General features: G+C 54.3%; 52 protein-coding genes (2 of these 52 only partly in view). 31 read left to right on the plus strand and 21 right to left on the minus strand.

Annotation, left to right across the window (positions count from 1 at the left end):
• The 13 genes from nuoA to nuoN form a co-directional block, all read left to right on the plus strand.
• Positions 1-251, plus strand: partial view of an NADH-quinone oxidoreductase subunit NuoA gene (nuoA, locus tag OGV93_RS02630; RefSeq protein ID WP_003028077.1) — the 3' portion only. The gene continues 193 nt to the left of window position 1, outside the view; only the last 251 of its 444 coding nucleotides appear in the window; its start codon lies beyond the left edge, outside the window; the stop codon is at positions 249-251.
• A gap of 15 nt (positions 252-266) precedes the next feature.
• Positions 267-929, plus strand: a complete 663-nt coding sequence (nuoB, locus tag OGV93_RS02635) for an NADH-quinone oxidoreductase subunit NuoB (RefSeq protein WP_003028075.1) — start codon at positions 267-269, stop codon at positions 927-929.
• Between the two features lie 85 nt (positions 930-1,014).
• Positions 1,015-2,817: an NADH-quinone oxidoreductase subunit C/D gene (nuoC, locus tag OGV93_RS02640; RefSeq protein WP_016153837.1), complete on the plus strand. Its 1,803-nt coding sequence runs from the start codon at positions 1,015-1,017 to the stop codon at positions 2,815-2,817.
• A gap of 2 nt (positions 2,818-2,819) precedes the next feature.
• A complete protein-coding gene (nuoE, locus tag OGV93_RS02645) occupies positions 2,820-3,320 on the plus strand; it encodes an NADH-quinone oxidoreductase subunit NuoE (RefSeq protein ID WP_003028069.1) in 501 nt (166 codons plus the stop codon).
• Entirely contained in the window at positions 3,317-4,654 is a 1,338-nt protein-coding gene (nuoF, locus tag OGV93_RS02650) for an NADH-quinone oxidoreductase subunit NuoF (RefSeq protein ID WP_016153836.1), read from the plus strand. Before nuoE ends, nuoF begins: the two co-directional genes overlap by 4 nt.
• Positions 4,655-4,734: 80 nt before the next feature.
• Complete coding sequence (gene nuoG / locus OGV93_RS02655; protein ID WP_032931989.1) at positions 4,735-7,461, plus strand: NADH-quinone oxidoreductase subunit NuoG; 2,727 nt, start codon at positions 4,735-4,737, stop codon at positions 7,459-7,461.
• Entirely contained in the window at positions 7,458-8,435 is a 978-nt protein-coding gene (gene nuoH / locus OGV93_RS02660) for an NADH-quinone oxidoreductase subunit NuoH (protein WP_016153834.1), read from the plus strand. Before nuoG ends, nuoH begins: the two co-directional genes overlap by 4 nt.
• A gap of 14 nt (positions 8,436-8,449) precedes the next feature.
• The gene (nuoI, locus tag OGV93_RS02665) at positions 8,450-8,992 is read left to right on the plus strand and encodes an NADH-quinone oxidoreductase subunit NuoI (RefSeq protein ID WP_005129470.1); all 543 of its coding nucleotides are present in this window, start codon (positions 8,450-8,452) and stop codon (positions 8,990-8,992) included.
• Positions 8,993-9,003: 11 nt separating this feature from the next.
• Positions 9,004-9,558, plus strand: a complete 555-nt coding sequence (nuoJ, locus tag OGV93_RS02670) for an NADH-quinone oxidoreductase subunit J (protein WP_016153833.1) — start codon at positions 9,004-9,006, stop codon at positions 9,556-9,558.
• Positions 9,555-9,857: an NADH-quinone oxidoreductase subunit NuoK gene (gene nuoK / locus OGV93_RS02675; RefSeq protein ID WP_006683663.1), complete on the plus strand. Its 303-nt coding sequence runs from the start codon at positions 9,555-9,557 to the stop codon at positions 9,855-9,857. Before nuoJ ends, nuoK begins: the two co-directional genes overlap by 4 nt.
• Entirely contained in the window at positions 9,854-11,695 is a 1,842-nt protein-coding gene (gene nuoL / locus OGV93_RS02680; protein ID WP_287109339.1) for an NADH-quinone oxidoreductase subunit L, read from the plus strand. The genes nuoK and nuoL overlap by 4 nt, the downstream gene beginning before the upstream one ends.
• A 76-nt stretch (positions 11,696-11,771) precedes the next feature.
• Positions 11,772-13,301: an NADH-quinone oxidoreductase subunit M gene (gene nuoM, locus OGV93_RS02685; RefSeq protein WP_016153831.1), complete on the plus strand. Its 1,530-nt coding sequence runs from the start codon at positions 11,772-11,774 to the stop codon at positions 13,299-13,301.
• A 6-nt stretch (positions 13,302-13,307) separates the two neighbouring features.
• Positions 13,308-14,765: an NADH-quinone oxidoreductase subunit NuoN gene (nuoN, locus tag OGV93_RS02690; RefSeq protein WP_016153830.1), complete on the plus strand. Its 1,458-nt coding sequence runs from the start codon at positions 13,308-13,310 to the stop codon at positions 14,763-14,765.
• Positions 14,766-14,857: 92 nt separating this feature from the next.
• Here the strand turns inward: nuoN and OGV93_RS02695 are convergent, their stop codons facing one another.
• Entirely contained in the window at positions 14,858-15,862 is a 1,005-nt protein-coding gene (locus tag OGV93_RS02695) for a chemotaxis protein (RefSeq protein WP_016157041.1), read from the minus strand.
• 64 nt (positions 15,863-15,926) lie between these two features.
• Positions 15,927-16,844, minus strand: a complete 918-nt coding sequence (gene rbn / locus OGV93_RS02700) for a ribonuclease BN (RefSeq protein WP_053389244.1) — start codon at positions 16,842-16,844, stop codon at positions 15,927-15,929.
• 67 nt (positions 16,845-16,911) lie between these two features.
• On the opposite strand from rbn, the gene OGV93_RS02705 reads away from it, so the two are divergent.
• The 9 genes from OGV93_RS02705 (at position 16,912) to pmrD (ending at position 25,269) form a co-directional block, all read left to right on the plus strand.
• Positions 16,912-17,373: a GNAT family N-acetyltransferase gene (locus OGV93_RS02705; protein WP_016153827.1), complete on the plus strand. Its 462-nt coding sequence runs from the start codon at positions 16,912-16,914 to the stop codon at positions 17,371-17,373.
• A gap of 63 nt (positions 17,374-17,436) precedes the next feature.
• Complete coding sequence (elaB, locus tag OGV93_RS02710) at positions 17,437-17,742, plus strand: stress response protein ElaB (protein WP_003027683.1); 306 nt, start codon at positions 17,437-17,439, stop codon at positions 17,740-17,742.
• Positions 17,743-17,846: 104 nt separating this feature from the next.
• The gene (menF, locus tag OGV93_RS02715; protein ID WP_287109340.1) at positions 17,847-19,145 is read left to right on the plus strand and encodes an isochorismate synthase MenF; all 1,299 of its coding nucleotides are present in this window, start codon (positions 17,847-17,849) and stop codon (positions 19,143-19,145) included.
• 84 nt (positions 19,146-19,229) lie between these two features.
• On the plus strand, positions 19,230-20,900 hold the full coding sequence (gene menD / locus OGV93_RS02720; protein ID WP_049042370.1) for a 2-succinyl-5-enolpyruvyl-6-hydroxy-3-cyclohexene-1-carboxylic-acid synthase: 1,671 nt from the start codon (positions 19,230-19,232) through the stop codon (positions 20,898-20,900).
• Positions 20,897-21,655 carry a 2-succinyl-6-hydroxy-2,4-cyclohexadiene-1-carboxylate synthase gene (gene menH / locus OGV93_RS02725; protein ID WP_287109341.1) on the plus strand — a complete coding sequence of 253 codons (759 nt, stop codon included), beginning with the start codon at positions 20,897-20,899 and terminating at the stop codon, positions 21,653-21,655. Before menD ends, menH begins: the two co-directional genes overlap by 4 nt.
• A gap of 14 nt (positions 21,656-21,669) precedes the next feature.
• The gene (gene menB, locus OGV93_RS02730) at positions 21,670-22,527 is read left to right on the plus strand and encodes a 1,4-dihydroxy-2-naphthoyl-CoA synthase (RefSeq protein WP_287109342.1); all 858 of its coding nucleotides are present in this window, start codon (positions 21,670-21,672) and stop codon (positions 22,525-22,527) included.
• The gene (menC, locus tag OGV93_RS02735) at positions 22,527-23,489 is read left to right on the plus strand and encodes an o-succinylbenzoate synthase (RefSeq protein ID WP_046275931.1); all 963 of its coding nucleotides are present in this window, start codon (positions 22,527-22,529) and stop codon (positions 23,487-23,489) included. The genes menB and menC overlap by 1 nt, the downstream gene beginning before the upstream one ends.
• Positions 23,486-24,910 (plus strand): o-succinylbenzoate--CoA ligase, encoded by a 1,425-nt coding sequence (gene menE, locus OGV93_RS02740; RefSeq protein WP_287109343.1) that lies wholly within the window; start codon positions 23,486-23,488, stop codon positions 24,908-24,910. Before menC ends, menE begins: the two co-directional genes overlap by 4 nt.
• Before the next feature lie 95 nt (positions 24,911-25,005).
• Positions 25,006-25,269: a signal transduction protein PmrD gene (gene pmrD, locus OGV93_RS02745; RefSeq protein WP_103928404.1), complete on the plus strand. Its 264-nt coding sequence runs from the start codon at positions 25,006-25,008 to the stop codon at positions 25,267-25,269.
• Between the two features lie 2 nt (positions 25,270-25,271).
• On the opposite strand, the gene arnF is transcribed toward pmrD, so the two are convergent.
• The 8 genes from arnF to nudI all read right to left on the minus strand — a co-directional run bounded on the left by arnF (position 25,272) and on the right by nudI (position 33,365).
• Positions 25,272-25,658: a 4-amino-4-deoxy-L-arabinose-phosphoundecaprenol flippase subunit ArnF gene (gene arnF, locus OGV93_RS02750; RefSeq protein ID WP_213238763.1), complete on the minus strand. Its 387-nt coding sequence runs from the start codon at positions 25,656-25,658 to the stop codon at positions 25,272-25,274.
• Positions 25,658-25,993, minus strand: coding sequence for a 4-amino-4-deoxy-L-arabinose-phosphoundecaprenol flippase subunit ArnE (arnE, locus tag OGV93_RS02755; RefSeq protein WP_287109344.1), 336 nt, complete (start codon positions 25,991-25,993; stop codon positions 25,658-25,660). Before arnE ends, arnF begins: the two co-directional genes overlap by 1 nt.
• Positions 25,990-27,648, minus strand: coding sequence for a lipid IV(A) 4-amino-4-deoxy-L-arabinosyltransferase (gene arnT, locus OGV93_RS02760; RefSeq protein WP_200083853.1), 1,659 nt, complete (start codon positions 27,646-27,648; stop codon positions 25,990-25,992). Before arnT ends, arnE begins: the two co-directional genes overlap by 4 nt.
• The gene (gene arnD, locus OGV93_RS02765; RefSeq protein WP_287109345.1) at positions 27,645-28,547 is read right to left on the minus strand and encodes a 4-deoxy-4-formamido-L-arabinose-phosphoundecaprenol deformylase; all 903 of its coding nucleotides are present in this window, start codon (positions 28,545-28,547) and stop codon (positions 27,645-27,647) included. Before arnD ends, arnT begins: the two co-directional genes overlap by 4 nt.
• The gene (arnA, locus tag OGV93_RS02770; RefSeq protein ID WP_287109346.1) at positions 28,544-30,526 is read right to left on the minus strand and encodes a bifunctional UDP-4-amino-4-deoxy-L-arabinose formyltransferase/UDP-glucuronic acid oxidase ArnA; all 1,983 of its coding nucleotides are present in this window, start codon (positions 30,524-30,526) and stop codon (positions 28,544-28,546) included. The genes arnD and arnA overlap by 4 nt, the downstream gene beginning before the upstream one ends.
• The gene (arnC, locus tag OGV93_RS02775; protein ID WP_049281478.1) at positions 30,523-31,506 is read right to left on the minus strand and encodes an undecaprenyl-phosphate 4-deoxy-4-formamido-L-arabinose transferase; all 984 of its coding nucleotides are present in this window, start codon (positions 31,504-31,506) and stop codon (positions 30,523-30,525) included. The genes arnA and arnC overlap by 4 nt, the downstream gene beginning before the upstream one ends.
• 2 nt (positions 31,507-31,508) lie before the next feature.
• Entirely contained in the window at positions 31,509-32,648 is a 1,140-nt protein-coding gene (gene arnB, locus OGV93_RS02780) for a UDP-4-amino-4-deoxy-L-arabinose aminotransferase (protein WP_109017491.1), read from the minus strand.
• A 291-nt stretch (positions 32,649-32,939) separates the two neighbouring features.
• Complete coding sequence (gene nudI, locus OGV93_RS02785; protein WP_016153813.1) at positions 32,940-33,365, minus strand: nucleoside triphosphatase NudI; 426 nt, start codon at positions 33,363-33,365, stop codon at positions 32,940-32,942.
• Between the two features lie 318 nt (positions 33,366-33,683).
• Here nudI and OGV93_RS02790 point away from each other — a divergent pair, with 318 nt between their 5' ends.
• The 6 genes from OGV93_RS02790 to yfaU all read left to right on the plus strand — a co-directional run bounded on the left by OGV93_RS02790 (position 33,684) and on the right by yfaU (position 39,903).
• On the plus strand, positions 33,684-34,226 hold the full coding sequence (locus OGV93_RS02790) for a YfaZ family outer membrane protein (RefSeq protein WP_016157029.1): 543 nt from the start codon (positions 33,684-33,686) through the stop codon (positions 34,224-34,226).
• 79 nt (positions 34,227-34,305) lie between these two features.
• Positions 34,306-35,508, plus strand: coding sequence for a nicotinamide mononucleotide deamidase-related protein YfaY (locus OGV93_RS02795; protein ID WP_115190386.1), 1,203 nt, complete (start codon positions 34,306-34,308; stop codon positions 35,506-35,508).
• A gap of 218 nt (positions 35,509-35,726) precedes the next feature.
• Positions 35,727-36,509, plus strand: a complete 783-nt coding sequence (locus OGV93_RS02800) for an IclR family transcriptional regulator (RefSeq protein ID WP_016153810.1) — start codon at positions 35,727-35,729, stop codon at positions 36,507-36,509.
• A 13-nt stretch (positions 36,510-36,522) separates the two neighbouring features.
• Positions 36,523-37,728: an L-rhamnonate dehydratase gene (rhmD, locus tag OGV93_RS02805; RefSeq protein WP_016153809.1), complete on the plus strand. Its 1,206-nt coding sequence runs from the start codon at positions 36,523-36,525 to the stop codon at positions 37,726-37,728.
• Positions 37,729-37,784: 56 nt separating this feature from the next.
• The gene (locus tag OGV93_RS02810) at positions 37,785-39,074 is read left to right on the plus strand and encodes an MFS transporter (RefSeq protein WP_047359210.1); all 1,290 of its coding nucleotides are present in this window, start codon (positions 37,785-37,787) and stop codon (positions 39,072-39,074) included.
• Positions 39,075-39,099: 25 nt separating this feature from the next.
• Entirely contained in the window at positions 39,100-39,903 is an 804-nt protein-coding gene (gene yfaU, locus OGV93_RS02815; RefSeq protein WP_284201254.1) for a 2-keto-3-deoxy-L-rhamnonate aldolase, read from the plus strand.
• A gap of 235 nt (positions 39,904-40,138) precedes the next feature.
• Here yfaU and OGV93_RS02820 read toward each other — a convergent pair whose 3' ends face one another.
• The 5 genes from OGV93_RS02820 to glpA form a co-directional block, all read right to left on the minus strand.
• A complete protein-coding gene (locus tag OGV93_RS02820) occupies positions 40,139-40,420 on the minus strand; it encodes a helix-turn-helix domain-containing protein (protein WP_019077272.1) in 282 nt (93 codons plus the stop codon).
• Positions 40,401-40,730, minus strand: a complete 330-nt coding sequence (locus OGV93_RS02825; protein ID WP_019077271.1) for a type II toxin-antitoxin system RelE/ParE family toxin — start codon at positions 40,728-40,730, stop codon at positions 40,401-40,403. Before OGV93_RS02825 ends, OGV93_RS02820 begins: the two co-directional genes overlap by 20 nt.
• A gap of 394 nt (positions 40,731-41,124) precedes the next feature.
• A complete protein-coding gene (glpC, locus tag OGV93_RS02830) occupies positions 41,125-42,315 on the minus strand; it encodes an anaerobic glycerol-3-phosphate dehydrogenase subunit GlpC (RefSeq protein ID WP_016153805.1) in 1,191 nt (396 codons plus the stop codon).
• Complete coding sequence (gene glpB / locus OGV93_RS02835; protein ID WP_046275944.1) at positions 42,312-43,571, minus strand: glycerol-3-phosphate dehydrogenase subunit GlpB; 1,260 nt, start codon at positions 43,569-43,571, stop codon at positions 42,312-42,314. Before glpB ends, glpC begins: the two co-directional genes overlap by 4 nt.
• Positions 43,561-45,189 carry an anaerobic glycerol-3-phosphate dehydrogenase subunit A gene (gene glpA, locus OGV93_RS02840; RefSeq protein WP_016157025.1) on the minus strand — a complete coding sequence of 543 codons (1,629 nt, stop codon included), beginning with the start codon at positions 45,187-45,189 and terminating at the stop codon, positions 43,561-43,563. Before glpA ends, glpB begins: the two co-directional genes overlap by 11 nt.
• A 270-nt stretch (positions 45,190-45,459) precedes the next feature.
• On the opposite strand from glpA, the gene glpT reads away from it, so the two are divergent.
• Entirely contained in the window at positions 45,460-46,818 is a 1,359-nt protein-coding gene (gene glpT, locus OGV93_RS02845; protein WP_016153802.1) for a glycerol-3-phosphate transporter, read from the plus strand.
• 3 nt (positions 46,819-46,821) lie between these two features.
• Entirely contained in the window at positions 46,822-47,889 is a 1,068-nt protein-coding gene (glpQ, locus tag OGV93_RS02850) for a glycerophosphodiester phosphodiesterase (RefSeq protein WP_016157024.1), read from the plus strand.
• Positions 47,890-48,061: 172 nt separating this feature from the next.
• Here the strand turns inward: glpQ and yfaE are convergent, their stop codons facing one another.
• The 4 genes from yfaE to ubiG form a co-directional block, all read right to left on the minus strand.
• The gene (gene yfaE, locus OGV93_RS02855; protein ID WP_016153800.1) at positions 48,062-48,316 is read right to left on the minus strand and encodes a ferredoxin-like diferric-tyrosyl radical cofactor maintenance protein YfaE; all 255 of its coding nucleotides are present in this window, start codon (positions 48,314-48,316) and stop codon (positions 48,062-48,064) included.
• Positions 48,316-49,446 (minus strand): class Ia ribonucleoside-diphosphate reductase subunit beta, encoded by a 1,131-nt coding sequence (gene nrdB, locus OGV93_RS02860; protein ID WP_016153799.1) that lies wholly within the window; start codon positions 49,444-49,446, stop codon positions 48,316-48,318. Before nrdB ends, yfaE begins: the two co-directional genes overlap by 1 nt.
• Positions 49,447-49,558: 112 nt before the next feature.
• On the minus strand, positions 49,559-51,844 hold the full coding sequence (gene nrdA / locus OGV93_RS02865) for a class 1a ribonucleoside-diphosphate reductase subunit alpha (protein WP_016153798.1): 2,286 nt from the start codon (positions 51,842-51,844) through the stop codon (positions 49,559-49,561).
• A gap of 443 nt (positions 51,845-52,287) precedes the next feature.
• Complete coding sequence (ubiG, locus tag OGV93_RS02870) at positions 52,288-53,016, minus strand: bifunctional 2-polyprenyl-6-hydroxyphenol methylase/3-demethylubiquinol 3-O-methyltransferase UbiG (RefSeq protein WP_016157023.1); 729 nt, start codon at positions 53,014-53,016, stop codon at positions 52,288-52,290.
• Positions 53,017-53,174: 158 nt separating this feature from the next.
• Here ubiG and gyrA point away from each other — a divergent pair, with 158 nt between their 5' ends.
• Positions 53,175-55,811, plus strand: a complete 2,637-nt coding sequence (gyrA, locus tag OGV93_RS02875) for a DNA topoisomerase (ATP-hydrolyzing) subunit A (RefSeq protein WP_016153796.1) — start codon at positions 53,175-53,177, stop codon at positions 55,809-55,811.
• Positions 55,812-55,854: 43 nt separating this feature from the next.
• Here the strand turns inward: gyrA and OGV93_RS02880 are convergent, their stop codons facing one another.
• Positions 55,855-57,039: an acetyl-CoA C-acetyltransferase gene (locus tag OGV93_RS02880; RefSeq protein WP_046275480.1), complete on the minus strand. Its 1,185-nt coding sequence runs from the start codon at positions 57,037-57,039 to the stop codon at positions 55,855-55,857.
• Between the two features lie 30 nt (positions 57,040-57,069).
• On the minus strand, positions 57,070-57,671 hold the 3' end of the coding sequence (locus OGV93_RS02885) for a TIGR00366 family protein (RefSeq protein WP_016153794.1). 721 nt of this gene lie beyond the right edge of the window; 602 of the gene's 1,323 nt are visible here — the last part of the coding sequence; its start codon lies off the right edge, out of view — the gene reads right to left on this strand; the stop codon is at positions 57,070-57,072.

Raw genomic sequence — 57,671 nt, forward strand, 5'->3', positions numbered from 1 at the left:
CTGCCAAGTTTTATCTGGTAGCCATGTTCTTCGTTATCTTCGACGTTGAAGCGCTGTATCTGTTCGCATGGTCAACTTCTATCCGTGAAAGCGGCTGGATTGGCTTTGTGGAAGCTGCAATTTTTATTTTTGTGTTACTGGCAGGTCTGGTTTATCTGGTGCGTATTGGCGCGCTGGACTGGACGCCCGCGCGTTCACGCCGCGAGCGTATGAACCCGGAAACGAACAGTATCGCTAATCGTCAACGCTAACCGCGAGGCATTAAGATGGATTATACGCTCACCCGCATAGATCCTAACGGTGAGAACGACCGTTACCCCCTGCAAAAACAGGAGATCGTAACCGACCCCCTGGAGCAAGAAGTTAACAAAAACGTGTTCATGGGCAAGCTGCATGACATGGTTAACTGGGGCCGTAAAAACTCAATTTGGCCATATAACTTTGGCCTTTCCTGCTGCTACGTTGAGATGGTGACCTCGTTTACCGCCGTGCACGATGTGGCCCGTTTTGGTGCGGAAGTACTGCGTGCATCGCCGCGTCAGGCTGACCTGATGGTCGTAGCCGGAACCTGCTTTACCAAAATGGCGCCGGTTATTCAGCGCCTCTACGATCAGATGCTGGAACCGAAATGGGTTATTTCCATGGGCGCATGCGCCAACTCCGGCGGTATGTACGACATCTATTCTGTGGTGCAGGGCGTTGATAAATTTATTCCGGTCGATGTGTACATCCCGGGATGCCCACCGCGTCCGGAAGCGTATATGCAGGCTCTGATGCTGCTGCAAGATTCCATTGGCAAAGAACGCCGTCCGCTCTCCTGGGTGGTTGGCGATCAGGGCGTTTATCGCGCCAATATGCAGTCAGAACGCGAGCGTAAACGCGGCGAACGTATTGCTGTAACGAATCTTCGTACACCAGACGAGATTTAATTTGCGCCTGTCGGCAGCAGCACTTCCTTCGCTTATCACTACATAAATAGCGCGAAGCACTGCCGACCACCACGGACCATTTGCAATGGTGAACAATATGACCGACTTAACCGCGCAAGACGCTGTATGGCAAACACGGGATCACCTTGATGACCCGGTCATTGGCGAACTGCGCAACCGTTTTGGGCCGGATGCCTTTACCGTTCAGGCGACTCGCACCGGGGTACCTGTTGTTTGGGTCAAGCGTGAACAATTACTGGAAGTTGGCGATTTCTTAAAGAGACTGCCGAAACCTTACGTCATGCTGTTTGACTTACACGGCATGGACGAACGTCTGCGTACGCACCGCGAAGGGTTACCTGCCGCGGATTTTTCCGTTTTCTATCACCTGATCTCCATTGAACGCAATCGCGATATCATGCTCAAGGTGGCATTGTCTGAAAACGACCTGCGCGTACCGACGTTCACCAAACTGTTCCCGAACGCCAACTGGTATGAGCGTGAAACCTGGGAAATGTTTGGCATCGACATCGAAGGTCACCCGCACCTGACGCGTCTGCTGATGCCGCATACCTGGGAAGGTCATCCGCTGCGTAAAGACTACCCGGCGCGTGCGACCGAATTCGATCCGTTTGAGCTGACCAAAGCCAAACAGGATCTGGAAATGGAATCACTGACCTTCAAACCAGAAGAATGGGGCATGAAGCGTAGTTCCGAAAACGAGGACTTCATGTTCCTCAACCTCGGTCCTAACCACCCGTCTTCTCACGGTGCGTTCCGTATTGTGCTGCAGCTTGATGGCGAAGAAATCGTCGACTGCGTGCCTGACATCGGCTACCACCACCGTGGCGCTGAAAAGATGGGTGAACGTCAGTCCTGGCACAGCTACATTCCGTACACCGACCGTATCGAGTACCTCGGCGGCTGCGTTAACGAAATGCCTTACGTACTGGCCGTTGAGAAACTGGCTGGCATCACCACGCCGGATCGCGTCAACGTGATTCGCGTTATGTTGTCTGAACTGTTCCGTATCAACAGCCACCTGCTGTACATCTCCACGTTCATCCAGGACGTCGGCGCGATGACCCCGGTCTTCTTCGCCTTTACCGACCGTCAGAAAATCTATGACGTAGTGGAAGCGATCACCGGTTTCCGTATGCACCCGGCCTGGTTCCGTATCGGCGGTGTGGCACACGATCTGCCGCGCGGTTGGGACAAACTGCTGCGTGACTTCCTCGACTGGATGCCAAAACGTCTGGATTCCTACGAGAAAGCCGCACTGCGTAACACCATCCTGAAAGGCCGTTCGCAAGGCGTTGCCGCTTACGGTAAGAAAGAAGCGCTGGACTGGGGTTGTACCGGTGCTGCGCTGCGTGCGACCGGTATTGATTTTGACGTGCGTAAAGCGCGTCCATACTCTGGCTACGAAAACTTTGACTTTGAAGTCCCGGTTGGCGGCGGCGTGTCCGACTGCTATACCCGCGTGATGCTGAAAGTTGAAGAGCTGCGCCAGAGTCTGCGCATCCTTGAGCAGTGCCTCAACAACATGCCGGAAGGCCCGTTCAAAGCGGATCACCCGCTGACTACGCCGCCGCCGAAAGAGCGCACGTTGCAACATATCGAAACCCTGATCACCCACTTCCTGCAAGTTTCGTGGGGACCGGTTATGCCGGCAAACGAGTCCTTCCAGATGGTGGAAGCGACCAAGGGTATTAACAGTTACTACCTGACCAGCGATGGCAGCACCATGAGTTACCGTACCCGTATCCGTACCCCGAGCTATGCGCACCTGCAGCAGATCCCGGTAGCGGTACGTGGCAGCCTGGTGTCTGACCTTATCGTCCACCTGGGTAGTATCGATTTTGTTATGTCAGATGTGGACCGCTAATTATGCACGAGAATCAACAACCACAAACCGAGGCTTTTGAGCTGAGTGCGGCTGAGCGTGAAGCGATTGAGCACGAGAAGCACCACTACGAAGACCCGCGTGCGGCGTCCATTGAAGCGCTGAAAATCGTTCAGAAACAGCGTGGCTGGGTGCCGGATGGGGCGATCTATGCGATCGCTGATGTGCTGGGGATCCCGGCAAGCGACGTAGAAGGTGTTGCCACGTTCTATAGCCAGATCTTCCGCCAGCCGGTAGGTCGCCACGTGATCCGCTATTGCGACAGCGTGGTGTGCCATATCAACGGCTATCAGGGGATCCAGGCTGCGCTTGAGAAAAAACTCAACATCAAGCCGGGGCAGACGACCTTTGACGGTCGTTTTACGCTGCTCCCGACCTGTTGCCTGGGGAACTGCGATAAAGGGCCGAACATGATGATCGATGAGGATACTCATGCTCACCTGACCCCGGAAGGCATTCCCGAACTGCTGGAGCGGTATAAATGAAAGACATTATCCGTACTCCCGAAACGCATCCGCTGACCTGGCGTCTGCGTGATGACAAACAGCCGGTCTGGCTGGACGAATACCGTAGCAAGAACGGCTACGAAGGTGCACGTAAGGCCCTGACCGGGCTGTCACCGGACGAAATCGTTAATCAGGTAAAAGACGCTGGCCTGAAAGGGCGCGGCGGTGCGGGCTTTTCCACCGGTCTGAAGTGGAGCCTGATGCCGAAAGACGAATCCATGAACATCCGTTACCTGCTGTGTAACGCCGATGAAATGGAGCCGGGTACCTATAAAGACCGTCTGCTGATGGAACAACTGCCGCACCTGCTGGTGGAAGGCATGCTGATCTCCGCGTTTGCGCTGAAAGCGTACCGTGGTTACATCTTCCTGCGTGGTGAATATATCGAAGCGGCTGTGCATCTGCGTCGCGCGATTGCCGAAGCAACCGAAGCCGGCTTGCTTGGCAAAAACATCATGGGCACCGGTTTCGACTTCGAACTGTTTGTCCACACCGGGGCAGGGCGCTATATCTGCGGTGAAGAGACGGCGCTGATCAACTCCCTTGAAGGTCGTCGTGCTAACCCACGCTCTAAGCCGCCGTTCCCGGCAAGCTCTGGCGCTTGGGGTAAGCCGACCTGCGTTAACAACGTCGAAACCCTGTGTAACGTACCGGCTATCCTCGCGAACGGCGTGGAGTGGTACCAGAACATTTCGCAGAGCAAAGACGCGGGCACCAAGCTGATGGGCTTCTCCGGTCGCGTGAAGAACCCTGGCCTGTGGGAACTGCCTTTCGGTACTACCGCGCGCGAGATCCTCGAAGATTACGCGGGCGGCATGCGCGATGGCCTGAAGTTCAAAGCCTGGCAGCCGGGCGGCGCGGGTACTGACTTCCTGACTGAAGCGCACCTCGATCTGCCGATGGAATTCGAAAGCATTGGTAAAGCCGGTAGCCGTTTGGGCACCGCGCTGGCAATGGCCGTCGATCACGAGATTGGCATGGTTCCTCTGGTGCGTAACCTCGAAGAGTTCTTTGCCCGCGAGTCCTGCGGCTGGTGTACGCCGTGCCGTGACGGTCTGCCGTGGAGTGTGAAAATTCTGCGCGCGCTGGAGCGTGGCGAAGGACAGCCTGGGGATATCGAGACGCTTGAGCAACTGTGTCGTTTCCTCGGCCCGGGTAAAACCTTCTGTGCACACGCACCGGGTGCGGTGGAGCCGCTGCAGAGCGCCATTAAATATTTCCGCGAAGAATTCGAAGCTGGCATCAAGCAGTCCTTCAGCAATACCCATCAGATTGGTGGTATTCAGCCGAACCTGCTGAAAGAGCGCTGGTAATAGCAGGGTAACCCTGAATCGCGATCAGAAATTCGATTAACGCTCGGTTTTAGACCGAGCCAACTGGAAGCATGCTGACTATGGCTACGATTCATGTAGACGGCAAAGAATATGAGGTCAACGGAGCGGACAACCTGCTGGAAGCTTGTCTGTCTCTCGGCCTTGATATTCCGTACTTTTGCTGGCACCCGGCGCTGGGAAGCGTCGGTGCTTGCCGCCAGTGTGCGGTGAAGCAATATCAAAACGCGGAAGACACGCGTGGTCGCCTGGTGATGTCTTGTATGACACCGGCCACCGAAGGCACCTTTATTTCAATTGATGACGAAGAAGCGAAGCAGTTTCGCGAAAGCGTAGTGGAGTGGTTGATGACTAACCACCCGCACGACTGTCCGGTCTGTGAAGAGGGCGGTAACTGCCACCTTCAGGATATGACCGTCATGACCGGTCATAGCTTCCGTCGCTACCGCTTCACGAAGCGTACTCACCGCAACCAGGACCTGGGGCCGTTCATCTCTCACGAAATGAACCGCTGCATCGCCTGCTATCGCTGCGTACGTTACTACAAAGATTACGCCGATGGTGCGGATCTGGGCGTCTATGGCGCACATGACAACGTCTACTTTGGTCGTCCGGAAGACGGTACGCTCGAAAGCGAATTCTCCGGTAACCTGGTGGAAATTTGCCCGACCGGCGTCTTCACCGATAAAACGCACTCCGAGCGTTATAACCGTAAATGGGACATGCAGTTTGCGCCGAGCATCTGCCAGCAGTGTTCTATCGGTTGTAACATCAGCCCGGGCGAGCGCTACGGTGAACTGCGTCGTATCGAAAACCGCTACAACGGTACCGTAAACCACTACTTCCTCTGCGACCGTGGTCGTTTTGGCTATGGTTACGTGAACCTGAAAGACCGTCCGCGTCAGCCGGTACAGCGTCGTGGCGATGACCTGATCACGCTGAACGCCGAACAGGCGATGCAGGGCGCGGCAGATATTCTGCGTCAGTCGAAGAAAGTGATTGGTATCGGCTCCCCGCGTGCCAGCGTTGAAAGTAACTTCGCGCTGCGTGAACTGGTCGGTGCGGATAACTTCTATACCGGTATTGCCCAGGGCGAGCAGGAACGTCTGCAACTGGCTCTGAGCGTGTTGCGTGACGGCGGTATTCATACCCCGGCACTGCGCGAAATCGAGTCATACGATGCGGTTCTGGTCCTGGGCGAAGATGTCACCCAAACCGGCGCGCGCGTTGCGCTGGCAGTGCGTCAGGCGGTGAAAGGTAAAGCGCGTGAAATGGCGGCGGCGCAGAAAGTGGCCGACTGGCAGATTGCGGCAATCCTCAACATCGGCCAGCGCGCCAAGCACCCGCTGTTCGTTACCAACGTCGATAATACCCGTCTGGATGATATCGCGGCATGGACCTACCGTGCGCCGGTTGAAGATCAGGCGCGTTTAGGTTTCGCGATCGCCCACGCGCTGGATAACAACGCACCGGCGGTTGACGGTATCGACCGTGACCTGCAGAACAAAATTGACGTCATCGTTCAGGCTCTGGCCGGGGCGAAGAAACCACTGATTATTTCCGGTACCAACGCCGGTAGCGCCGACGTGATTCAGGCTGCTGCCAACGTGGCGAAGGCGCTGAAAGGCCGTGGCGCAGACGTCGGAATCACCATGATTGCTCGCTCTGTCAACAGTATGGGGCTGGGTATGATTGGCGGTGGTTCCCTCGACGACGCGCTGACCGAGCTGGAAACAGGTCGTGCTGACGCCGTTGTGGTGTTGGAAAATGACCTGCATCGCCATGCTTCAGCAACGCGTGTGAACGCCGCGCTGGCGAAAGCGCCGCTGGTACTGGTCGTTGACCATCAGCGCACGGCTATTATGGAAAACGCCCATCTGGTGCTTTCCGCCGCTAGCTTCGCTGAAAGCGATGGTACGGTAATTAACAACGAAGGGCGCGCCCAGCGTTTCTTCCAGGTCTATGACCCATCCTACTACGACAGCAACACCGTAATGCTGGAAAGCTGGCGCTGGCTGCACTCGCTGCACAGTACCGTGCAGAGTCGTGAAGTGGACTGGACGCAGCTCGACCATGTTATCGACGCGGTCGTTGAGAAGTTACCGCAGTTGGCGGGTATTAAAGATGCCGCGCCGGATGCAAGCTTCCGTATCCGTGGACAGAAACTGGCACGTGAACCGCACCGCTACAGTGGTCGTACCGCAATGCGCGCCAACATCAGCGTCCACGAACCGCGTCAGCCGCAGGACAAAGACACCATGTTCGCTTTCTCTATGGAAGGGAACAACCAACCGTCTGCGCCGCGTTCGCAAATTCCGTTTGCCTGGGCTCCGGGCTGGAACTCCCCACAGGCGTGGAACAAGTTCCAGGATGAAGTGGGCGGTAAACTGCGTCATGGCGATCCGGGCGTGCGTCTGATCGAAGCTTCTGCAGATGGTCTGGATTACTTCACAACCGTTCCGGCGAGCTTCCAGGCTCAGGATGGTCAGTGGCGTGTCGCGCCTTACTATCATCTGTTTGGTAGTGACGAAATGTCCCAGCGTGCGCCTGTCTTCCAGACCCGTATGCCGCAGCCGTACATCAAACTCAACCCGGCTGATGCCGCGAAGTTGGGTGTTAATGCCGGTACGCGCGTTTCTTTCAGCTACGATGGCAACACGGTTACGCTGCCGGTTGAAATCGCTGAAGGATTAACGGCAGGGCAGGTTGGTTTGCCAATGGGTATGCCTGGCATCGCGCCGGTTCTGGCTGGTGCACGTCTTGAGGATCTGCAGGAGGCACAACAATGAGTTGGATTACACCCGATCTGATTGAGATCCTGCTGAGCGTTCTCAAAGCGGTCGTGATTCTGCTGGTGGTGGTCACCTGCGGGGCATTCATGAGCTTTGGCGAACGTCGTCTGCTCGGTCTGTTCCAGAACCGTTACGGACCGAACCGTGTTGGCTGGGGCGGTTCGCTCCAGCTGGTTGCGGACATGATCAAGATGTTCTTTAAAGAAGACTGGATCCCGAAATTCTCGGATCGCGTCATCTTTACCCTGGCACCGATGATCGCCTTCACCTCGCTGCTGCTGGCTTTCGCCATCGTGCCGGTGAGTCCGAACTGGGTGGTTGCTGACCTGAACATCGGGATCCTGTTCTTCCTGATGATGGCAGGCCTCGCGGTATACGCGGTGCTGTTCGCAGGCTGGTCCAGTAACAACAAATACTCGCTGCTCGGTGCGATGCGCGCGTCTGCGCAGACGCTGAGCTACGAAGTATTCCTCGGACTTTCCCTGATGGGCGTGGTGGCGCAGGCCGGTTCATTTAACATGACCGACATCGTCAACAACCAGGCTGATATCTGGAACGTTATTCCGCAGTTCTTTGGTTTTGTCACCTTTGCCATCGCGGGCGTGGCGGTGTGTCACCGTCACCCGTTTGACCAGCCAGAAGCCGAGCAGGAACTGGCCGACGGTTACCACATTGAATACTCCGGTATGAAATTCGGTCTGTTCTTCGTGGGTGAGTACATCGGCATCGTCACCATTTCTGCACTGATGGTTACCCTGTTCTTCGGTGGCTGGCATGGTCCGTTCTTACCGCCATTCGTCTGGTTCGCGCTGAAAACCGCGTTCTTCATGATGATGTTCATTTTGATTCGTGCGTCGTTACCGCGTCCTCGTTATGACCAGGTAATGTCCTTCGGCTGGAAAGTCTGTCTGCCGCTGACGCTCGTCAACTTGCTGGTAACGGCGGCTGTCATTCTCTGGCAGGCGCAATAAGGGACACAAAGACCATGACCTTAAAAGAATTGTTAGTAGGTTTCGGCACCCAGGTACGCAGTATCTGGATGATCGGCCTGCATGCGTTCGCGAAACGCGAAACGCAGATGTACCCGGAAGAGCCGGTCTATCTACCGCCCCGTTTTCGTGGTCGTATCGTTCTGACCCGTGACCCAGACGGCGAAGAGCGCTGCGTTGCCTGTAACCTGTGTGCGGTAGCGTGTCCGGTAGGCTGTATCTCTTTGCAAAAAGCAGAGACCAAAGACGGCCGCTGGTATCCGGAGTTTTTCCGCATTAACTTCTCACGCTGCATTTTCTGCGGCCTGTGCGAAGAAGCCTGTCCGACAACGGCTATTCAGCTGACTCCAGATTTCGAGCTGGGTGAGTACAAGCGCCAGGACCTGGTTTACGAGAAAGAGGATCTGCTGATCTCCGGTCCGGGTAAATACCCGGAATATAACTTCTACCGGATGGCAGGTATGGCAATCGACGGCAAAGATAAGGGCGAAGCAGAGAACGAAGCCAAGCCTATCGACGTCAAGAGCCTGTTACCGTAAGGAGAGGGGCAATGGAGTTCGCTTTTTATATCTGTGGCCTGATAGCCATTCTCGCAACCTTGCGGGTGATCACCCACACCAATCCGGTACACGCACTGCTGTACCTGATTATTTCGCTGCTGGCGATTTCCGGGGTGTTCTTCTCGTTAGGTGCTTACTTCGCGGGGGCGCTGGAAATAATCGTCTACGCGGGCGCCATCATGGTGTTGTTCGTGTTCGTGGTCATGATGCTCAACCTCGGTGGTTCTGAAATTGAACAGGAACGCCAGTGGCTGAAACCGCAGGTGTGGATTGGACCGGCGATTCTGTCGGCCATCATGCTGGCGGTTATTGTTTATGCCATTCTGGGTGTTAACGATCAGGGCATCGACGGGACGCCAATTAGCGCGAAAGCTGTCGGTATTTCCCTGTTCGGACCGTATGTACTGGCGGTCGAGCTGGCTTCGATGCTGCTGCTGGCAGGTCTGGTTGTAGCCTTCCACGTAGGGCGCGAAGAGCGTTCTGGTGAAGTGCTGAGCAATCGCACCGATGACCGCGCGAAAAGAAAAACGGAGGAGCACGCATGATCCCCTTACAACATGGACTGATCCTCGCGGCTGTCTTATTCGTACTGGGCTTAACCGGTCTGGTTATCCGCCGCAATCTGCTGTTTATGCTGATCGGGCTGGAAATCATGATTAACGCCTCCGCGCTGGCCTTCGTGGTCGCCGGAAGCTACTGGGGCCAGACCGATGGTCAGGTGATGTATATTCTCGCCATCAGCCTTGCGGCTGCGGAAGCGAGCATTGGACTTGCGCTGTTGCTGCAACTTCATCGCCGTCGCCAGAACCTGAACATCGATTCAGTAAGTGAGATGCGTGGATGAACATGCTTGCCTTAACCATTATTCTGCCATTTATTGGCTTTGTATTACTGGCGTTCTCTCGTGGTCGTTGGTCAGAAAATCTGTCCGCGACCGTGGGCGTCGGGTCGATTGGCCTGGCGGCGCTGGTGACCGCGTTTGTTGGCGTTGACTTCTTTGCTAATGGTCAACAGGCCTACAGCCAGCCGCTGTGGACGTGGATGTCTGTCGGTGACTTCAATATCGGTTTTAACCTGGTGCTGGACGGCCTGTCGCTGACCATGCTCAGTGTGGTGACCGGTGTGGGTTTCCTGATCCACATGTTCGCCTCCTGGTATATGCGCGGTGAAGAGGGATACTCCCGTTTCTTCGCCTACACCAACCTGTTTATCGCCAGCATGGTGGTTCTGGTACTGGCGGATAACCTGCTGCTGATGTACCTCGGCTGGGAAGGCGTGGGCCTGTGCTCCTATCTGCTGATCGGTTTCTATTACACCGATCCGAAGAATGGCGCTGCGGCAATGAAAGCCTTCGTGGTGACCCGTGTGGGTGACGTGTTCCTCGCCTTCGCATTGTTTATCCTCTACAACGAGCTGGGCACGCTGAACTTCCGCGAAATGGTGGAACTGGCACCTGCTCACTTTGCAGATGGTAACAACATGCTGATGTGGGCAACCCTGATGCTGCTGGGCGGTGCGGTGGGTAAATCCGCGCAGCTGCCGTTGCAGACATGGCTTGCTGACGCGATGGCAGGTCCGACGCCTGTCTCCGCGCTGATCCACGCCGCGACGATGGTTACCGCCGGTGTCTACCTGATTGCACGTACTCACGGCCTGTTCCTGATGACGCCGGAAATCCTGCATCTGGTGGGGATTCTCGGGGCTATCACTCTGGTACTGGCTGGTTTCGCCGCGCTGGTACAGACCGACATCAAACGCGTTCTCGCATACTCCACCATGAGCCAGATTGGTTATATGTTCCTGGCTCTCGGGGTTCAGGCGTGGGACGCGGCGATTTTCCACCTGATGACGCACGCCTTCTTTAAAGCGCTGCTGTTCCTGGCATCCGGCTCGGTTATCCTGGCCTGTCACCACGAACAGAACATCTTCAAGATGGGCGGTCTGCGTAAGTCTATTCCGCTGGTGTATCTCTGCTTCCTGATCGGTGGCGCGGCGCTGTCGGCTCTGCCGCTGATTACCGCAGGCTTCTTCAGTAAGGATGAGATTCTGGCCGGTGCGATGGCGAACGGTCATATTAATCTGATGGTTGCAGGTCTGGTCGGTGCGTTCATGACCTCTCTGTACACCTTCCGTATGATTTTCATCGTGTTCCACGGTAAAGAGCAAATTCACGCTCACGCAGGGAAGGGGATTACACATCATCTGCCGCTGATTGTGCTGATGATCCTGTCCACCTTCGTTGGCGCACTGATTGTGCCACCGCTGCAGGGTGTACTGCCTGCGACGACCGAGCTTGAGCATGGTCGCGTGATGACCCTGGAAATTACCTCCGGTATCGTCGCGATTGCAGGCATTCTGATCGCTGCATGGCTGTGGCTGGGTAAACGTACTCTGGTGACGTCGATTGCCAACAGTGCGCCAGGCCGTCTGCTGGGTACCTGGTGGTATAACGCCTGGGGCTTCGACTGGCTGTACGACAAAGTGTTCGTCAAGCCGTTCCTGGGCGTTGCATGGCTGCTGAAACGCGATCCGCTGAACGCAATGATGAACATTCCGGCGATCCTTTCCCGCTTTGCAGGTAAAGGCCTGTTGTTAAGCGAGAACGGCTATCTGCGTTGGTATGTAGCATCAATGAGCATCGGCGCCGTCGTTGTGCTGGCTCTGTTGATGGTACTGCGTTGATCGTAAAGTGAATTTTATCCAAATTCGTTGAAAATCAGGCCTCTATTAGGGGCCTTAAAAAGGAATAAAAATCGCCATGTTACTACCCTGGCTAATATTGATTCCCTTTATCGGTGGCTTCCTGTGCTGGCAGACCGAACGCTTTGGCGTGAAGGTGCCGCGTTGGATCGCGCTGATTACCATGGGACTGACGCTGGCGCTTGGCCTGCAACTTTGGTTGCAGGGCGGCTATTCACTGACGCAATCCACTGGCATTCCGCAGTGGCAGTCTGAGTTTGTCCTGCCGTGGATCCCACGCTTTGGCATCTCGATTCATCTTGCTATCGACGGTCTGTCGCTGCTGATGGTGGTGCTGACCGGTCTGCTCGGTGTTCTGGCGGTACTTTGCTCCTGGAATGAAATCGAAAAATACCAGGGCTTTTTCCACCTGAACCTGATGTGGATCTTAGGCGGCGTAATCGGCGTGTTCCTTGCCATCGACATGTTCCTGTTCTTCTTCTTCTGGGAAATGATGCTGGTGCCGATGTACTTCCTGATCGCGCTATGGGGGCATAAAGCCTCTGACGGTAAAACGCGTATCACGGCAGCAACCAAGTTCTTCATTTATACCCAGGCGAGTGGTCTGGTGATGTTGATTGCCATCCTGGCGCTGGTGTTTGTGCACTACAAAGCGACCGGCGTGTGGACTTTCAACTATGAAGAATTGCTGAATACTCCGATGTCCCACGGCGTGGAATACCTGCTGATGCTGGGCTTCTTCATCGCTTTCGCGGTGAAAATGCCGGTGGTTCCGCTGCACGGCTGGTTGCCGGATGCTCACTCCCAGGCACCGACCGCAGGTTCCGTTGACCTGGCTGGTATCTTGCTGAAAACCGCAGCCTACGGTCTGCTGCGCTTCTCCCTGCCGCTGTTCCCGAATGCGTCAGCGGAGTTTGCACCTATCGCAATGTGGCTTGGCGTCATCGGCATCTTCTACGGCGCGTGGATGGCCTTTAATCAGTACGACATCAAACGTCTGATTGCTTACACCTCCGTATCCCACATGGGCTTCGTACTGATTGCTATCTACACCGGCAGCCAGCTGGCATACCAGGGTGCGGTGATTCAGATGATCGCGCACGGCCTGTCCGCAGCCGGTCTGTTCATCCTGTGTGGTCAGCTGTACGAACGTCTGCACACGCGTGATATGCGTATGATGGGCGGCCTGTGGGGCAAAATGAAATGGTTGCCTGCACTGTCAATGTTCTTTGCAGTGTGTACGCTGGGTATGCCGGGTACAGGTAACTTCGTTGGCGAATTTATGATTCTGTTCGGCAGCTACCAGGTGGTTCCGGTTATTACCGTGATCTCGACATTTGGTCTGGTGTTTGCTTCTGTTTACTCGCTGGCGATGCTGCATCGCGCTTACTTTGGTAAGGCGAAGAGCCAGATTGCCAGTGTTGAACTGCCAGGGATGTCGCTGCGTGAGCTGTTTATCATCCTGTTGCTGGTCGTGCTTCTGGTACTGCTTGGCTTCTATCCGCAGCCGATTCTGGATACCTCGCATTCTGCGATGAGCAACATCCAGCAGTGGTTTGTTAATTCCGTTACTACTACAAGGCCGTAAATCGCCATGACAATAACTCCACAACACCTGATTGCGCTGCTACCGCTGCTGATCGTCGGCTTGACGGTGGTGGTTGTGATGCTCTCCATTGCGTGGCGACGCAATCACTTCCTCAATGCCACGCTGTCGGTCATTGGGCTTAACGCCGCACTGGTTTCGCTCTGGTTTGTTGGCCAGGCGGGCGCTATGGACGTCACCCCGCTGATGCGGGTTGACGGTTTCGCCATGCTCTACACCGGGCTGGTGCTGCTGGCGAGTCTTGCCACCTGTACCTTCGCTTACCCGTGGCTGGAAGGCTACGACGACAACCGGGAAGAGTTCTATCTGCTGGTGCTGATTGCCGCGCTCGGCGGTATTCTGCTGGCTAACGCTAACCATCTGGCGGCGCTGTTCCTTGGTATTGAGCTTATCTCTCTGCCGCTGTTTGGTCTGGTTGGCTATGCGTTCCGTCAGAAACGTTCGCTGGAAGCCAGTATCAAATACACCATTCTGTCTGCCGCAGCGTCTTCCTTCCTGCTGTTTGGTATGGCGCTGGTGTACGCGCAGTCTGGCAACCTGTCGTTTGTCGCGCTCGGTAAGAGCCTCGGCGACGGTATGCTGCAAGAACCGCTGCTGCTGGCGGGCTTCGGTCTGATGATTGTTGGCCTCGGCTTTAAACTCTCACTGGTTCCATTCCACCTGTGGACGCCAGACGTATACCAGGGCGCTCCGGCTCCGGTTTCCACCTTCCTGGCGACGGCGAGCAAAATCGCTATCTTCGGCGTGGTGATGCGTCTGTTCCTGTACGCACCGGTAGGTGATAGCGAAGCGGTACGGATCGTGCTGGGTGTGATTGCCTTTGCTTCTATTATCTTCGGTAACCTGATGGCGCTGAGCCAGACCAACATCAAACGTCTGCTTGGTTACTCTTCTATCTCTCACCTTGGTTACCTGCTGGTGGCGCTGATTGCCCTGCAGAGCGGCGAGATGTCGATGGAAGCGGTTGGCGTTTACCTGGCCGGTTATCTGTTCAGCAGCCTCGGTGCGTTCGGTGTGGTCAGCCTGATGTCCAGCCCGTACCGCGGCCCGGATGCAGACTCTCTGTTCTCCTACCGTGGTCTGTTCTGGCATCGTCCAATCCTCGCGGCGGTAATGACGGTGATGATGCTGTCTCTGGCGGGTATTCCGATGACGCTGGGCTTTATCGGTAAGTTCTACGTACTGGCGGTGGGTGTGCAGGCTAATCTGTGGTGGTTGGTTGCCGCCGTGGTGGTGGGTTCCGCGATTGGTTTGTACTACTACCTGCGCGTTGCCGTGAGCCTGTATCTGAGCGCACCGCAGCAGCTGAATCGCGATGCACCGTCCAACTGGCAGTACAGCGCGGGCGGTATCGTGGTGCTGATTTCTGCCCTGCTGGTACTGGTGCTGGGTATCTACCCGCAACCGTTGATCAGCATCGTGCAGTTAGCGGCTCCGCTGATGTAATTCATCATGCTGTGATCGAAAAAGAGTCTGGACAATGTCCAGACTCTTTTTTTTACCTGTCTATACTCGTCATACTTCAAGTTGCTGGGGTGTCAGGCCGAAAGTTGACGGCTCACCAGCGGGCCGCTGATGCCTTTCGCTGTGCGATCCATCACTTCCTGAATTACTGAAGACAGCTCATTGACTTCGAATTTGGCCACGTAACCATCTGCTTTCACTCGGCGTACGTGATCTTCATTGGCGCTACCGGAAAGTGAGGAGTGGATAACGACCGGGATCTTCTTCAGGCGTTCGTCGGTTTTTATCTTACGGGTAAGCGTAAAACCGTCCATCTCCGGCATTTCCAGATCGGTGAGCACCAGCGCAATCTTCTCGCTGATTGGTTTACCTTCCGCTTCTGCTTCTTCAGATAGCTGTTGTATCTTTTCCCACGCATCCTGGCCCGTCACATGCATCAAGTGTGGGATCTCCATGGCGTTAAGCCCTTTTTCCAGCATCGCGCGAGCCACTTTGGAATCATCAGCCACAATCGCCACCGCACCCGGCGTAATGTTGAACTTATTGGTTTTCAGCTCTGTTGCGCGCAGGTCGTGGTTCGACGGTACGATGTCGTACAGGATCTGTTCGACATCGAGCACCAGCGCCAGATTGTTAGTCTCTTTGTTGTCGTCCAGACAGGCGATACTGGTAATGTAGCGACCATTGACGGCTTTCTCGGCGGTATGCACCTGTTGCCAGTCCAGACGCATAATGTTTTCTACCGACTCTACCGCAAACGCCTGAACGCTGCGGGCATATTCCGTGATCAACAGGATGTTGAGTCCGGTCTCTGGCTTACAGCCCGCGACGGCAGGCAGATCAATCACCGGGATCACCTGATCGCGAATGTTAACCATACCCAGCAACGGGGCTTTCATACCTGCGGGACGCGTAAAGGTCGGCATCGGTACGATTTCACGCAGTTTGAATACGTTGATGCCAAACAGTTCTGATTTCTGCTCCTCGACGGATTTGCCAAGGCGAAACAGCAGCAGTTCAAAACGGTTAGACAGGGTTAGGTTTGTCCTGTCATCAATATCTTTCTGGAAATTGTTCATCCTGTCCTCAGTGTGAAAGCCAGCCTTTCCACTGTTATCGGCACTGAGGCGGAAAAATGGAGCATTAAACGGTGAAAATGGCGAAATCGTGAGCCAGTTCAGTGTCTGGAAATATTGCTTTGCACTCTTCGAGTAACCGCTGACAGCCTTTTTCATCGTAGCGTGAACTAACGTGGGTCATGATCAGGCGTCCCACTCCGGCCTCAAGCGCCAAATGGGCGGCTTGTCGGGTCGAGCTGTGACCGCGGCTGTTGGCTTTTTCCTCCATTGAGGAGTCCAGTGTGGTTTCATGTACCATCACATCCACACCGCGTGCCAGTTCAATGGCGGACGCGCAAGGTCCTGTGTCGCCGAAAATAGCCACAGATTTTCCTCTGGTGGCAGGGGCGAGAAAATCGGCACCGTTAATCGCTCGACCATCCTCCAGCACGATGGTTTTCCCGGCTTTCAAATCCTGGAACCACGGGCCCGCTTTAACACCAGCCGCCTTCAAGGCGCTGGCGTCAAGTGCCCCCGGTTTGTCGTGTTCTTCAACACGAAAACCGTAGCACTCCAGCGGATGCTCCAGCGGGTACGCCGTTACTTTACGCAGGCCGTCATCAACAATTTCACCCGCGGTGATTTCGACAATATCCAGCGGATAATCGGTCCAGGAGCCGCTCAAACGCAAAGCCGTTTCGGTAAACTCTCGCAATCCCTTTGGTCCGTAAAGCGTCAGTGGCTGGACGTTCCCGGCCATTGAGCGACTGCACAGCAGCCCCGGTAAACCAAACAGGTGATCGCCGTGTAGATGGCTGATAAAAATACGTTCGAGTTTTCCTGGGTTAAATGGCGTGGTCAGCATCTGATGCTGCGTTCCTTCACCACAATCGAAAAGCCACAGCCCCGCCTGAGTCGGGTGTTGCAGATTCAGTAAAATTGCCGTTACATTGCGTGAGCGCGTGGGGACTCCCGCAGACGTGCCTAAAAATAGTAATTCCATCTTCGCGTTACACTTTTCGCCATCAATAAGGCAGGGTGTTCAGGTTATCACAACAAAGGGGCAGACTATGATTCACTGGCAAGATCTCCACCATGCAAAGCTCAATACACAGCAGCTGTACGCCATTCTTGAGCTTCGCTGTGCGGTATTTGTTGTTGAGCAACGGTGTCCGTATCAGGATGTGGATGGTGATGACCTGAGTGGTGAAAATCGGCACATTCTGGGTTGGCATAACGATGAACTGGTGGCGTATGCGAGGATTCTGAAAAGCGATGATGAGCTTGAGCCGGTCGTCATTGGGCGGGTGATCGTAAGCGAAGCGCTGCGGGGTGAAAAATTGGGGCAACAGCTAATGACTCAGACGCTGGCCTCCTGTACGCAGCATTGGCCGCACAAGGCGCTGTATCTGGGGGCGCAGGCACATTTGCAATCATTCTATGCGCGCTTTGGCTTTGTGCCGGTCACGGATATCTATGACGAAGACGGTATTCCACACGTCGGAATGGCGCGGGAAGCACATCAGGCGTAAACAGGCGCAAACACGCCTGATTGTCTATAGTTAGCGGGTACGTCAATAGAAAGGGAGAATAAAATGTCTTTTCATTCTTATGAATCACGTATCGATGACGATCTGGAATTATTGAGTGAAACGCTGGAGGAGGTGCTGCGTTCTTCCGGCGATCCAGCCGATCAAAAATACCTTGAGTTAAAAGCGCGGGCAGAGCGGGCGTTAGAAGAGGTGAGAAATCGTGTCAGCCACGCCTCTGACAGCTACTATTACCGCGCAAAGAAAGCCGTTTGCCGGGCGGATGATTATGTGCATGAAAAACCCTGGCGCGGAATCGGCGTTGGCGCCACGGTCGGTTTAGTGATGGGATTATTGTTAGCACGGCGATAAATTCCATTCCGTCAGCGCATTTGTACGTACTCCCTAACTGGGGGTACTGCTTTTTCTGCTCAGTACCCCGTATAATGTGAGGTTTTTAACAGGGAGAGGTCCGCGTGCATTCAATCATTACTGCGCTGGAAAGTCTGATGCGTCATTTGTCGCAAGAGATACCAGCAGCACCTGGAATTCGTATTTACGATATCCCTTTCCCACTGAATGATGCGTTTGACGCTTTAGGATGGCTGGCCAGTCAACCTGTCTGGCCCCAGTTTTACTGGCAACAGCGTAATGGCGATGAAGAAGCCGCCGTACTGGGCGCTGTTGCTACATTTTCCTCGCTCGAATTAGCCCAGCATTTTTTACATCAGCATAATGATAATCCTGACCTGCGTATCTGGGGCCTGAATGCCTTTGAGCCTCAGCGCGGCCATTTGTTATTGCCACGGCTGGAGTGGCGACGTTGCGCGGGGGTGGTGAGTTTACGCTTACATCTTTTTAGCGACGTGTCGCTGCGTGAAGACGCCGCGCAGGCGGTGGCGTTTATCTCATCGCTCGCTAACGTAAAGCCGCTGCCCGCATTGCGTCTGCGTTTGACGGGAGAACAGAACTGGCCGGATAAAACTGGCTGGACAGATCTGATAAAGCTCGCCACGCAAACGATCAATAGGGAACAGCTCGATAAGGTCGTGCTGGCGCGGGCGACCGATTTACAGTTTTCTCAGTCGGTTAACGCCGCGGCCGTGATGGCTTCCAGTCGTCGTCTAAACCTGAACTGCTACCATTTCTTTATGGCGTTCTCCGCAAAGTGTGCGTTTCTTGGTTCTTCCCCTGAACGGCTGTATCGGCGGCGTGACACGGCGCTGCGCACCGAGGCGCTGGCGGGAACCGTTGCCAACCACCCTGAGGATCATCGGGCCTGGCAGTTGGGGGAATGGCTAATGAAAGATGATAAAAACCAGCGCGAGAATATGCTGGTGGTCGAAGATATTTGCCAGCGTCTGCAAGGCTGTACGCAAACTCTTGATGTGCTGCCGCCGCAGGTGCTCAGACTGCGCAAAGTGCAGCACCTGCGCCGCTGTATCTGGACGGAACTGAATCAGGCTGATGATACGCTTTGTCTGATGCAACTCCAGCCCACGGCGGCAGTCGCAGGTATTCCGCGTGAGCTGGCGCGTGAATTTATCCAACATAATGAACCGTTTGAACGCGAGTGGTATGCCGGTTCCGCAGGTTACCTTTCTCTGCGCCAAAGCGAGTTTTGCGTGTCATTACGGTCGGCGAAAATTAGTGAAAATGTGATACGCCTGTATGCCGGGGCAGGGATCGTGCGTGGTTCAGATCCTGAACAGGAATGGCAAGAAATAGACAATAAAGCGGCAGGACTGCGCACTTTATTACAGATGGAAGGGTAATGAGTTGTATATTACCGACTCATATCAAAAATCCATTTATTCGATTCTTTATACTGTGTCGCAATATTGATACCGGACAATCTCATGTCAGTAAGCGCATTTAACCGACGCTGGGCGGCGGTCATTCTGGAAGCACTCACTCGCCACGGCGTCAGGCATGTCTGCATTGCCCCTGGCTCTCGTTCTACACCGTTGACTCTGGCGGCTGCGGAAAACCCCGCTTTTATTCACCATACTCATTTTGATGAGCGTGGCCTTGGGCATCTGGCCTTAGGTCTGGCAAAAGTGAGCCGGCAGCCTGTCGCTGTGATTGTGACGTCCGGTACGGCGGTGGCAAATTTGTATCCCGCGTTGATTGAAGCGGGCCTGACCGGTGAAAAGCTGATTCTACTCACGGCTGACAGACCTCCTGAGCTTATCGACTGCGGCGCTAACCAGGCGATTCGTCAGGCCGGAATGTTTGCCTCGCATCCATCGCAAACGCTCTCTTTACCGCGCCCGACCCAGAACATTCCGGCTAGTTGGCTGGTATCCACCATTGATAACGCCTTAGCTGCGCTGCATAGCGGGGCGGTTCATATCAATTGCCCATTTGCAGAACCGCTGTATGGCGACATGGACGAAACGGGGATTGACTGGCAGCAGCGCCTTGGCGACTGGTGGCAGGATGATAAACCCTGGCTGCGTGAAGCGCGTCGGCTGGAAAGCGACAAACAGCGTGACTGGTTTTTCTGGCGACAAAAACGCGGCGTTGTTGTTGCAGGCCGCATGAGCGCGGAAGAGGGCAAAAAGGTTGCGCAGTGGGCGCAGATGCTAGGCTGGCCGCTGATTGGCGATGTTCTGTCACAAACCGGACAACCTTTGCCGTGCGCCGACCTGTGGCTGGGAAATGCGAAAGCGGTCACTGAATTACAGCAGGCGCAGATTGTGGTGCAGCTTGGCAGTAGCCTGACCGGAAAACGGCTCCTGCAATGGCAGGCCAGCTGTGATCCGCAGGAATACTGGATTGTCGATAATATCGAAGGCCGCCTCGATCCGGCTCACCATCGTGGGCGCAGACTGGTAGCGACGGTTGGCGACTGGCTGGAGCTGCATCCGGCGGAGAAACGTCAGCCCTGGTGCGTGGAGATCCCACGCCTGGCACAACTGGCCTGGCAGGCGGTAGAAGCCCGTCGCGACGCGTTTGGTGAAGCGCAATTAGCCCACCGTATCCGCGAATACTTGCCGGAGCAGGGGCAACTGTTCGTAGGCAACAGCCTGGTGGTGCGCCTGATTGATGCGCTGTCGCAGCTTCCGGCGGGTTACCCGGTCTATAGCAACCGTGGCGCGAGCGGCATTGACGGCCTGCTGTCAACGGCAGCAGGCGTACAGCGCGCCAGCGCGAAATCGACGCTGGCTATCGTCGGCGATTTATCTGCGCTGTATGACCTCAATGCGCTGGCGTTATTGCGCCAGGTTTCCGCGCCGTTTGTCCTGATAGTGGTCAATAATAACGGCGGGCAAATTTTTTCCCTGTTGCCGACGCCAGCAAGCGAACGCGAACGGTTCTACCTGATGCCGCAGAACGTGCATTTTGAGCATGCTGCCGCCATGTTTAACCTTAAATACCAGCGCCCGGAAAACTGGGAGCAACTGGAGAGCGCGTTGACTAACGCCTGGCGTACTCCAGCGGCAACGGTGATTGAGCTGGTGGTAAACGAAACTGATGGGGCGCAAACCCTGCAGCAACTGCTGGCGCAGGTAAGCCATCTATGATCCTGCACGGGCAGGCGAAAGTGGGCCAGACGGGATTTCCCTGGCTGGTTTTCCTGCACGGTTTTTCCGGTGATTGTCGGGAATGGCAGACGGTTGGCGAAGCGTTTAAGAATTATTCGCGGCTGTATATCGACCTGCCGGGACATGGTGGCTCCGCTGACATCAGCGTGAGCGGATTCGACGACGTAAGCGCTTTGCTGCGTAACACGTTGCTTAGTTACAACATACTTAAATGCTGGTTGGTAGGTTACTCTCTTGGCGGCAGAGTCGCGATGATGGCGGCTTGTCAGGAGATGCCAGGACTGTGCGGTCTGGTGGTTGAAGGTGGACATCCAGGCTTGCAAAGTGAGGAGGCGCGCGTTCAGCGTCGCCTCTCTGATGGTCGCTGGGCTGCGCGTTTTCGCGCTGAGCCGTTGTGCGAGGTGTTTATTGACTGGTATCAACAGCCAGTGTTTTCCTCGCTGAATGCGGCGCAAAGAGAAGCGCTGGTCGCACTGCGTAGCCAGAATAACGGGCATACGCTGGCAGCGATGCTGGAGGCCACCTCGCTAGCCGTACAACCTGATTTACGTGCGCAACTCACTGCGCGCACATTTCCGTTTTATTATTTATGTGGTGAACGTGACGATAAATTCCGCGCTCTGGCGGCGGAAATATCCGTACCAAGCCATGTGATTCGTAATGCCGGACACAACGCGCATCGGGACAATCCCGCTGGCGTGGTGGACTGTCTGGCTCAGATTCTGCATCGCTGACTATAGGACATTTTATGATCTATCCTGATGAAACAATGCTTTACGCACCGGTAGAATGGCACGATTGCTCTGAAGGCTACACCGACATTCTCTACGAGAAATCCACCGACGGTATCGCAAAGATCACCATTAATCGTCCGAAGGTACGCAATGCCTTCCGTCCGGTCACCGTGAAAGAGATGATCCAGGCGCTGGCGGATGCTCGCTATGATGACAACATTGGCGTGATTATTCTGACCGGTGCTGGCGACAAAGCGTTCTGCGCAGGTGGCGATCAGAAAGTGCGCGGTGACTACGGCGGATACCAGGATGATTCCGGTGTGCATCACCTGAACGTACTGGACTTCCAGCGCCAGATTCGTACCTGTCCGAAGCCGGTAGTGGCGATGGTTGCAGGCTTTTCCATCGGCGGCGGCCATGTGCTGCACATGATGTGTGACCTGACCATTGCGGCTGAAAACGCCATCTTCGGCCAGACCGGTCCGAAAGTTGGTTCCTTCGATGGCGGCTGGGGTGCCTCTTACATGGCGCGTATTGTCGGTCAGAAAAAAGCGCGTGAAATCTGGTTCCTGTGCCGTCAGTACGATGCGAAGCAAGCGCTGGATATGGGCCTGGTAAACACCGTGGTTCCGCTGGCCGATCTGGAAAAAGAGACCGTACGCTGGTGTCGTGAAATGCTGCAAAACAGCCCGATGGCGTTGCGCTGCCTGAAAGCTGCACTGAACGCCGACTGCGATGGTCAGGCTGGTCTGCAAGAGCTGGCGGGTAACGCCACCATGCTGTTCTACATGACGGAAGAAGGTCAGGAAGGCCGTAACGCCTTTAACCAGAAACGTCAGCCGGATTTCAGCAAATTTAAACGGAATCCGTAATGCGTAGCGCGCAGGTATACCGCTGGCAGATCCCCATGGACGCGGGGGTGATTCTGCGCGACAGGCGGTTAAAAACGCGTGACGGGCTGTACGTTCGCCTTTGTGACGGCGAGCGCGAAGGGTGGGGAGAGATCTCCCCGCTGCCGGGCTTCAGTCAGGAGAGCTGGGAAGAGGCGCAAACCGAGCTGCTGGCCTGGGTCAACGGCTGGCTACAGGGGGATTCTTCCTTACCGCAGCTGCCTTCGGTCGCCTTTGGCGCAAGCTGTGCGCTGGCCGAACTGGCTGGCGTATTGCCAGAAGACGCAGACTACCGTGCAGCGCCGCTGTGTACGGGCGATCCTGATGATCTGGTACTGCAACTGGCGGACATGCCGGGTGAAAAAGTAGCGAAGATCAAGGTCGGACTGTATGAAGCGGTTCGCGACGGTATGGTCGCCAACCTGCTGCTTGAGGCTATCCCGGAGCTGCATTTACGACTTGACGCCAACCGAGCCTGGACGCCGTTGAAAGCCCAGCAGTTCGCGAAGTACGTTAATCCAGAGTACCGCGGGCGCATCGCTTTTCTCGAAGAGCCATGCAAAACCCGCGATGACTCTCGTGCTTTTGCGCGTGAAACCGGCATTGCCATTGCCTGGGATGAAAGCCTGCGTGAAGCGGATTTCCTCTTCGAAGCCGAAGAGGGCGTCAAGGCAGTGGTTATCAAACCTACGCTGACGGGCAGTCTCGATAAAGTGCGCGAACAGGTGGCAGCGGCGCATGCACTTGGTCTCACCGCTGTTATTAGTTCGTCGATCGAGTCGAGCCTGGGCTTAACCCAACTGGCGCGAATTGCCGCCTGGCTGACGCCGCAGACCATTCCGGGGCTGGATACCCTGAGCCTGATGCAGTGCCAGCAGGTACGCACCTGGCCGGGTAGCGCATTGCCGTGTATCGATGTTGATGCGCTGGAACGCCTGCTATGACCCAGCGGGAAATGCCCGATAGCGTAAGCATATCGGGCCTGGTACAACCCGATGACTGGCCGTGGCGTCACTGGCGACAGGTTCGTGCAGAGGTGCCTGCTCTACGCCTCAACGATGAAGTATTAAGCTGGAGCGAGCTCTGCACGCGCGTTGACCATCTGGCCAGCGGTTTTGCCGCTCAGGGCGTGGAAGAGGGCGATGGCGTCCTGCTTCGCGCCTGGAATCATCCACGTGCTTTGCTGGCCTGGCTGGCATTGCTGCAATGTGGGGCGCGGGTTTTACCTGTTAACCCACAGCTGCCTCAATCGCTGCTTGACGCGCTGGTCCCGGGCTTAACGCTGCGTTTTGCGCTGGATCTTGAGGCAGCTAATGTTCTCACGGGACTCCATTCGTTGCAGATGCAGGCAGTGCCAGGCAAGCATGCCGCCGCGTGGTTACCCCAGCGTTTAAGTACGATGACGTTAACCTCAGGTTCTACCGGATTGCCAAAGGCAGCGGTGCATACCTGTCAGGCTCATCTGGCAAGCGCGCAGGGGGTGTTGTCATTAATGCCGTTTGACGCTGAAGATGACTGGCTGCTCTCGCTGCCGCTGTTTCATGTTTCCGGCCAGGGTATTTTGTGGCGTTGGTTGTTTGCCGGGGCACGAATGACCGTGCGCGACAAGCAACCATTGGAGCAAATGTTGGCTGGATGCACCCATGCTTCGCTGGTGCCCACGCAGCTGTGGCGCCTGCTGGTCAACAAAACGGCGGTAACGCTCAAAGCAGTGCTCCTGGGGGGCGCGGCAATTCCTGTTGAATTGACGGAACAGGCGCGCGAGCAAAGGATTCGCTGCTGGTGCGGTTACGGTTTAACGGAGTTTGCTTCTACGGTCTGTGCGAAAGAGGCGGATGGCCTGGCGGATGTGGGGTCGCCCCTGGCAGGCAGAGAAGTCAGAATCGTTGATGGTGAAGTCTGGCTGCGTGCCGCCAGCATGGCACAAGGTTACTGGCGTAACGGGCAGCTGATTCCTTTAGTAAATGCGGAAGGCTGGTTTGCCACCCGCGATCGCGGGGTGTTGAAGGACGGCAAGTTAACCATTGTCGGTCGGATGGACAATCTGTTCTTTAGCGGCGGGGAAGGCATACAGCCGGAAGAGGTGGAACGCGTGATTGCTGCGCATCCGCATGTTCTGCAAGCTTTCATTGTGCCGATAGAAGACAAAGAGTTTGGTCATCGCCCGGTGGCGGTCGTTGAGTATGACACCAATGCGGATGACACCAATCTGGCTGAGTGGGTGAAAGATAAGCTGGCCCGCTTTCAGCAACCGGTATGCTGGCTGACATTGCCACCCGAACTAAAATCCGGAGGGATTAAAATCTCTCGTCGTGCGCTGTCAGATTGGGTAAGTGCTTCATTGTTAAAATTAAGCAAACAGTAATTACATTTCTCACTTTCGCCATTGCGTCGCTATTGTCATTTTGTTTATCTGCTTAAGTGTAACCTGTTGTGAAATCTTTTAACAAAAGGTGCGCTATGGAATGGCATGTGAAGAAGTCTTGCTGTCACAAAAAAGCAGGCAGGCTCTATATCGTACTTTGTGATGGCGGCGGTTCGCTAAAGATGCTGGCTGAGGCTCAATCTTCCGAGTGGGTTAAGCCCGGAGACCTCCTTTCACCGCTGAAAGATGCACTGTATTGCATTAATCGCGATACCTCACGGTTAATCAAAATAATTGATGCCAGACAGTACATGTGCGACGAATGGGAACGCCTGTTACGACTGTCTGAAGATAAATAATCTCAGGGTTGGCGCTGGTGTGAAGGTAAAAAAATCGTCAGTAGCCCTGCCATGATGCACAGCACTCCGGCGAGCGCTTTCGCTGACAATATTCCCTGCCAGCCGGGCAGGATCATTGATGCAACCCACACCAGTACATAGCTCAGGCTGAGCAGGGCATACGCTTTGCTCAGTGCGAGCTGGTGCAGCGCTTTATGCCAGCAAATCACCGACAGTAAATACCCTGCCAGTCCGGCATACAGAGCAAACGCGCCGACGCTAAGAGAGAATACGGCGGAAATGAATTGCTGCGGCTGCAGCATTGGCGGCAGATTATCCATCGCAAAGCCAAGACTCAACTGGGCGGCTGAAGTGATAATAACGCTGCATAATCCCCAAAAGATGCCCATTACACCGCGCTCCCAAGAATAAAGATGCCAGTGATGATTAACCCCACTCCCAGCCAGTGGCGCGGGGTGACGGGTTCGCGCCAGATTTTCCAGGCAGCCAGAGTCACCCATACAAAATTAAGACTCAGCATGGGGTAGGCGATGCCGACCGGAATGTTCTGCAGCACCACCAGCCATAGCAGCATGGCCAGACCGAGACTTGCCAGAGCAAGCACAATCCATAGCGTAATGTGGCGTTTTCGCGCTCGAACGGGAACGGGTCGCGACGCCTGCTTCTGACATAACTGACCGCAGACGCTGAGCAGGCTGGCGAGAACTAAGGCTATCCAGATCATTTCGGCCGATACTGAATCAGGACCAGACGCCCCTGATTATCGATATAGTCAGCGGGAGGGATAGCAAGTCGATTAATATCTTCATCCTTATCGACTGAAAGCACGAGCGTAATGTTTCCTTGCTGACGATGTTGCGCTAACCACTCGGCAAAGTTCCCCCGACCGACAAAACGCCCCTGGGCATCCGGGTAGTTAAGGCCATATTTTAACTCGCCCGTTTGTCCGTACATTATGATGTCGTCACGCTTCAGGCTCCAGGCCAGCCCCGCGGCGACGCCAACGCTGTCGGTGAGAATATAACGGCTCGACTCCAGCGACTCTTTGGTCATCTCGACAAAAAATTGTGGCTGTTTAGATTCCATCACCCGGTCAGGAATGGAGAAGCCAAACAACAGTGCCAGGCCTAATGGACACAGCGCAGCGAACGTCCAGTTCTTCTCGCGGTTATTTAGCGTATACCAGCCAAAGAGTGTCCAGATGATAAAAATGCCCCACGCACAAAACACCTTATACGTTTCGATATGCGACCAGACCGGCGTCTTTAATGGACCCAGTGTAGAAACAATAAACGTGGCGACAATGCCGGTTACACCGAACAGAACGTTGATCCAGCCATTCACGCGCAGCGCGGTTGCGCCTTTTTCCGCGGCCTGCAGGCCGAAACGCGCCGTCAATATTGCCAGCGGCGCGAAGCAGGAAAGAATATAGGTCGGCAGTTTTCCTTTCGCGATGCTGAAAAACAGGATTGGCATGATAATCCAGCTTAACAGGTACAGTGCGCTGCGCGGAACATCCCGTTCACGCCAGCCCGTACGCAGCGCGCCGGGGAGCAGCCCGAGCCACGGTAATGCGCCAGCCACCAAGACCGGAATGTAGTACCAGACGGGGGCCTTATGTTGGGCATCCTCTTGCGCGAAGCGTTGAATATGTTCGACCCAGAAGAAGTAATGCCAGAAATCCGGCTCACGCCGGGCAATCGCTATTCCCCAAGGCAGCACAGTCACGATGCAACCGACTACTGCCAGCAGACCGTAGATAATGAGATCTTTCCAGCGCTTTTGTACGAAAACCCACGGCAGTACGCTGAGTACAGGAACGGCGAGTGCCAGGAAACCCTTGGTCATCACGCCCATGCCGCAGGTTAACCCTAACAGCAGAAAGGCGGTAATTTTGCGCGTTCTGCTGGTGGCTTGCATCCCTTCCCAAAAGCAGCACATGCCCGCCATTAGCCAGAGCGCAATGATGGGATCAAGTACCGCGTAGGTGCCGATGCTGTAAACCGAAAAAAACGTTAAAAAGATAACCGAAGAGAGTACGGCGGTGCGCTTATCCCGCCACAACCGCATGGCAAGCCAGGCAACCATTAGCGCCGTCAGCAAAGTGGCAAAGATGGCTCCTGCTCTGACGCCGAAATTATTGGCGCCAAACAGCCATTGCCCGATGCTGTTTAACCAGTATCCGGCAATCGGTTTTTCAAAATACCGCAGCCCTAAAAAGTGCGGAACGATCCCGTCGCCAGAGGTCAGCATTTCCCGACTGATTTCGGCATAGCGCGTTTCATCAGGTTGCCACAGCAGGCGACTGTTGATGGGGAGAATAAAATACAGCGCAATAAAAGCGATAAATGCCAGGGTGTAGCGGACAGTATGTTTCATCTTGTCACACTCACTGGTTGTTGGCGGCCGACCCATCCCTCTCTGCCGGATATTTTGCCACGCACGATCTGCCCTGTTGGCAGCGAACTAACATCGTCCGGTAACAGGTCGCCGAGCGGGCAAAATGTTATCCCCATGTCTGCGGCGCGAGTAAGCAGCTCGTCAAAATTCTGCTGAAAGGCGATGCCTTCAACTTCCGCATGAATGGTATACACCGGTGTTCCTCTGCTCATCTGGATGTGGGAGAGAATGTAAGCGTTGAAGTCCACCGCCTGGACTTCCTGACCAACCACTTCATCCCAGGTGGGTAGCGTGACGGGAATTTGCGGCGTACCTGTTTTCCCGGACGTCAGCACCGGACGGAATAACGACGTTCCCCGACAGTCGCTGTTATAACGCAGATGGAACGTTTCTTTGGCGTGGACGACGCGATCGTCGGCACGCCATCCGGCAACGGCAGAACAAGTGACGGGTTGTCCGATAAGAGTTTCAAGGGCCGTGATGCCTCGTGAAATATCATCAATCAGCTGTTTGTCATTCCAGTTTCCGCTTCGCGCCTGCCAGGCATGGTGATCCCAGGCATGCAGACCGGTTTCATGAAGCAGGGCGGTTTGCGCAATGATCGCCGCGTTGGCCTGGCCGATCTCTTTTCCCGGCCAGGCGGTTCCCGCCAGCAATATATCCCATCCGTAAAGTGATGCGGCGTTTGAGCGCAGCATCTTCCACAGAAATTGTGGTTTCACAAGACGCCAGAGATGGCGTCCCATGTTGTCCGGTCCAACGCTAAAGAAAAAACTTGCCCGCACGTTATGTCGGTTCAATGTCTCCAGCAGGCGGGGTACGCCTTCGCGCGTCCCCCTGAAAGTATCGACATCTATGCGCAAGCCGACTTGGGTCATGATGTGTGTTCCGTGATATTCACACTGCGTAAGAAGAAGTCCAGCGTCTCTTCTACCGTTTCCTGCATCTCAATGGTGGGCTCCCAGTTCAGGCAGCGTTTCGCATTGCGGATGTTGGGCTTACGATGTTCAACGTCTTGATAACCTTTACCATAGTAGCTGCTGCTTTCGACGTCACGGAAACCGGCAAACGGCGGGAAGTGGTTACGCAATGGATGTTTTTCAAAGCAGGTAAGCAGCATTTCTGCCAGTTCCTGAATACTCGCTTCGTTCTGCGGATTACCGATGTTGATAATCTCACCGTCGCAGCGTCCGCCTTCGTTTTCAATAATGCGATACAGGGCTTCGATACCATCCCGAATGTCGGTAAAGCAGCGTTTTTGCTTGCCGCCTTCAATCAGCTTAATCGGTGAACCTTCCACTAGATTGAGGATCAGTTGGGTAATGGCGCGTGAGCTGCCGATACGCGCGGCGTTAAGGCTGTCCAGACGCGGCCCCATCCAGTTAAATGGTCGGAACAGGGTGAAGCGCAATCCCTCTTTTTCGCCGTACGCCCAGATTACGCGGTCCAACAACTGCTTGGAAACGGAGTAGATCCAGCGTGGTTTATTGACCGGACCGACGATCAGATTTGAGCTGTCCTCATCGAAGACTTTGTCGGTACACATGCCGTAGACTTCGGACGTTGATGGGAAAATGATGCGCTTACGGTATTTCACGCAGTAGCGAATGATTTTCAGGTTCTCTTCAAAATCGAGCTCAAATACGCGCAGCGGGTTGCGGGTATATTCGATTGGCGTTGCGATCGCCACCAGCGGCAGCACGACGTCGCATTTTTTAACATGGTATTCAATCCATTCGGAGTGAATGCTGATGTCGCCTTCGACGAAGTGGAATCGCGGATGCTGCAGAAAACGGCCAATGGCGTCACTGCCAATATCGAGCCCATACACTTCGTAATGATCTTCTTGCAGCAGGCGTTCGGTCAGATGGTTACCAATGAAGCCATTGACGCCAAGAATCAGCACGCGTGTACGATGTTTAGTGGTGGTAACTGACTGGCTGTTCAGGCGGGAGCCTGGAACCAGGCCCAGAACCTGCGCCAGTTGCGACCCTTGCATTGCAATACCATCGCCAGCTTGTCCGGTAATAATTTCCAGGGCGCCATCGCCACAGGCGATCAGCAAAGGAGAAACGGAGATGACGGTACCCGGTTGGGCCGCTGAGTCATTTACGCAAACGCGCGATGACCAGACGGTGAACTTTTGTGTGCCGACATAGCTATATGCGCCCGGCCAGGGATCGCTGACGGCGCGGACCTGGTTATGCAACTCCGCGGCAGGTGTGTTCCAGTCGAGGAAGCTATCTTCCGGTGTACGGCGACCAAAACAGGTAGCATCTGCTTCCTGTTGGGGGCGTTCTGCATAATCCCCGGTTTTAATCGCGGGCAGTGCCTGTTCCAGCAGGTGACGCGCAGCCTGGTACAATTTATGGTGCAGCGTTAACGCCACGTCATCTGGCGAAATAGCGACGCGCTGCTGGGCAATAATGGCGCCAGCATCCGCGCGTTTGACCATGCGGTGAAGCGTGACGCCGGTTTCGGTTTCGCCATTGACCAATACCCAGTTCAGCGGCGCGCGACCACGGTATTTCGGCAGCAACGAACCATGCAGATTAAAAGCCCCGGCAGGCGCAAGACTGAGGATCTCATCACTCAGTAAATGACGATAGTAGAACGAGAAGATAACATCCGGCGCCAGTTGGCTAATGCGTTCAATCCACAAGGGATGATTGACCTCATCCGGGGCGTAAACCGGAATTCCGGCGCTGGCGGCAAGGCGGGAAACCGATCCAAAAAATGCTTTTTCGCCCGGATTATCAGTGTGCGTAAAAATGGCAGCGATTTCATAACCGGCATCCAACAAAGCCTGGACACCCTGACATCCCATATCGTGATAGGCAAATACGATGGCTTTCATGCGCGGTTTTCCTCGGTTGGCTGCGTGGTTTGTGGGCGGATAACGTGTTGAACAAAATAGCGGGGGCGGGCGCGGACATCGTTATAGATGCGACCGATATATTCGCCGAGTAAACCCATGCCAATAAACTGTGCGCCGATAAAGGTAAACAGGACGGCAAACAGCATGAATACCCCTTCCGCGGCCCACTGTGGACCGAGCGTCAGACGCAGAACCACAAGCAGGATAGACAAGGTAAAGCCAGTGGCGGCGATTACGCTGCCCAACAGGCTCAACATACGAAGTGGCGTTGTGGTCAGACAGGTCACCAGGTCATACATCAGGTTGATCAGACGCATAAAGCTGTATTTGGAGTCACCAAATTCTCGCTCTGCATGGTGTACCGGGATTTCCGTAGCGCGCCGGGCAAAAATGTTGGCCAGAATCGGGATAAAGGTACTGCGCTCCTGGCAATGCAGCATGGCATCGACGATGTGGCGGCGATAAGCGCGTAACATGCAACCGTAGTCGCCCATCGCTTTACCGGTGGTGCGCTGAATCAGATGGTTAATCATTCGCGATGCGGTCTTACGAAATACGCTGTCCTGACGGTTCTGACGTACCGTGCCGACCACATCGAAGCCTTCATCTGCGGTGGCGACCAGCCGTGGGATCTCCTCCGGCGGGTTTTGCAAATCGGCATCCAGTGTGATGATCACGTCGCCGGTGACATGACTGAAACCGGCCATAATCGCCGAGTGTTGCCCGTAATTGCGATTTAATAAAATAGAAACAATATGGCTGTTCGGTGCCTGGGAAGCGTCCATCATCAGCTGTGCGGAATGGTCGCTGCTGCCGTCATCAATTAGCAAAATTTCATAGTCTTTGCCCAATTTTTCGCAGGCAGCGCTGGTACGTCTGATTAACTCTGGCAAGCTTTCCTGTTCATTAAAAACGGGAATGACCACCGAGACTTTTTTGATCGGTGCTGCTTCAAACATGGTTATTGTCCTGCAATCTCGCGAAGTGCCGTAATTACCCGCTGGGTGTCATCGGCGGTCATGTCGGGGAATAACGGCAGTGAGCAAATGCGCGCGCTATTCCATTCTGTATTGGGGAGCGAAAGGGTAGTGAAGCGTTCGCGGTAATATTTTTGCGTATGGGCCGCACGAAAATGCAGACCGGTGCCGATATTTTTGGCCTTTAACGCCTCCATTAAGGCATCTCTGCTCAGACCGCAGCGGGCTTCGTCAACGCGAATGATGAACAGGTGCCAGGCGTGAACGTGCGCCCACTGGGGCAGACTCAGTGGTTGAAATGGCGTATCGGCCAGCGCCTGTTGATACTCGCAGGCAATTTGCGCCCGGCGTGAGTTCAGGTGTTCCAGTTTATTTAGTTGTACCAACGCAATGGCGGCGTTGATATCCGTGAGGTTGTACTTGTACCCTGGCGCAAGCACTTCGGCCTGCGGCGCCCGGCCATAGGTTTGTCGATCAAAGGCATCAACGCCCAGACCGTGAAACTTCAGGCTGCGAAGCCGTTGGGCAAGCTGGCTGTCGTCGGTAACGATCAACCCGCCTTCGGCGCAGGTAATATTTTTGATGGCGTGAAACGAGAATATTGCCGTGCCGCGCGCGCCGACATGACGACCTTTATACAACGTCCCTACGGCGTGGGCCGCATCTTCTATAATCGGAATGCCATAGCGTTCGCCAATGGCATAAATCGCGTCCAGGTCGGCGGGGGCGCCTGCGTAATGTACCGGAATAATGGCTTTGGTTCGCGGGGTGATGGCGGCCTCAATTTGCTCCGGTGTGACCATGAGCGTATCGCGGTCGACGTCGATCATGACTGGCGTCGCACCCAGCAGGACAATCATGTTGAGAGTAGAAACCCACGTCATTGACGGTGTAATGACCTCATCGCCTGCACCGATGTCCAGCGCCATCAGCGTGATGTGCATTCCTGCCGTAGCGGAGCAGACGGCGACGGCGTGTTGATTTCCCGTGAGCTGGCAGAAGGCTTCTTCCAGCTGTTGATTTTTCGGGCCGGTGGTTATCCATCCAGAGTCCAGAACCGTCTTCACAGCGGCAAGTTCTTCAGCCCCCATTGCCGGGCGAGAGAAAGGCAAAAAGTCAGACATCATTATTCCTTCAAGCCATTTAACGCCACCGACGTTTTATTTTTAGTGATAAACAGAGGCGTCGTTAATTATTTCATCAGGCTTCAAAGAGTAATGACGGAAGGTTAATTTATCCTTAAGAGTTTAAGGTTTGGGAAAGAGAGAGGAATAGCGTGTTTTTTATTTATCTTAATGAAAAAAAGATCATGTAGGTTCTTGAGTAGTTTGGACGACATTGCTGTTATCTGCAGACTGATGAGCGCAATGCCGCTATTAAGAATGTTAATTATATGCCGTTATTAAAATGATGATTTACAGTAACCCTTTCAAGGTTAACGTTTTACGCGTGGCGATATTTAAATCGTAGGAGCCGAGATCTTCCGCTTTAACCCAGGCGAATGCCTGGAATTCTTCGTTAATCTTCACTTCACGATTAGCCGCCACACAATCGAAGATGAGATAAATCATATAAATCTCTTCCTGACTGCCATCGGCGTACGTTTTGGTGCGAACATCGTCACTGAAGGTCCATGGCGTAATATCTGATAACACCAGTTGTTCGCCCAGCTCTTCTCTTACTTCACGGCGCAAAGCTTCTTCAATACGTTCACCCGGTTCAACGCCGCCGCCAGAAAGCGCCCACTGACCGGGGAACACACCGCGGTCGTCAGCCATTTTGCACAGTAAATAACAGCCATCGTTTTGAATTAATGGGCAAACAATTGTTCTTTGGCGCATAAGTCGAATCCTTGTAGGGGGAGGTATAGAAAATTCCATCGTGCACGCATCTTACCTTTTGCTGGCGGTAGAAAAAACGCTTCATCGACGAATAACGCCGCTTTGGCAGGGAAAACAGGATGTTTGTAGAAAATGGCGTTCTGCTGCCATCAGTGGCGTAATTGCTACAAGAATTTAACCTTATCTAAATCTTGTGAGTAGTATTTGCTTACAATATGTTATTGCATCGCTTTTTTAGTGCATTGATTCCTCGTGATCTAACAGTACAATTCACCGGTTTTGGGGCTATGTTTTGATTCTTGCTGGAAAGGATAGAAAATGAAAAAAAGTTTAATGTTGGGTTTTGCCGGAATGCTGTTTGTTTCCGCGTCGGCGAGCGCGATTAGCATCAGCGGCCAGGCTGGCGAAGACTACACCAACCTGAGTTTCGGTATGGGTACTGAGACCACCGGTCTGGCCGTCAGCGGTAACTGGATGCATAACGATGACGACGGCGATGCGGCCGGTCTGGGACTGGGTCTGAATATTCCTCTCGGTCCGCTGCTGGCAACGGTCGGTGGGAAAGGCATTTATACTAACCCGAATGATGGTGACGAGGGTTACGCGGCGGCGGTCGGTGGCGGTTTGCAGTGGCCGATTGGCGACAGCCTCCGCCTGTTTGGCGAGTATTATTACTCTCCCGATTCTCTTTCCAGCGGTATCGACAGCTATGAAGAAGCGAATGCAGGTGCGCGTCTGACCATTATGCGTCCGCTGAGCATTGAAGCCGGTTATCGCTACCTGAACCTGGCAGGCAAAGACGGTAACCGCGATAACGCGATTGCTGACGGCCCGTACGTTGGGGTTAACGCGAGTTTCTGATTTTTCCGGCGCGGCGTTCAGTCGCGCCTTCCCCCCTCCATGCGTTATAGTGTTTTCATCATAAAAGCAGGAGAACACGATGTTAAACGTGGAGATGCTATCCACCGGGGATGAAGTGTTGCACGGACAAATCGTCGACACGAATGCCGCCTGGCTGGCCGATTTTTTCTTTAATCAGGGGTTACCACTAACCCGTCGCAACACGGTAGGCGACAATCTTGATGATTTGGTCGCCGTTTTGCGTGAGCGTAGCGAACATGCCGATGTACTGATCGTTAACGGCGGTCTGGGACCAACCAGCGATGATTTGAGCGCGCTGGCGGCGGCCACGGCAAAAGGTGAAGGGCTGGTGCTGCATGAAGCATGGCTCGACGAGATGGCGCGTTATTTCCGCGATCGTGGACGCGTGATGGCACCGAGTAACCGCAAACAGGCTGAGCTACCTGCCAGCGCGGAATTCATCAATAATCCGGTAGGAACCGCGTGTGGGTTTGCCCTGAAGCTTAACCGCTGCCTGATGTTCTTTACCCCAGGAGTGCCATCAGAATTTAAAGTTATGGTTGAGCATGAGATCCTGCCGCGTTTGCGTGAGCGTTTTTCGCTGTCTCAACCCCCGCTATGCCTGCGATTAACCACTTTTGGTCGTTCTGAAAGCGAGCTGGCGCAGAGCCTGGATCCGCTGCAATTGCCTCCGGGAGTGACAATGGGCTACCGCTCGTCAATGCCGATTATCGAACTGAAGCTGACCGGGCCGGATTCCCAACGGGAAGCGATGCTGGCGCTGTGGCCAGAAGTTAAGCGGGTTGCCGGGCAGAATATGATTTTCGAAGGTACGGAAGGTTTACCCGCGCAAATCGCCCGCACGTTGCAGGAACGGCAATACAGCCTGACGCTAAGCGAACAATTCACCGGCGGTCTGGTGGCGCTGCAGCTTTCGCGCGTGAATGCTCCGCTGTTGGCGAGCGAAGTGGTTCCGCCCCAGGAAGAAACGCTGGCGCAAACGGCACACTGGATAACCGAACGACGCGGCAACCATTATGCCGGGCTGGCGTTGGCGGTATCGGCTTTCGAAAACGAACATATTAACTTTGCGCTGGCAACGCCTGATGGAACGCATGCCTTACGCGTACGGCTGAACGCTAATCGTTATAGTTTGTCGGTGCGTCAGGAAGTGTGTGCAATGATGGCGCTCAATATGCTGCGCCGTTGGCTCAACGGGCAGGATATTGCCAGCGAACACGGTTGGATAGAAGTGGTTGAATCCCTGACGCTGCCTTCCTGACTTGCACTCTCTCACGCGCTTGTTATGGGAAGGCATACTGGCCTTCCCGTTATCAGTCCAACCTGTTGTACTCTCTGTAAAAAAATCCGTGCGTTAGTTCACAATTATGCTCGTTTTTTCTCCAGCCAGCTGGAAGAACGAGAGGATTTGATGCGCTTCACAATTTTAACCCCCTTAACCTACCACACTGATTCCAGTATCTCAGACTGGAGTCCAGTATGTTGGAATCAAGCAAAGTTCCCGCGCTCACCAGGGCGATCGAAATACTCAATCTCATTGCGCGTATCGGCCCATGTAGCGCCGCCACCATCATAGAGGCGCTGGGTATTCCAAAAAGCACCGCGTACCTGTTACTTAACGAACTGAAGCGTCAGCGCTTTATTAGCATTGATCATCAGGAAAATTACTGCCTGTGGACCAAGCTGGTTGAGCTGTCCGGGCATGCGCTGAGCAAGATGGATTTACGTGAACTGGCGCGTCCCCGGCTGACACAGCTGATGGATGAGACAGGGTTACTTTGCCATCTCGGGATCATCGACCACGAAAGCGCGTATTACATTCTGAAAGTGGAATCGTCATCCACTATCAGCGTGCGCTCCCACGAAGGGAAAAGTCTTTCGCTCTATCGCTCGGGTATCGGCAAATGCCTGCTGGCCTGGCAACCGGCAGCCGCACGAAAAGCCATTATTGAACAGCTGATATGGGAACAGGCAACGCCGACCACTATCACCAGGCCACAGCAGTTGAATGATGAGCTGGAGCGTATTCGACAGCGTGGATGGAGCTTTGATAATGGCGAAGATTATCCCGATGTTCGCTGCGTCGCAGCGCCTGTTTTTAACGCTAACAATGAACTGACCGCCGCGATTTCAGTGGTCGGCACTCGTCTGCAAATTAACGAAGAGAACCGTGATTATCTGGCCGGTAAAGCGATTGCCTGCGCCAGGGATATTTCACGCCTGTTGGGATGGAAAAGTCCCTTCGACTCACTCGCTTCATAAAAAGGAGAACACCATGACCCTACCTAAAATTAAACACGTTCGTGCCTGGTTTACCGGTGGTGCTACGGCGGATAAAGGCGCTGGCGGCGGCGACTATCACGATCAGGGCGCTAACCACTGGATTGACGATCATATCGCCACGCCAATGAGCAAATATCGTGAATATGAGCAATCGCGCCAGTCCTTTGGCATCAACGTATTAGGAACACTGATTGTTGAAGTGGAAGCTGAAAACGGACAGACCGGTTTTGCTGTTTCCACGGCAGGGGAGATGGGGTGCTTTATTGTGGAAAAGCATCTCAATCGTTTTATTGAAGGGAAATGCGTCAGTGATATCAAACTCATTCACGACCAGATGCTGGGCGCAACGATGTACTACTCCGGCTCCGGCGGTCTGGTGATGAACACCATCTCGTGCGTGGATCTGGCGCTGTGGGATCTGTTTGGCAAGGTGGTGGGTTTACCGGTCTACAAACTATTGGGTGGCGCGGTACGCGACGAAATTCAATTCTACGCGACCGGTGCGCGCCCTGATCTGGCGAAAGAAATGGGCTTTATTGGCGGCAAAATGCCGACCCACTGGGGGCCGCACGACGGGGATGCGGGGATCCGCAAAGATGCGGCAATGGTAGCCGACATGCGTGAGAAATGCGGTCCGGATTTCTGGTTGATGCTCGATTGCTGGATGAGTCAGGACGTGAACTATGCCACCAAACTGGCCCATGCCTGCGCACCGTCCAATCTGAAGTGGATCGAAGAGTGTCTGCCGCCGCAGCAGTATGAAGGCTATCGCGAGCTGAAACGTAACGCCCCGGCGGGGATGATGGTTACCAGCGGTGAACACCACGGGACGCTGCAGTCCTTCCGCACGCTCTCAGAAACCGGCATCGATATCATGCAGCCGGATGTGGGCTGGTGCGGTGGGTTAACCACGCTGGTGGAAATTGCCGCTATTGCTAAATCGCGCGGACAGCTGGTGGTGCCGCATGGTTCCTCGGTTTACTCGCACCACGCGGTGATCACGTTCACCAATACCCCGTTCAGTGAGTTTTTGATGACCAGCCCGGATTGTTCAACGATGCGTCCACAGTTTGATCCGATCCTTCTGGACGAGCCGGTACCCGTCAATGGCCGCATTCATAAGTCAGTGCTCGACAAACCAGGATTTGGCGTCGAGCTTAACCGCGACTGCAATCTGAAGCGCCCTTATAGCCACTAATGACCAGTGCGTTGCCAATACCACGGCAACGCCCTCATTTCTTTGAGGATCTTGCTATGAGTACCACGTTACTTGATGGTGTGGTGAAGAAAAACCGCGCCCGTTTGATTCCCTTTATGCTGGCGCTGTATGTGCTGGCGTTTCTTGACCGCTCGAACATCGGTTTTGCCAAAGAGACCTATCAGATTGATACCGGTCTGAGCAACGAAGCTTATGCGTTGGGCGCGGGGATTTTCTTTGTGGTTTACGCCTTTCTGGGGGTTCCTGCCAACCTGTTGATGCGTAAATTTGGTGCCAGAACCTGGATTGGTACCACCACGTTGCTGTGGGGATTCCTCTCTGCGGCGATGGCATGGGCGGATACTGAATCGAAATTTCTGATTATCCGTACTCTGCTGGGGGCGGCAGAGGCGGGCTTCTTCCCCGGTATGATCTACCTGACGTCCCAGTGGTTCCCCCAGCGTAACCGCGCCAGCATCATGGGGCTGTTCTACATGGGGGCGCCGCTGGCGTTAACCCTGGGATCGCCGCTTTCCGGTGCGCTGTTGGAGATGCACGGCTTTATGGGGCATCCAGGGTGGTTCTGGATGTTCGTTATCGAAGGTTTACTGGCGGTAGGCGCGGGCATTTTCACCTTCTTCTGGCTGGATGATACCCCGCAGCAGGCACGTTTCCTGAGCGCGGAGGAAAAGGCGTTACTTATTAGCCAACTGGCGAGTGAAGAAGAGAAAAAGGTCACTTCACGCCTGTCGGATGCGCTGCGTAATGGCCGTGTCTGGCAACTGGCGATTATCTATCTGACGATCCAGGTGGCGGTGTATGGCCTGATCTTCTTCCTGCCAACTCAGGTTGCTGCGTTGTTAGGGACAAAAGTGGGCTTTACGGCTTCGGTCGTGGCGGCAATACCGTGGGTGGCGGCGCTGTTTGGTACCTGGCTTATTCCCCGCTACTCCGATCGCACCGGCGACCGGCGTAATGTTGCCGCGCTGACGCTGCTGGCGGCAGGAATCGGCATTGGCCTTTCCGGGCTGGTTTCACCGGTACTGGCGATTGTGGCGCTCTGCGTCGCGGCGGTCGGTTTCATTGCGGTACAGCCAGTGTTCTGGACGATGCCAACGCAACTTCTTTCCGGGACTGCTCTGGCGGCGGGGATCGGCTTCGTCAACCTGTTTGGTGCCGTTGGCGGCTTTATTGCTCCCATTCTGCGCGTCAAAGCCGAAACGGTGTTTGCCAGCGATGCGGCGGGCCTGCTGGTCCTCGCGGGCGTCGCGATTATTGGCTCGCTAATCATCTTTACGCTGAGTGTGAACCGTTCAGTTTCACAAGCAGGCGCTGCGCATCATTAATCTTATCTACGTTGTAAGGATCGTTATGAACGCATTGTTATCAAATCCCTTCAAAGAAGGATTACGCAAAGGGGAAATCCAGGTCGGCCTGTGGCTCAGTTCGACCACCTCTTACATGGCGGAGATTGCCGCGACGTCGGGCTATGACTGGCTGCTGATTGATGGAGAACACGCGCCGAACACGGTGCAGGATCTTTACCATCAGTTGCAGGCGATTGCGCCTTATGCCAGCCAGCCTGTGGTTCGCCCGGTGGAAGGCAGTAAAGCGTTGATCAAGCAGGTGCTGGATATCGGCGCGCAGACGCTGCTTGTCCCGATGGTCGATAGCGCAGAGCAGGCGCTTCAGGTGGTTTCCGCGACTCGTTATCCACCGCTCGGCGAGCGTGGTGTCGGCGCCAGCGTGGCACGGGCGGCGCGCTGGGGGCGTATCGACAATTATATGGCCCAGGCTAATGAATCACTCTGCCTGCTGGTACAGGTCGAAAGCAAAGCGGCACTGGATAATCTGGATGCCATTCTGGACGTTGACGGTATTGACGGTGTCTTTATTGGCCCGGCGGATCTTTCTGCGTCGTTGGGCTATCCGGATAATGCCGGACACCCGGAGGTGCAGCGGATCATTGAGCAAAGCATTCGCCGTATTCGCGCAGCCGGAAAAGCAGCCGGTTTCCTCGCTGTTGACCCAGCAATGGCGCAGAAATGTCTGCAATGGGGAGCAAATTTTGTCGCGGTAGGCGTGGATACCATGCTTTATACCGAAGCGCTGGATCGCAGGCTGGCAATGTTTAAGCCAGGCCAGAGTACGCAAACGTTGAAAAGCAGTTATTAATATCGGGCCCGGTGGTGTAGCGCCATCGGGCCTGAAATAGCTCCTAATGGTGATGCTCTGTCACGTCGTCAGATACCATCGTGATATCCACCAGCGGAAACTGATATGAAGTTGACAGATGAAGCTTGAGTTCCCGTGCGCCGTCTGATTTTGATTAACTCACATAATATTCTTACCACGAAATATGCACGGAGATGATTTTCTCCAACAGACCGGCTCCGGAGTAACGGGTTAATCAATACAGGGCGATGACTGGTTTTTTGATGCCGCAGGCGTAGGCGTAGCGAGTCAATGTCTCAATACTGGCTTTGGTAATGTTATTTTCAAGGCGGGAAATAACCGGAGGCGTCACCCCCATACGTTCGGCAACCTGAGCTTTTGTCAGGTTGTTATGCCTCCGCCATTCTGCAAGCAGTTCTCTAAGCATCTCTTTACGTTCTTCTTCCCGCCATGCAGCACGAAACTCATCATTCTGCATCCATTCGTTATGCAGTTCTTTATGGCTTACCAGTTTCATTAAGCACCTCCGCTAACCGATTTTTGGCGAGTTCGATTTCTTTTGCTGACGTTTTCTGTGATTTCTTGATGAAAACGCGGAGCATGATGATAGTGTTGCCTTTATGATATAGCCAGATACCTCTGGCTATATCAGTACCCATCGTGCGGATCTCAAAAAGTCCATCGCCAAGAGGTTTCGTATCCGGCTCCCGCAACAACTGGGCGTTATGTTCCAGCTTACCAATGAGCCGGTCAAACTTAACCCGAATTTTTACGGGTAATGCAGTTGCTTCTGCCCTGGCCTCAGGGTGATAAACAACGCTAAACATATGGCTGCCCACTCCAAATAAATGTTAGCTCATAGGCTAATTCATAACCATTCAAAATTAACCTGAAGGCTAATTTATTTGACGATTGCCGCAGCAATCTGGTTACAGCCTGTCAGTATTGGTTTTGTGTGCTTCACATAATTATTCTCAGGATAAGAAACCATCTTTTAAAAACCGCATCGTACGGTGTTGATGTTGCTGATTTAGCCATGGTAGTCCGTCACCAGAGGGAGAAGATGGTGTGACGATACCTACGAATGACGCGGGCTGCATTTGAGGAATTGATTTTTTGCGTGGAGGAGTCAGAGATAAATACGTCCGGTTGCAACGTATTCAGTTATGTACAACGGCATTCGCAAAAATGCCCGGTAGCCAACGCCACCGGGCAACAGAATTAACCTAACGCTTTGGCAAGCAGGGTGATGGGGTGTTCGCAGCGCTTACTGGTAGACATCTCAATCTGCCATTTACAGGTTTCGCAGTCGGTGACGACGATATCAGCGCCGCTGTCTTCAATCTGGCGGAACAGCGGTGCGCCAATGGACTGCGATGTCGGGTAGTTTTCCTTTTTAAAGCCGTATGTCCCAGCAATCCCGCAACATTGCGAGTCCAGCACCGTTAGCTCCAGCCCTGGAATTTGTCGTAGCAGTTCCAGCGTGTAGAGCGTCCAGCCCATTTTCTCCATGTGGCATGGCGTGTGGTAGACCACTTTCAGCGGCAGCGTTTTCAGCGGCAGCGTTTTGCCTTCATCCAGCTTGCGCCACAGCCAGCGGGTTGCCAGTTCAATGTGTTCGCGTAGACCTGAGTTGTCGACGTCCAGCACCTCCGGATATTCATCACGCAGCGCAAAGGTGCAGGTTGATGAGGTGGCGATCACCGGAATGCCTTTGCCGTCAATTGCTTCTCTGAGGGAGGCCACGTTGCTCACCGCCTGCTTACGCGCTTTATCGGTAAAACCGTTGGCAATCAGCGGTACGCCGCAGCATTTCTCTTTGCTCAGCAGTTGCACTCCGGTTCCCATCGCATTCAACACTTTGATCAGGTCTTTGCCGAGCTGCGGATGGTTGTAATTCACAAAACAGCCGTGGAAAAAGGCAACCTGATCCTGATATTGCGCTTGCTGAGCGGCAACGCTGCGATACCAGCGGCGGAAGGTACCGAAAGAGTACTTCGGCAGCGTACGGCGATGATCGATTTTTAGCGCGTAATCCAGCAACTGACGCACCGGTTTGAGTGAGGTGGCGGTATTCACTATCGGGGCGAATGGTGTGGACACGCTACCCATCAAATCGGTATGGCTTAAGACAAAGTTACGCAGCGACGGACGCGTTGTGTCGTATTTGGCGCGCGCGCGTTGGATGATATCGCCAATCTTCACATCTGACGGACAGGCTACTTCGCAACGCTTACAGTTGATGCAGTATTTCAGCGCATCGTCATATAACGCGCCATCTTTCAGGCGCAGACGCTCACCGTCCGGTCCGGCCTGTTTAGGACCGGGGTAGTTCGGATTGACGCGACTTACCGGGCAGGCCGTGGTGCACACCGTGCATTTGATACAACTTTCAAAACGTGTGTCGCTCATTGCTGGCCTCCTGCACGTTTCGCAATATGATGTGCGGCGTGTAAGGCGCTAACAGCGCACACGCCGCCTCCGCAACCCTGGGCGATAGGGTCGAATCCGCCGAGAACGGAACCGATGGCATACATGTTCTCTATCGTTTGTCCCGCCAGCGACGGGCGCAGCCCGGCATCGGTCGTAACGCCAAACTGCTGCCACGGTTGTGGGTCGAAGACGTCACGCTCATACCACTCGGCGCGCGTGGCGGTTTGCTGTACATCCAGCCCCAGGATAGGTTCGTAGATGGCCTCACGCGTGGCGACCAGCCCGCTGCTGAAGAAGCTGCCGCTGGCGAGCACGGCGAAACGTGGCCGCAAAGGAATATCGGCATGATTACGGGTCCAGATTTCGCTGACTACGCCGTCCTGACAGGTGATTTTCTTCACTTCATCACCCGGCATCCAGACGCCGCCCTGGCGCACAAACTGGCGCTGCAATTTGTTATGCAAACGCATACCCAGTACCGAAGGCGGGAGGGTCGGTAACAGCGTCAGCGAGCAGGGGAGGCGCTCGTTAAGCCATTGCCAGAGCTGTTCATCCGCCAGACCGAAGCAGGCCGGCATAATTATCATGTCGCAGGTTTTTGCTACTGGCAGTAAAGCGTCATAGAGCAGCGACCATTTATCTTCGTTATCCAGCAGGCGCGCAATATTGACGGCGCGAAACTCGGTCGGGTTATCACGCAGGACATCCAGCTCAGGCAGATCGATTTCTGCCGTCTCGACGCTGAGATTGCGTTGACGCAGCGACGCCGCGGCGAGATGTGCCTGAAAATCCAGTAAACCGCTAATACCTACAACGCAGATACGCTGCGCGGACAGCGGCCAGACCGGAACTTCCGGGGAACTTAACCAGGTTGAGCGCAGCGTTCCCAGCGGGGTGATGCGTTGATGTGACTGATGCACCTTGCCTTGCAAATGCGTTCCGCATTCTTCGAGAAGATTTTGCGCCTGCTGGGCCAGCTCCAGGACGTTGTGCGTTCCGATGGTGCTGTACGGGTGCGCGGGTGCCTGAGTGCGCAGCGCATTCAGGCCTGCTTCTATATCCGTCACCGGTTGGCCATCGGGTAAGTTGCTGAGCAAATCCAGTGAGCCGGAGGAGAAATGCAGGGCGCTTTGGCCGCGAGTGACAATCGTGCAGCGTAAACCGCTTTTTTGCAGTTGCAGGCCGCACAGTAGTCCGGCCAGGCCGCCGCCGATAATGACGGTATCAAATTTCATCCTGGTGCTCCTTTTCCAGACCGCACAATCCCTGATAAACCCAGCGTGTGAATTCGCTTTCGCGCAGCGCATCTCCCCAGGCGATAGGCTGCACGCCTTTCCAGCGTTCATTGAGGAAATCGGAAAGCTGGGTGATAGATTGCGCGGCGGTGGTGACATTAAAACGTTGCAGCAAACCTGCGGCGCGGCAGGCACACAATTCGCCCTGGCAGGTCCCCATTCCAACACGGGTACGGCGACGCAAATCCAGCAGGCTGTTGACGGTCAAATTCTCGACGGCGTACTGCACTTCACCTGCAGTGACCGCTTCGCATTCACAGACCAGGCTGCGGTGCTGACGACCTTCGCTAAGCCACGCAGGGGTGCGATCGCCGTGACGGTAGACCGCTGAGCCGCGCAGTGGCGCGGGCAACGAGATCACGCGTTTGAGCGTATGCTCGGTCGATTCTTGTGAGCCAGGCAGCGCCGTGTCTGCCGTTGTGCAAGGTTGGGTATTGCCCAGCTTACGGCAAACGGCATCGGTGGCCCACTCTGCCATCAGGCGGTAGGTCATCAATTTGCCGCCGGTAATGGTGATAAACCCGTCTAGTCCGTCACGCTGGGCGTGATCGAACAGTACAATCCCACGACTGACGTTACGGCCACTTGGATCGTCGTCGCTGGCTACCAGAGGACGCACGCCGGAGTAGGCGCGTAAAATGCGCGTTTTCGCCATAATCGGCGCCAGTTTTTCGCCTTCACGCAGCAGTATATCGACCTCTTCTGCGGTGACGCGGTTGCTGTCGATATCATCGTAATCAATGTGCTGTGAGGTGGTGCCAATCAGCGAAATGGTATCACCGGGCACCAGGATATCGGCGTCAGATGGCTTACGACAGCGGTTGATGACATGCTGGTTAATGCGGTGATCCATAATCAGCAGCGAACCTTTGGCCGGGAACATACGGATGCTCAGATCGGCATATTCCGCAATGCGCTGGCCCCAGATCCCGGCGGCGTTGACGACTACCGGTGCATGCAGAGACTGCATCTCACCCGTCAGATGATTGCGTACGTTCACGCCGCAAACCGTTGCCCCTTCACGAATCAGTCCCGTCACTTCATGCGCCGTTAAGATTACTGCGCCATGCTCACGCGCATCCAGCATGTTGGCGGCGGTTAAGCGGAAAGGATCAACCGTGCCGTCCGGCACTTTTACCGCGCCAATCAGCTGTGGGTTGACGGAAGGTTCGATAATGCGCGCCTGCTTAGGGTCAATGGCTTCTGCGCGAATACCGGCCTCTTCACAGGCGCGAATAAAGGTTGCCTGGAAGGAGAGTTCATCTTCCGGCAGGGTAATAAACAGACCGTCCGTCGGCTCAACGCAATGACGGGCGATACGTTTGAGAATTTGGTTTTCGCTGATGCACTCTCGGGCAGATTCAGCGTCGGTGACGGCGTAGCGTGCACCGCTGTGCAGCAGACCGTGGTTACGTCCGGTCGCCCCTGTGGCGATATCGTGGCGTTCCACTAAGATGACGCGCAACCCGCGCAGCGCACAATCGCGTGCGATCCCTGCACCTGTTGCTCCTCCACCAATGATAATCACGTCACTTGTTTGCGAGTCGCGAATTTTCATTGTTTTTCCTCACAGTTCGTTTTTTATCATTTAGCCACATAAAAAACATGGATTGTTTGATTTCGCGCATAATCGCTCATTATTCGAAAATGAAACGTGATTTCGTGCGCCTTTATGAACATTTGTCATAAATCTGTAACAATATGTGCAGCGTTTCACATTTTTGTTATGTATCTTTCCTTAACATCGCGGCCACACTGGGAGCGGTAGGGTAGTAATGACGAACTGCAGTGTTTACTTCGAATGAAAGACGGCCACGGAGGCTACACTATGTTGAGCATTTTTAAACCAGCGTCACACACGGCGCGTTTGCCTGCAGCGGAGATCGACCCGACATATCGTCGATTACGTTGGCAGATCTTTCTGGGGATTTTCTTTGGCTATGCCGCGTACTATCTGGTACGTAAGAACTTTGCCCTTGCGATGCCGTACCTGGTTGAGCAAGGTTTCTCGCGTGGCGATCTGGGTTTTGCGTTATCCGGTATCTCCATTGCTTACGGATTTTCGAAATTCATCATGGGGTCCGTTTCGGATCGCTCGAATCCGCGCGTTTTCCTGCCAGCGGGTCTGATTCTGGCCGCCGCTGTCATGTTGTTCATGGGCTTTGTGCCGTGGGCGACTTCGAGCATTGCGGTTATGTTTGTGCTGCTGTTCCTCTGCGGATGGTTCCAGGGAATGGGTTGGCCGCCGTGTGGTCGTACCATGGTGCACTGGTGGTCGCAGAAAGAGCGTGGGGGCATTGTTTCCGTCTGGAACTGTGCGCACAACGTGGGCGGTGGTCTGCCTCCTCTGTTGTTCCTGCTGGGTATGGCCTGGTTCAATGACTGGAAAGCGGCGCTGTACATGCCTGCTTTCGGTGCGATCGTCGTCGCGCTGTTTGCTTTTGCTCTGATGCGTGATACGCCGCAGTCTTGTGGCCTGCCGCCTATCGAAGAGTACAAGAACGACTATCCGGACGATTACAACGAGAAAGCGGAAGAAGAGCTGACTGCGAAGCAGATCTTCATGCAATACGTACTGCCGAACAAACTGTTGTGGTACATCGCTATCGCCAACGTGTTTGTTTATCTGCTGCGCTACGGCATCCTGGACTGGTCCCCGACCTATCTGAAAGAAGTGAAACATTTCGCGCTGGATAAATCATCCTGGGCCTACTTCCTGTATGAATATGCGGGTATTCCGGGCACGCTGCTGTGCGGCTGGATGTCGGATAAAGTCTTCCGTGGCAACCGTGGTGCGACCGGCGTGTTCTTTATGACGCTGGTGACTATCGCGACTATCGTCTACTGGATGAACCCGGCAGGCAACCCGAACGTGGATATGGCTTGTATGATCATCATCGGCTTCCTGATCTACGGTCCGGTAATGTTGATTGGTCTGCATGCGCTGGAACTGGCACCGAAAAAAGCGGCGGGTACGGCGGCTGGCTTTACCGGTCTGTTCGGTTATCTCGGCGGTTCCGTAGCGGCGAGCGCCATTGTTGGCTATACCGTTGACTTCTTCGGTTGGGACGGCGGCTTTATGGTGATGATTGGCGGTAGCGTGCTGGCGGTTATTCTGCTGGTGGTCGTCATGATTGGCGAAAAACGCCATCACGAAGAGATCGCACTGAAGCGTAACGGGGGCTAATAGATGAAAACCACATTGAAAAGTCTCAGCGTGGCGCTAATGCTGACAGGTATTGTGGTGAGCAGCGCGGCGGTTGCCGCAGAAAAAATCGTGATTGCGCACCGTGGCGCCAGCGGTTATCTACCGGAGCATACGCTGCCAGCAAAAGCGATGGCTTATGCTCAGGGGGCTGATTACCTGGAACAGGATTTGGTGATGACCAAGGACGACCATCTGGTTGTCCTGCATGACCACTACCTTGACCGCGTCACCGATGTTGCCGAGCGTTTCCCGGATCGTGCGCGTAAAGATGGGCGCTACTACGCTATCGACTTTACGCTGGATGAGATTAAATCGCTGAAATTTACCGAAGGCTTTGATATCGAAAATGGCAAAAAGGTCCAGACCTACCCGGGGCGTTTCCCGATGGGTAAATCTGATTTCCGTGTGCACACTTTCGAAGAAGAGATTGAGTTTGTTCAGGGATTAAATCATTCAACCGGTAAAAACATTGGCATTTACCCGGAAATGAAAGCGCCGTGGTTCCATCATCAGGAAGGGAAGGACATTGCGGCTAAAACGCTGGAAGTGCTGAAAAAGTACGGGTACACCGACAAGAACGACAAGGTTTATCTACAGTGTTTTGATGTCGCAGAGTTAAAGCGCATTAAGAATGAACTGGAACCGAAGATGGGGATGGATCTCAATCTGGTACAGTTGATTGCGTACACTGACTGGAATGAAACTCAGGAGAAAAAGCCGGACGGTAGTTGGGTTAATTACAACTACGACTGGATGTTTAAACCGGGTGCCATGAAGCAAGTTGCGCAGTATGCGGACGGCATTGGGCCGGACTACCACATGCTGATTGATGAGAAGTCGAAGAAAGGCAATATCTCGTTAACGGGTATGGTACAGGACGCGCATCAGAATAAGATGGTGGTGCATCCTTATACCGTTCGTGCCGATCAACTGCCGGATTACACCACTGACGTAAACCAGCTGTATGACATTCTGTATAACAAGGCGGGCGTTGACGGGCTGTTCACCGACTTCCCCGACAAAGCAGTGACATTCCTGAATAAAGAGTAATGGCACAAGGTCTGTGATGCACCTCCGGTCACAGGCCTGGTTGGATCAAACGTTATTAACGGCTAGATAAGGCCGTCTGCCGTCAACGTGGCCATACCTGCCTCCAGGAGAAATAAAGAGCTGCCGTCCATCGGCGGCTCTTTTTTAGTCGTAATTTTTATCCCGCCACGCGTTACAGCTCTATTTCAATATCACCTTTTGCCCGACAGCAGCAGGGCAAAATTTCACCTGGCTGAATGAAGGCCAGAGGTTCGGCAATCCAGTCGACCTGTCCCGCTACCAGACGGGTACGGCAGGAGCCGCAATAACCTGCGCGGCACTGGTATTCAACTTCAACATTGTGCGATTCGAGCGCGGCAAGCAGGGAAGGGTGTTCATCCTGGCACAGCAGTTGTGTGCCAGAGATGCGCAGAGTAACGCGGCCCATCAGAGCTGGAAGTTACTCAGGTCGTCGGTATCGACTTCCGAATCGATCTGGCCGACCAGGTAAGAGCTGACTTCCACTTCCTGCGGCGCAACCTGCACGTTATCAGACACCAGCCAGGTGTTGATCCATGGGATTGGGTTAGAGCGGGTCTGGAACGGCAAGTCGAGTCCGACAGCTTGCATACGGATGTTGGTGATGTACTCAACGTACTGGCACAGAATGTCTTTATTCAGGCCAATCATTGAGCCGTCACGGAACAGATAATCCGCCCACTCTTTTTCCTGCAGCGCGGCCTGTACGAACAGGTCGTAGCATTCTTGTTTACACTCTTCGGCGATTTCCGCCATTTCCGGATCGTCCACGCCGCTGCGCAGCAGATTCAGCATATGCTGGGTCCCGGTCAAATGCAGGGCTTCATCGCGGGCGATCAGGCGAATAATTTTCGCGTTGCCTTCCATCAGTTCGCGTTCGGCGAAGGCGAAGGAGCAGGCGAAGCTGACGTAGAAGCGGATCGCTTCCAGCGCGTTCACGCTCATCAGGCACAGATACAGCTTCTTCTTCAGTTCACGCAGGCTTACGACAACCGTTTTACCGTTAACGGTATGCGTGCCTTCGCCCAGCAAATGCCAGTAGCTGGTCATCTCAATCAATTCGTCGTAATAGCTGGAAATGCCTTCCGCGCGTTTCTGGATCTGCTCGTTGGTGACGATGTCATCAAACACCACCGCCGGATCGTTCACGATGTTACGAATGATGTGGGTGTAGGAACGGGAGTGGATCGTTTCTGAAAACGCCCATGTTTCCACCCAGGTTTCCAGCTCAGGGATCGAGATTAACGGCAGCAGCGCCACGTTCGGGCTACGTCCCTGAATGGAGTCCAGCAGCGTCTGATATTTCAGGTTGCTGATGAAGATATGCTTTTCATGTTCCGGCAGCGCCTGGAAGTCGATGCGATCGCGAGAAACATCAACTTCTTCCGGACGCCAGAAGAAAGAGAGTTGCTTTTCGATCAGTTTTTCGAAGATGTCATATTTTTGCTGATCGTAGCGGGCGACGTTCACCGGCTGGCCGAAGAACATCGGTTCCAGAAGTTGGTTATTTTTCGTCTGTGAAAAAGTGGTGTATGCCATTGATGTGAATCCTTTGTGGGATGAGTGCCGGATGGCGTTACAAGCACCCTTTCCGGCCTACAAACCAAGCTACTGTAGGCCGGGTGAGCCTGGTGCCACCCGGCATCGTTCATCAGATCTTACATGCGCCGCTTTCGCAGCCGTCGTCCTGAATGGACGGCACCAGATCGTCCTGAGAATCTTCCGCACCGTCACGGGTGTTTTGATAATACAGCGTTTTCACACCAAATTTGTAGGCGGTGAGCAGGTCTTTCAGTAACTGCTGCATCGGTACTTTTCCGGATGGGAAGCGCGACGGATCATAGTTGGTGTTGGCGGAAATCGACTGATCGATAAATTTCTGCATGATACCTACCAGCTGCAAATAGCCATCGTTGTTCGGCATTTCCCACAGCAGTTCGTACGCGTCGTGCAGGTGTTCGTAGTCCGGCACGACCTGGCGCAGAATACCGTCTTTCGACGCTTTGATGCTCACATAGCCGCGCGGTGGTTCAATACCGTTGGTGGCGTTAGAGATCTGCGAAGAGGTCTCCGATGGCATCAGGGCTGACAGCGTGGAGTTACGCAGACCGTGCGTTTTGATGGATTCGCGCAGTTGTTCCCAGTCCAGATGCAGCGGCTCGTTGACAATAGCATCGAGATCTTTTTTATAGGTATCGATCGGCAGAATACCTTTGGAGTAGGTCGTTTCGTTAAACCACGGACATGCGCCTTGCTCTTTCGCCAGCTCGTTAGAGGCTTTCATCAGGTAATACTGAATGGCTTCAAAGGTTTTGTGAGTCAGGTTGTTCGCGCTGCCGTCAGAATAACGCTTACCGTTTTTCGCCAGCCAGTAGGCGTAGTTGATCACGCCAATACCCAGCGTACGGCGACCCATCGCGCCGCGTTTGGCGGCAGGAATCGGATAATCCTGATAATCGAGCAGCGCATCCAGCGCGCGCACCGCCAATTCGGCCAGCTCTTCCAGCTCGTCCAGGCTGTTGATAGCACCGAGGTTAAATGCGGACAGCGTACACAGCGCAATTTCGCCGTTTTCGTCGTTAACGTCGGTCAGCGGTTTGGTCGGCAGGGCGATTTCCAGGCACAGGTTAGACTGGCGCACCGGAGCGACAATTGGATCAAACGGGCTATGGGTGTTGCAGTGGTCAACGTTCTGAATATAGATACGCCCGGTAGAGGCACGTTCCTGCATCATCAGTGAGAACAGCTCAACGGCTTTCACGCGTTGCTTGCGGATACTGTCGTCGTTTTCATATTTGGTGTACAGACGTTCGAATTCGTCCTGGTCAGCGAAGAACGCATCATACAGGCCTGGAACGTCGGACGGGCTGAACAGCGTGATGTCGCCGCCCTTCAGCAGACGGGTGTACATCAGTTTGTTGATCTGTACGCCGTAGTCCATGTGACGCACGCGGTTGCCTTCGACGCCACGGTTGTTTTTCAGGACCAGTAGGCTTTCAACTTCCAGGTGCCACATTGGGTAGAACAGTGTTGCAGCACCGCCGCGTACGCCGCCCTGGGAGCAGGATTTTACCGCGGTCTGGAAGTGCTTGTAGAACGGAATACAACCGGTGTGGAACGCTTCACCGCCGCGGATCGGGCTACCCAGCGCACGGATGCGACCGGCGTTGATACCGATGCCGGCGCGCTGGGAAACGTATTTCACAATCGCGCTGGAGGTGGCGTTGATGGAGTCCAGGCTGTCGCCGCACTCGATCAGTACGCAGGAGCTGAACTGACGGGTAGGGGTGCGCACGCCGGACATAATCGGCGTCGGCAGCGAAATTTTAAACGTAGAAACGGCGTCGTAGAAACGTTTTACGTATTGCAGACGCGTTTCACGCGGATAGTTAGAGAACAGGCACGCCGCTACCAGAATGTAGAGGAACTGCGCGCTTTCATAAATCTCACCGGTAACACGGTTTTGTACCAGGTATTTACCTTCTAACTGCTTCACCGCAGCGTAGGAGAAGGTCATATCGCGGTCGTGTACGATGAACGAGTCCATCTGCTTGAACTCTTCTTCCGTGTAGTCTTCCAGCAGATGATTGTCGTATTTGCCCATTTCAACCATTTTCACGACATGGTCGAACAGTTTCGGCGGTTCAAACTCGCCGTAGGCTTTTTTGCGCAGATGGAAAATCGCCAGGCGAGCAGCCAGGTACTGATAATCCGGTGCCTCGCGGGAGATCAGGTCGGCGGCAGCTTTGATGATTGTTTCATGGATATCGGATGTCTTGATACCGTCATAAAATTGAATGTGGGAGCGTAACTCGACCTGAGAAATCGATACGTTATTCAGTCCTTCTGCCGCCCAATCCAGAACTCGGTGGATTTTGTCGAGATTGATGCGCTCTGTACTACCATCACGCTTTGTCACCAGCAGACTCTGATTCATGTGGTTTTTTACCTGTCCGTGAAAGAAAAAATATCCCCCATATTATCCACAAAGTCATGTTGTGACTAAGTCTGTGGATAAATACTATATGTAGGGGTTGTTTGATAAAGTAGACGCTATATGGTGAGTATTCTAGTAGGGATTCTTTTCAGTACAAGAGTTGATTTTGAGGTTAAATTGAGGTTGCAAAAGGGTAATAATCGCTAAGTGCGCGTCTTATAAGGCCTGGCGAGGATGTCAATAATTGAGAAAAAAAATAGAAAATTTGATCGAGTGCTGATTTCTTCATCTAAGGCAAGGTAAGTTCTTATGACCTGGCGCAAAAATTGCCCTGACGATCCTACTCAGGATTGGTAGGCGATGCGCAGGCCCGAAAGCTGCGCACTATCGGGCACGGTGCCGGATTGCGGCGTTGCACGCCTTATCCGGCCGGGTGGAGGAGGTTAATCTGCTTGCGCGGTAGTGTGTAGCATATAGTTCACATCAACGCCGGGGCCGAGTTTAAAACTGTTGGTGATCGGGTTGTAGTGCAGGCCGGTCATATGACGCTCTTTCAGCACGGTCTGGTCAACCCACTCTAACAGTTCAGCCGGCTTAATGAATTTTTTCACATCATGCGTGCCTTTCGGCACCATACGCAAAATATATTCCGCGCCGACCACCGCCATTAGCCAGGATTTGCCGTTGCGATTAAGCGTGGAGAAAAACACTTCGCCGCCCGGTTTGACCAGTCTGGCGCAGGCCCTGACCACCGATTGCGGGTCCGGTACGTGCTCCAGCATTTCCATGCAGGTCACAACGTCATACTGATGCGCATGTTTTTCCGCATGTTCTTCAACGGTTTCTTGAACGTATTCCACCTGGATGCCACTCTCCAGCGCATGCAGTTTTGCTACCTGTAACGGTTCAAAGCCCATGTCCAGCCCGGTGACGGTTGCGCCTTCGCGCGCCATGCTTTCCGCCAGAATGCCGCCGCCGCAGCCGACGTCGAGTACCTTTTTACCAAACAGGCCGCCTGAGCGCTCCGTGATATAGCCCAGGCGCAGCGGGTTAATACGGTGCAGTGGCTTAAATTCACCCTCAAGATCCCACCAGCGTGACGCGACTGCTTCAAACTTGGCAATTTCTTCCTGATCAACGTTGTGAGTTACCGGAGGTTTTTCGGCATTCATTGGGGCTTCTACTCCTAAATTTGCGATGCAAATGAGTATATCAGCCTGACGGGATGAATAAAGCCTCTGTCAGGGGGAATCCATTTACCTGAATCTGCACGGATGTGTTATAATTTGCGACCTTTGAATCCGGGATACAGTAGAGGGATAGCGGTTAGATGAGCGACCTTGCGAGAGAAATTACACCGGTCAACATTGAGGAAGAGCTGAAGAGCTCCTATCTGGATTATGCGATGTCGGTCATTGTTGGCCGTGCGCTGCCGGACGTCCGAGATGGCCTGAAGCCGGTTCACCGTCGCGTACTTTACGCCATGAACGTATTGGGCAACGACTGGAATAAAGCCTATAAAAAATCTGCCCGTGTCGTTGGTGACGTAATCGGTAAATACCACCCTCATGGTGATACCGCCGTTTACGACACCATTGTTCGTATGGCGCAGCCATTCTCCTTGCGTTACATGCTGGTAGATGGTCAGGGTAACTTTGGTTCTGTCGATGGCGACTCCGCAGCGGCGATGCGTTATACGGAAATCCGTATGTCGAAAATCGCCCATGAGCTGATGGCTGACCTGGAAAAAGAAACGGTGGATTTCGTCGATAACTACGACGGCACCGAACAAATTCCTGACGTCATGCCAACCAAAATTCCTAACCTGCTGGTGAACGGCTCGTCCGGTATCGCGGTAGGTATGGCGACCAACATTCCGCCGCACAACCTGACGGAAGTGATCAACGGCTGCCTGGCATACATTGACGATGAAGACATCAGCATTGAAGGGCTGATGGAACATATTCCGGGTCCGGACTTCCCGACCGCCGCGATCATCAACGGTCGTCGTGGTATTGAAGAAGCCTACCGTACCGGCCGTGGCAAAGTGTACATTCGCGCACGCGCGGAAGTCGAAGCGGATGCCAAAACTGGCCGTGAAACCATCATCGTCCATGAAATTCCGTATCAGGTGAACAAAGCGCGCCTGATCGAGAAAATCGCCGAGCTGGTAAAAGACAAACGCGTTGAAGGTATCAGCGCGCTGCGTGACGAGTCTGACAAAGACGGTATGCGCATCGTGATTGAAGTGAAACGCGACGCAGTCGGGGAAGTGGTTCTGAATAACCTCTACTCCCAGACCCAACTGCAGGTTTCTTTCGGTATCAACATGGTTGCGTTGCACCATGGACAGCCGAAAATCATGAACCTGAAAGATATTATTGCTGCGTTTGTACGTCACCGCCGTGAAGTCGTAACCCGCCGTACTATCTTTGAACTGCGTAAAGCCCGCGACCGTGCGCACATCCTTGAAGCACTGGCGATTGCGCTGGCGAACATCGATCCGATCATCGAACTGATCCGCCGTGCGCCGACCCCGGCAGAAGCGAAAGCAGCGCTGGTCGCGCGTTCGTGGGAGCTGGGTAACGTTTCTGCCATGTTGGAACGTGCCGGCGATGATGCCGCGCGTCCTGAATGGCTGGAACCGGAATTTGGCGTGCGTGACGGTCAGTACTACCTGACTGAACAGCAGGCCCAGGCCATTCTGGATCTGCGTTTGCAGAAACTGACCGGCCTTGAGCACGAAAAACTGCTCGACGAATATAAAGAGCTGCTGGAGCAGATCGCTGAACTGCTGCACATTTTGGGCAGCGCCGATCGTCTGATGGAAGTCATCCGTGAAGAGATGGAGCTGATTCGTGAACAGTTCGGCGACGCACGTCGGACCGAAATCACCGCGAACAGCGCTGACATCAACATCGAAGATCTGATTAGCCAGGAAGATGTTGTCGTGACCTTGTCTCATCAGGGCTACGTGAAATATCAGCCGTTAACCGATTACGAAGCGCAGCGTCGTGGCGGTAAAGGCAAATCTGCAGCACGAATTAAAGAAGAAGACTTTATCGACCGCCTGCTGGTGGCCAACACCCATGACACGATCCTCTGCTTCTCCAGCCGCGGTCGTTTGTACTGGATGAAGGTTTATCAGTTGCCGGAAGCAAGCCGTGGTGCGCGTGGACGTCCTATCGTCAACCTGCTGCCACTGGAAGCTAACGAACGTATCACCGCAATTCTGCCAGTACGTGAGTACGAAGAAGGCGTCAACGTCTTTATGGCAACCGCTAGCGGTACCGTGAAGAAAACAGCGCTGACTGAGTTCAGCCGTCCGCGTTCAGCCGGTATCATTGCGGTTAACCTGAACGAAGGCGATGAGCTGATTGGCGTCGACCTGACGTCTGGCAGTGACGAAGTTATGCTGTTCTCTGCTGCCGGTAAAGTGGTGCGCTTCAAAGAGGGGGCTGTTCGTCCGATGGGACGTACCGCGACCGGCGTACGCGGTATCAAACTGGCGGAAAGTGACAGCGTGGTATCGCTGATCGTTCCGCGCGGTGAAGGTGCTATCCTGACCGTTACCCAGAACGGCTACGGTAAGCGTACAGCGGCGGAAGAGTATCCGACCAAGTCTCGTGCGACCCAGGGCGTTATCTCCATCAAAGTCACCGAGCGCAACGGTTCCGTTGTCGGCGCAGTGCAGGTTGAAGATACCGACCAGATCATGATGATCACCGATGCAGGTACGCTGGTGCGTACTCGCGTGTCGGAAATCAGCGTGGTAGGACGTAACACCCAGGGCGTGATCCTCATCCGTACTGCGGAAGATGAAAACGTTGTGGGTCTGCAACGCGTTGCTGAACCGGTTGATGATGAAGAGCTCGACTCCATCGACGGTAGCGCTGCTGAAGGGGACGAGGATATCGCGCCTGAAGCGGAAAGCGATGACGATGCAGCGGACGACGCTGAAGAGTAATTAAGACGTGATAAAAAGGGCCGGAAATATCCGGCCCTTTTTTTTAATTCATTCGCTCCACTATCATCGCAATGCCCTGACCGCCGCCGATGCACAGCGTGGCCAGTCCAAGCGTTTGATCCCGTGCCTGTAGCGCATGCAGCAGCGTCACCAGTATTCGCGCGCCGCTGGCGCCAATAGGGTGTCCCAGCGCAATTGCCCCACCGTTGACGTTAACCTTTTGCGGATCAAATCCCAGCGTTTTACCGACGGCAAGAAACTGAGCAGCAAATGCCTCGTTGGCTTCGATCAGATCGATATCAGAAAGCTGTAAGCCGCTCAGTTGCAGTGCCTTCAGCGTGGCGGGAACCGGCCCCATCCCCATCATAGCCGGAGCTACGCCGCCACTGGCCCAGGCTTTGATCCGCGCCAATGGCTTCAGCCCAGCCTCCAGTGCTGCGGACTCTTCCATTACCACTAATGCCGCTGCACCGTCGTTGATCCCCGAGGCGTTACCTGCGGTGACGGTTCCTGCTTTATCGAAGGCTGGACGCAATGCGGCGAGGCCTTCTGCCGTCGAGTCAGCTTTGGGGAATTCGTCACGCTCAAAGATGATGGTTTTCTTCCGTGATGACACGCTGACGGGCACGATTTCAGCCTCAAATGCGCCAGACTCGATTGCGGCAACGGCTTTACGCTGTGACTGCAGAGCCAGTTCATCCTGCATTTCGCGGCTGATGCCATACTCTTTGGCAACATTTTCTGCAGTGATCCCCATGTGGTAACCATGCTCGGCGCAGATCAGGCCATCGCGCAGAATCACGTCGGACAATTGCCCGTCACCGAGGCGATAGCCCCAGCGGGCTTTTGCGTCTAACAGGTAGGGGGCCAGGCTCATGTTTTCCATCCCACCCGCGACGATCGCCTGGGCTTGTCCGGCCTTGATAGCGAGGGCGGCAAGCGCCACGCTTTTCAGGCCAGAGCCGCACACTTTGTTGACGGTAAAGCCGCAAACGGTGTCGGACAGGCCACTTTTTAATAATGCCTGACGCGCTGGGTTTTGCCCGAGTCCTGACTGCAGCACGTTGCCCATAATCACCTCGTCCACGCGCTGTGGGTCAAGGTGCGCGCGTTCAAGAGCGGCTCTAATGACGGTTGAGCCAAGCTCGACGGCACCCGTAGTTGCCAGTGCGCCGTTAAAACTGCCGATTGCGGTACGTGCCGCGCTGACGATGACACAGTTTTTCATTTTTCAGTTCCTTTTATTAAGTTGTTGCCGTCAGAACAAGGTCAATCCAATAACAAAAATGACGCCGGAGAAGAGCAGGGCGGTGATGCAGTACCCCATAATGTCGCGTACTCCGAGACCGGCGATGGCCAGCGCGGGTAGCGCCCAGAACGGTTGTGCCATGTTCATCCACTGCTCACCGTAGGCGATGGCCATCACCGACTTGCCGAGGTCCGCCCCCAGTGCCTGAGCGGCAGGCATGACGAACGGTCCCTGAATAACCCAATGGCCACCGCCGGATGGCACGGCAAAGTTAATCAGGGCTGAACTGAAGAAAGTCATCAGTGGGAAGGTATCTTTGTTGGCAACGTTGATGAAAAATTCAGTAATGAGCCCACCAAGGCCGGAGTGCTCCATCATCAACTGAATGCCGGCATAGAAGGGGAATTGCACCAGAATCCCGGCGGTACTCCGTGCGGCAGCACTAACGGCACGCATATAGGCCATCGGCGTTTTGTGCAGCAGCAGACCGGCAATCATAAACATCAGGTTGACGGTGTTGATGGTGATGTTGAAACCTTTCTCGGCAAAGTAGATACCCAGATAGGCAATCCCTAATGCACCGATGATCAGCGCCAGAATGCGGCTCTCTT

The organism is Citrobacter sp. Cb031 (assembly GCF_030336725.1).
Classification (GTDB): Bacteria; Pseudomonadota; Gammaproteobacteria; order Enterobacterales; family Enterobacteriaceae; genus Citrobacter; species Citrobacter braakii.

Bases quoted from the DNA above. Each gene is read 5' to 3' on its own strand.
- glpC (WP_016153805.1), bottom strand. From the start codon at position 42,315: ATGAGCGACACACGTTTTGAAAGTTGTATCAAATGCACGGTGTGCACC.
- nuoI (WP_005129470.1), top strand. From the start codon at position 8,450: ATGACCTTAAAAGAATTGTTAGTAGGTTTCGGCACCCAGGTACGCAGT.
- ubiG (WP_016157023.1), bottom strand. From the start codon at position 53,016: ATGAATGCCGAAAAACCTCCGGTAACTCACAACGTTGATCAGGAAGAA.
- yfaE (WP_016153800.1), bottom strand. From the start codon at position 48,316: ATGGGCCGCGTTACTCTGCGCATCTCTGGCACACAACTGCTGTGCCAG.
- nuoN (WP_016153830.1), top strand. From the start codon at position 13,308: ATGACAATAACTCCACAACACCTGATTGCGCTGCTACCGCTGCTGATC.
- arnA (WP_287109346.1), bottom strand. From the start codon at position 30,526: ATGAAAGCCATCGTATTTGCCTATCACGATATGGGATGTCAGGGTGTC.
- arnC (WP_049281478.1), bottom strand. From the start codon at position 31,506: ATGTTTGAAGCAGCACCGATCAAAAAAGTCTCGGTGGTCATTCCCGTT.
- nuoM (WP_016153831.1), top strand. From the start codon at position 11,772: ATGTTACTACCCTGGCTAATATTGATTCCCTTTATCGGTGGCTTCCTG.
- OGV93_RS02810 (WP_047359210.1), top strand. From the start codon at position 37,785: ATGAGTACCACGTTACTTGATGGTGTGGTGAAGAAAAACCGCGCCCGT.
- arnD (WP_287109345.1), bottom strand. From the start codon at position 28,547: ATGACCCAAGTCGGCTTGCGCATAGATGTCGATACTTTCAGGGGGACG.
- arnB (WP_109017491.1), bottom strand. From the start codon at position 32,648: ATGTCTGACTTTTTGCCTTTCTCTCGCCCGGCAATGGGGGCTGAAGAA.
- menE (WP_287109343.1), top strand. From the start codon at position 23,486: ATGACCCAGCGGGAAATGCCCGATAGCGTAAGCATATCGGGCCTGGTA.
- nrdA (WP_016153798.1), bottom strand. From the start codon at position 51,844: ATGAATCAGAGTCTGCTGGTGACAAAGCGTGATGGTAGTACAGAGCGC.
- elaB (WP_003027683.1), top strand. From the start codon at position 17,437: ATGTCTTTTCATTCTTATGAATCACGTATCGATGACGATCTGGAATTA.
- nuoC (WP_016153837.1), top strand. From the start codon at position 1,015: ATGGTGAACAATATGACCGACTTAACCGCGCAAGACGCTGTATGGCAA.
- OGV93_RS02705 (WP_016153827.1), top strand. From the start codon at position 16,912: ATGATTCACTGGCAAGATCTCCACCATGCAAAGCTCAATACACAGCAG.
- OGV93_RS02695 (WP_016157041.1), bottom strand. From the start codon at position 15,862: ATGAACAATTTCCAGAAAGATATTGATGACAGGACAAACCTAACCCTG.
- nudI (WP_016153813.1), bottom strand. From the start codon at position 33,365: ATGCGCCAAAGAACAATTGTTTGCCCATTAATTCAAAACGATGGCTGT.
- menC (WP_046275931.1), top strand. From the start codon at position 22,527: ATGCGTAGCGCGCAGGTATACCGCTGGCAGATCCCCATGGACGCGGGG.
- OGV93_RS02800 (WP_016153810.1), top strand. From the start codon at position 35,727: ATGTTGGAATCAAGCAAAGTTCCCGCGCTCACCAGGGCGATCGAAATA.
- OGV93_RS02880 (WP_046275480.1), bottom strand. From the start codon at position 57,039: ATGAAAAACTGTGTCATCGTCAGCGCGGCACGTACCGCAATCGGCAGT.
- glpA (WP_016157025.1), bottom strand. From the start codon at position 45,189: ATGAAAATTCGCGACTCGCAAACAAGTGACGTGATTATCATTGGTGGA.
- gyrA (WP_016153796.1), top strand. From the start codon at position 53,175: ATGAGCGACCTTGCGAGAGAAATTACACCGGTCAACATTGAGGAAGAG.
- OGV93_RS02790 (WP_016157029.1), top strand. From the start codon at position 33,684: ATGAAAAAAAGTTTAATGTTGGGTTTTGCCGGAATGCTGTTTGTTTCC.
- menD (WP_049042370.1), top strand. From the start codon at position 19,230: ATGTCAGTAAGCGCATTTAACCGACGCTGGGCGGCGGTCATTCTGGAA.
- rbn (WP_053389244.1), bottom strand. From the start codon at position 16,844: ATGGAATTACTATTTTTAGGCACGTCTGCGGGAGTCCCCACGCGCTCA.
- nuoF (WP_016153836.1), top strand. From the start codon at position 3,317: ATGAAAGACATTATCCGTACTCCCGAAACGCATCCGCTGACCTGGCGT.
- yfaU (WP_284201254.1), top strand. From the start codon at position 39,100: ATGAACGCATTGTTATCAAATCCCTTCAAAGAAGGATTACGCAAAGGG.
- glpT (WP_016153802.1), top strand. From the start codon at position 45,460: ATGTTGAGCATTTTTAAACCAGCGTCACACACGGCGCGTTTGCCTGCA.
- arnF (WP_213238763.1), bottom strand. From the start codon at position 25,658: ATGGGCATCTTTTGGGGATTATGCAGCGTTATTATCACTTCAGCCGCC.
- nuoB (WP_003028075.1), top strand. From the start codon at position 267: ATGGATTATACGCTCACCCGCATAGATCCTAACGGTGAGAACGACCGT.
- menB (WP_287109342.1), top strand. From the start codon at position 21,670: ATGATCTATCCTGATGAAACAATGCTTTACGCACCGGTAGAATGGCAC.
- arnE (WP_287109344.1), bottom strand. From the start codon at position 25,993: ATGATCTGGATAGCCTTAGTTCTCGCCAGCCTGCTCAGCGTCTGCGGT.
- nuoE (WP_003028069.1), top strand. From the start codon at position 2,820: ATGCACGAGAATCAACAACCACAAACCGAGGCTTTTGAGCTGAGTGCG.
- menH (WP_287109341.1), top strand. From the start codon at position 20,897: ATGATCCTGCACGGGCAGGCGAAAGTGGGCCAGACGGGATTTCCCTGG.
- nuoL (WP_287109339.1), top strand. From the start codon at position 9,854: ATGAACATGCTTGCCTTAACCATTATTCTGCCATTTATTGGCTTTGTA.
- nrdB (WP_016153799.1), bottom strand. From the start codon at position 49,446: ATGGCATACACCACTTTTTCACAGACGAAAAATAACCAACTTCTGGAA.
- pmrD (WP_103928404.1), top strand. From the start codon at position 25,006: ATGGAATGGCATGTGAAGAAGTCTTGCTGTCACAAAAAAGCAGGCAGG.
- arnT (WP_200083853.1), bottom strand. From the start codon at position 27,648: ATGAAACATACTGTCCGCTACACCCTGGCATTTATCGCTTTTATTGCG.
- rhmD (WP_016153809.1), top strand. From the start codon at position 36,523: ATGACCCTACCTAAAATTAAACACGTTCGTGCCTGGTTTACCGGTGGT.
- nuoK (WP_006683663.1), top strand. From the start codon at position 9,555: ATGATCCCCTTACAACATGGACTGATCCTCGCGGCTGTCTTATTCGTA.
- nuoH (WP_016153834.1), top strand. From the start codon at position 7,458: ATGAGTTGGATTACACCCGATCTGATTGAGATCCTGCTGAGCGTTCTC.
- glpQ (WP_016157024.1), top strand. From the start codon at position 46,822: ATGAAAACCACATTGAAAAGTCTCAGCGTGGCGCTAATGCTGACAGGT.
- nuoJ (WP_016153833.1), top strand. From the start codon at position 9,004: ATGGAGTTCGCTTTTTATATCTGTGGCCTGATAGCCATTCTCGCAACC.
- glpB (WP_046275944.1), bottom strand. From the start codon at position 43,571: ATGAAATTTGATACCGTCATTATCGGCGGCGGCCTGGCCGGACTACTG.
- OGV93_RS02820 (WP_019077272.1), bottom strand. From the start codon at position 40,420: ATGAAACTGGTAAGCCATAAAGAACTGCATAACGAATGGATGCAGAAT.
- OGV93_RS02795 (WP_115190386.1), top strand. From the start codon at position 34,306: ATGTTAAACGTGGAGATGCTATCCACCGGGGATGAAGTGTTGCACGGA.
- OGV93_RS02825 (WP_019077271.1), bottom strand. From the start codon at position 40,730: ATGTTTAGCGTTGTTTATCACCCTGAGGCCAGGGCAGAAGCAACTGCA.
- nuoG (WP_032931989.1), top strand. From the start codon at position 4,735: ATGGCTACGATTCATGTAGACGGCAAAGAATATGAGGTCAACGGAGCG.